Source organism: Moraxella canis (assembly GCF_002014965.1).
Classification (GTDB): Bacteria; Pseudomonadota; Gammaproteobacteria; order Pseudomonadales; family Moraxellaceae; genus Moraxella; species Moraxella canis.
In genome coordinates this window covers 1-48,978 of record NZ_MUXT01000002.1, presented here as the reverse complement: position 1 = coordinate 48,978, position 48,978 = coordinate 1, and the positions used below count along the sequence as shown (strand labels likewise).

The 48,978-nt window shown below is 39.3% G+C and carries 30 protein-coding genes and 5 tRNA genes; 26 read left to right on the top strand and 9 right to left on the bottom strand.

The window, feature by feature from the left end; genetic code table 11:
• Positions 1-105: 105 nt before the first annotated feature.
• The 4 genes from trxB to aroE form a co-directional block, all read right to left on the bottom strand.
• Positions 106-1,056, bottom strand: coding sequence for a thioredoxin-disulfide reductase (gene trxB, locus B0180_RS02195; protein WP_078255478.1), 951 nt, complete (start codon positions 1,054-1,056; stop codon positions 106-108).
• A gap of 131 nt (positions 1,057-1,187) precedes the next feature.
• Positions 1,188-3,008 (bottom strand): acyl-CoA dehydrogenase C-terminal domain-containing protein, encoded by a 1,821-nt coding sequence (locus B0180_RS02190; protein WP_078255477.1) that lies wholly within the window; start codon positions 3,006-3,008, stop codon positions 1,188-1,190.
• 232 nt (positions 3,009-3,240) lie between these two features.
• Positions 3,241-3,384: a hypothetical protein gene (locus B0180_RS10125; RefSeq protein ID WP_167366906.1), complete on the bottom strand. Its 144-nt coding sequence runs from the start codon at positions 3,382-3,384 to the stop codon at positions 3,241-3,243.
• A gap of 36 nt (positions 3,385-3,420) precedes the next feature.
• Positions 3,421-4,212, bottom strand: a complete 792-nt coding sequence (gene aroE, locus B0180_RS02185; protein ID WP_078255476.1) for a shikimate dehydrogenase — start codon at positions 4,210-4,212, stop codon at positions 3,421-3,423.
• Between the two features lie 123 nt (positions 4,213-4,335).
• Between aroE and B0180_RS02180 the strand changes: the two genes are divergently transcribed.
• From B0180_RS02180 to B0180_RS02140, 9 genes are all read left to right on the top strand, one after another.
• Positions 4,336-4,935 (top strand): hypothetical protein, encoded by a 600-nt coding sequence (locus tag B0180_RS02180; protein ID WP_078255484.1) that lies wholly within the window; start codon positions 4,336-4,338, stop codon positions 4,933-4,935.
• A gap of 6 nt (positions 4,936-4,941) precedes the next feature.
• Complete coding sequence (locus B0180_RS02175) at positions 4,942-5,766, top strand: aminotransferase class IV (protein WP_078255475.1); 825 nt, start codon at positions 4,942-4,944, stop codon at positions 5,764-5,766.
• Between the two features lie 223 nt (positions 5,767-5,989).
• The gene (gene mltG, locus B0180_RS02170; RefSeq protein ID WP_420866051.1) at positions 5,990-7,012 is read left to right on the top strand and encodes an endolytic transglycosylase MltG; all 1,023 of its coding nucleotides are present in this window, start codon (positions 5,990-5,992) and stop codon (positions 7,010-7,012) included.
• An 11-nt stretch (positions 7,013-7,023) separates the two neighbouring features.
• Complete coding sequence (tmk, locus tag B0180_RS02165; RefSeq protein WP_078255473.1) at positions 7,024-7,644, top strand: dTMP kinase; 621 nt, start codon at positions 7,024-7,026, stop codon at positions 7,642-7,644.
• A 160-nt stretch (positions 7,645-7,804) separates the two neighbouring features.
• Positions 7,805-9,208 (top strand): trypsin-like peptidase domain-containing protein, encoded by a 1,404-nt coding sequence (locus B0180_RS02160; RefSeq protein ID WP_208609376.1) that lies wholly within the window; start codon positions 7,805-7,807, stop codon positions 9,206-9,208.
• Positions 9,209-9,389: 181 nt separating this feature from the next.
• A complete protein-coding gene (gene dapA, locus B0180_RS02155) occupies positions 9,390-10,295 on the top strand; it encodes a 4-hydroxy-tetrahydrodipicolinate synthase (RefSeq protein ID WP_078255472.1) in 906 nt (301 codons plus the stop codon).
• A gap of 72 nt (positions 10,296-10,367) precedes the next feature.
• On the top strand, positions 10,368-10,640 hold the full coding sequence (locus tag B0180_RS02150; RefSeq protein WP_078255471.1) for a hypothetical protein: 273 nt from the start codon (positions 10,368-10,370) through the stop codon (positions 10,638-10,640).
• 51 nt (positions 10,641-10,691) lie between these two features.
• On the top strand, positions 10,692-11,402 hold the full coding sequence (purC, locus tag B0180_RS02145) for a phosphoribosylaminoimidazolesuccinocarboxamide synthase (protein WP_064611342.1): 711 nt from the start codon (positions 10,692-10,694) through the stop codon (positions 11,400-11,402).
• A gap of 39 nt (positions 11,403-11,441) precedes the next feature.
• On the top strand, positions 11,442-11,762 hold the full coding sequence (locus B0180_RS02140; RefSeq protein ID WP_078255482.1) for a YqfO family protein: 321 nt from the start codon (positions 11,442-11,444) through the stop codon (positions 11,760-11,762).
• Between the two features lie 78 nt (positions 11,763-11,840).
• Here the strand turns inward: B0180_RS02140 and B0180_RS02135 are convergent, their stop codons facing one another.
• On the bottom strand, positions 11,841-13,592 hold the full coding sequence (locus tag B0180_RS02135; RefSeq protein WP_167366905.1) for an alpha/beta-hydrolase family protein: 1,752 nt from the start codon (positions 13,590-13,592) through the stop codon (positions 11,841-11,843).
• Positions 13,593-13,759: 167 nt separating this feature from the next.
• Between B0180_RS02135 and B0180_RS02130 the strand changes: the two genes are divergently transcribed.
• The 9 genes from B0180_RS02130 to B0180_RS02090 all read left to right on the top strand — a co-directional run bounded on the left by B0180_RS02130 (position 13,760) and on the right by B0180_RS02090 (position 19,210).
• Complete coding sequence (locus B0180_RS02130) at positions 13,760-15,271, top strand: anthranilate synthase component I family protein (protein WP_078255469.1); 1,512 nt, start codon at positions 13,760-13,762, stop codon at positions 15,269-15,271.
• 283 nt (positions 15,272-15,554) lie between these two features.
• Positions 15,555-16,124, top strand: a complete 570-nt coding sequence (locus B0180_RS02125) for an IS607 family transposase (protein ID WP_078255468.1) — start codon at positions 15,555-15,557, stop codon at positions 16,122-16,124.
• A gap of 6 nt (positions 16,125-16,130) precedes the next feature.
• Positions 16,131-16,394 carry a hypothetical protein gene (locus B0180_RS02120; RefSeq protein ID WP_143821254.1) on the top strand — a complete coding sequence of 88 codons (264 nt, stop codon included), beginning with the start codon at positions 16,131-16,133 and terminating at the stop codon, positions 16,392-16,394.
• Between the two features lie 3 nt (positions 16,395-16,397).
• The gene (locus tag B0180_RS02115) at positions 16,398-17,414 is read left to right on the top strand and encodes an RNA-guided endonuclease InsQ/TnpB family protein (RefSeq protein WP_078255466.1); all 1,017 of its coding nucleotides are present in this window, start codon (positions 16,398-16,400) and stop codon (positions 17,412-17,414) included.
• A gap of 255 nt (positions 17,415-17,669) precedes the next feature.
• Positions 17,670-17,745: transfer RNA gene (locus B0180_RS02110), tRNA-Thr, on the top strand.
• A 78-nt stretch (positions 17,746-17,823) separates the two neighbouring features.
• Positions 17,824-17,907 (top strand) — tRNA-Tyr (locus B0180_RS02105).
• Positions 17,908-17,934: 27 nt separating this feature from the next.
• Positions 17,935-18,008 (top strand) — tRNA-Gly (locus B0180_RS02100).
• A 14-nt stretch (positions 18,009-18,022) separates the two neighbouring features.
• A tRNA-Thr gene (locus B0180_RS02095) sits at positions 18,023-18,097 on the top strand.
• An 87-nt stretch (positions 18,098-18,184) separates the two neighbouring features.
• Positions 18,185-19,210 (top strand): tyrosine-type recombinase/integrase, encoded by a 1,026-nt coding sequence (locus B0180_RS02090; protein WP_078255481.1) that lies wholly within the window; start codon positions 18,185-18,187, stop codon positions 19,208-19,210.
• Here the strand turns inward: B0180_RS02090 and nrdB are convergent, their stop codons facing one another.
• Both nrdB and B0180_RS02080 read right to left on the bottom strand, forming a co-directional pair.
• Entirely contained in the window at positions 19,211-20,296 is a 1,086-nt protein-coding gene (nrdB, locus tag B0180_RS02085) for a class Ia ribonucleoside-diphosphate reductase subunit beta (RefSeq protein WP_078255465.1), read from the bottom strand. It abuts the gene before it with no gap.
• A 14-nt stretch (positions 20,297-20,310) separates the two neighbouring features.
• Positions 20,311-20,691, bottom strand: a complete 381-nt coding sequence (locus B0180_RS02080; RefSeq protein ID WP_078255464.1) for a hypothetical protein — start codon at positions 20,689-20,691, stop codon at positions 20,311-20,313.
• 14 nt (positions 20,692-20,705) lie between these two features.
• Here B0180_RS02080 and B0180_RS02075 point away from each other — a divergent pair, with 14 nt between their 5' ends.
• The 6 genes from B0180_RS02075 to B0180_RS02050 all read left to right on the top strand — a co-directional run bounded on the left by B0180_RS02075 (position 20,706) and on the right by B0180_RS02050 (position 32,478).
• Entirely contained in the window at positions 20,706-21,587 is an 882-nt protein-coding gene (locus B0180_RS02075) for a N4-gp56 family major capsid protein (RefSeq protein ID WP_233424896.1), read from the top strand.
• A gap of 77 nt (positions 21,588-21,664) precedes the next feature.
• Positions 21,665-22,189, top strand: coding sequence for a hypothetical protein (locus B0180_RS02070; RefSeq protein ID WP_078255463.1), 525 nt, complete (start codon positions 21,665-21,667; stop codon positions 22,187-22,189).
• A gap of 24 nt (positions 22,190-22,213) precedes the next feature.
• Entirely contained in the window at positions 22,214-27,031 is a 4,818-nt protein-coding gene (locus B0180_RS02065) for a hypothetical protein (protein ID WP_078255462.1), read from the top strand.
• A gap of 74 nt (positions 27,032-27,105) precedes the next feature.
• Complete coding sequence (locus B0180_RS02060; protein ID WP_078255461.1) at positions 27,106-29,733, top strand: hypothetical protein; 2,628 nt, start codon at positions 27,106-27,108, stop codon at positions 29,731-29,733.
• 22 nt (positions 29,734-29,755) lie between these two features.
• Entirely contained in the window at positions 29,756-30,451 is a 696-nt protein-coding gene (locus tag B0180_RS02055) for a hypothetical protein (protein WP_233424895.1), read from the top strand.
• A 2-nt stretch (positions 30,452-30,453) separates the two neighbouring features.
• Positions 30,454-32,478: a hypothetical protein gene (locus B0180_RS02050; RefSeq protein ID WP_078255460.1), complete on the top strand. Its 2,025-nt coding sequence runs from the start codon at positions 30,454-30,456 to the stop codon at positions 32,476-32,478.
• A 28-nt stretch (positions 32,479-32,506) separates the two neighbouring features.
• Here B0180_RS02050 and B0180_RS02045 read toward each other — a convergent pair whose 3' ends face one another.
• Both B0180_RS02045 and B0180_RS02040 read right to left on the bottom strand, forming a co-directional pair.
• Complete coding sequence (locus B0180_RS02045; RefSeq protein ID WP_078255459.1) at positions 32,507-32,785, bottom strand: hypothetical protein; 279 nt, start codon at positions 32,783-32,785, stop codon at positions 32,507-32,509.
• A 339-nt stretch (positions 32,786-33,124) separates the two neighbouring features.
• Entirely contained in the window at positions 33,125-33,451 is a 327-nt protein-coding gene (locus B0180_RS02040; protein ID WP_078255458.1) for a hypothetical protein, read from the bottom strand.
• Between the two features lie 137 nt (positions 33,452-33,588).
• Between B0180_RS02040 and B0180_RS02035 the strand changes: the two genes are divergently transcribed.
• Positions 33,589-48,489, top strand: coding sequence for a putative barnase/colicin E5 family endoribonuclease (locus B0180_RS02035; RefSeq protein WP_143821253.1), 14,901 nt, complete (start codon positions 33,589-33,591; stop codon positions 48,487-48,489).
• Between the two features lie 120 nt (positions 48,490-48,609).
• Positions 48,610-48,680: transfer RNA gene (locus B0180_RS10120), tRNA-Thr, on the top strand.
• Positions 48,681-48,978 lie beyond the last annotated feature (298 nt).

Genomic DNA, 48,978 nt, shown 5'->3' with positions numbered 1-48,978 from the left:
GGGTTTGGTTTTTCTTATGGGTGGTGGTTGGATTTTTTTTAGACGTGAGCATTAAATAAAAAATGTGCTGGTTACCCAACACATTTTTTATTTAGAAATTTGAGCTTAGATAGTGAGGGCATCCAAATACTTTTCGGCATCAAGTGCAGCCATACATCCAGTACCAGCTGATGTAATCGCCTGGCGATAGACATGATCAGCCACATCCCCAGCAGCAAACACGCCCTCAATACTGGTCGCGGTTGCATTGCCACTCAATCCGCTATTAACAATAATATAGCCATCTTGCATCTTAAGCTGACCTTCAAATAGCCCAGTATTTGGCTTGTGGCCAATAGCAACAAACAGACCCATAATGTCCAACTGTTTAACCGATCCGTCTTGGGTTGATTCAATGGTAAGCCCAGTAACGCCCATGTCATCCCCAGTCACTTCTTTGACCTGATGATTCCATTCAATCTTAATATTACCACTTTTAACTTTTTCAAATAATTGATCTTGCAGGATTTTTTCGGCGCGCAGGCTATCGCGGCGATGTATCAAGATGACTTCGCTGGCGATATTAGAAAGATACAGCGCCTCTTCCACAGCGGTGTTACCGCCGCCGACCACGGCAATTTTTTGATTCTTATAAAAAAAGCCATCACAAGTGGCACATGCAGATACCCCTTGACCCATAAACTTTTGTTCAGAATCGAGTCCCAAATACTGAGCCGTGGCGCCAGTGGCAATGATCAGCGCGTCACAGGTATAAGTACCGCTATCTCCCACCAATGTAAAAGGGCGATTTTGTAAATCGACTTGATTGATGCTGTCATAAATGAGCTCTGTGCCAAAGCGTTCGGCATGTGCTCTCATGCGATCCATCAGACCATTACCAGTCAGACCATGCGCATCGCCTGGCCAATTATCCACCTCAGTGGTTGTGGTCAGTTGTCCGCCAACTTGTAAGCCTGTAATGATGACAGGATTTAGGTTGGCGCGCGCAGCGTAGACTGCAGCAGAGTAGCCTGCAGGGCCTGAGCCTAAGATGATAAGGCGATGATGCTTTGACATAATTTCACTTCCTAATTAAATAACGATTTGATAAGTATATAAGGCTGCCACCCATAATTGCAAGTAAAAAGCCCAAATCATTGGGATTTGAGCTTTTGATACAACACGACTTACTTTAGATCATGCAACGATTAATCTAAAAATGCAAAGTGATCAATGTCCATCTGCATCATAGTCTCGCTTGGTACGGTCATGCTCTCTGCGTGGGCTGAGCTGCGTGGCAGAAGCTTTTCAAAGTAGAATTCAGCTGTCTGAGTTTTGGCGATATAAAACTCTTTAGGCTGCTCACCGCCATTTTTGATCTTATCAAATGAAACGGCTGCCATGCGTGCCCAATGATATGCCATCATCACATAGCCTGAATACATCAAAAAGTCATCAGAAGCCGCTGATACAATGTCACGATCTTTACGCGCGGTCAGTAGTAGGCGTGCGGTTAGCATGTTCCATTCAGCACACAGTTTGGTCAGTACCCAGACATATTTGCGCATGTCTTTATCTAGGGCATACTCACCACACCATTTCATGATGCTCGCAGTATAATCACGAATTGCTTTACCGCCACCATGCAGCAGTACTTTTCTGCCCAATAGGTCCAGTGCCTGTACGCCTGTAGTGCCTTCATACAGTGTCGAGATGCGCGCGTCACGAGCGATCAGCTCCATGCCTGACTCTTTGATATAGCCATGACCACCATAGATTTGCTGACCATGCTTAGCGGCTTCAATGCCAAGCTCTGTCAAGAAGCCTTTTAAAATTGGCGTATAAAAGCCCATCTTATCATCCCACTTTTTGATGGCAGCTTCATCACCTTTGGCAACCGCCTCAGCCAGTTTATCTGCATAGCGTGCGGTGTGATAGATCATTGAGCGAGCGCCTTCCACGAATGCTTTTTGGGTTAGTAGCATACGGCGGACATCAGCGTGATGGATGATGGCATCTGCCGGCTGATCTGGCTCTTTGGTGCCCGATAGTGCTCGCATAGAGCGGCGTTCTTTGGCATAAGGTAGGGCGTTTTGGAAAGATAATTCCATATGCGCCAGACCCTGAATACCAGTACCAATACGCGCCGTATTCATGTAGGTGAACATCGCTTTTAAGCCTTTATTCGGCTCACCAATTAAGAAACCAGTGGCAGCATCAAAGTTGATGACACAGGTGGCAGATGATGAAATGCCCATTTTGTGTTCAATTGAACCACAGACAACCGCATTTTTCTCGCCGACTTCACCATCAGTATTTGGCAGGAACTTCGGCACAATGAATAGTGAAATACCTTTAGTACCAGCAGGCGCATCAGGCAGTCTTGCCAAGACAATGTGAACAATATTTTCGGTCAAATCATGCTCACCTGCAGAAATGAAAATCTTACTGCCAGTGATTGCGTAGCTGCCATCATCGTTTGGCACCGCACGAGTTTTCATTTGATTTAAGTCGGTACCGGCTTGTGCTTCTGTTAAACACATCGTACCTGACCACTCACCTGAGATCAGTTTTGGCAGATAGGTAGATTTTTGTTCGGCGTCGCCATACTGTAAAATCGTATTAACAGAGCCTGTGGTAAGACCAGGATACATTGCCCATGGCCAGTTTGCCGTACCCATCATTTCTGATTTGATCAGATTTAAAGACATCGGCAAATTCATGCCGCCAAATTCTTCAGGATAGCTGATGCCTTGCCAGCCGCCTTCAACGAACTGCTGATACGCTTCTTTGAAGCCAGTCGGTGTGGTGACTTCGCCATCTTTAAAAGTACAGCCTTCGGCATCGGCAGGCTGATATAAAGGCGATAGCACATTTTCGGCAAAATCTGCAAAGCCTTCTAGAATCATATCCACCGACTCAGGATCTGCAGCGGCGCCATTGTCCAATGTTTTGTAATGCGCTTGATAGTCAAGCATTTCGTTCATCAAAAATTTGATATCGCGCAAAGGGGCTTTATAAGTTAACATGAAATATCCTTTTATTTCAATTTATAGGGCATGTGAGCACTCAAAAACTGCTTGAGATGCTTTCACTATACAGAGATTTTGCTGCTTATTAAAGGGTTAAAATGGTATAGATAACTTATTTTCATAATAACTAAGATTCATTATAATTATTAGTTATTCAACTGTACGAAATACCCTTAAAACAAGCCATAAACTATCCACAGTCCATTCAATGACTTCTTAATCTGTCTGATTACAGCTTACATGCACCGCCTTCGCAGCCTTCATCGTTGATGCTATCGACGCCACCTTCAACCGCGACGCCATCAAAATCATCAAATAAATCCTCTAAATCATCAAACATCTCATCGGCTTGAGTTTGAAGTTTTTCGGTCATGTCATCTCTCCAATTAATGTTAAATAAACAGTCAATTTAAAATTCCACTTGGGATAAGTCAATCGTCTCGCCAGTCCACAGCTCAAAAGACAGTTTTGCTTGATGGATAAGCATACCAAAACCATCGGATCTCTTGGCACCTTGTTTTTCAAAATGCGCCAAAAATTCCGATGGCTTGCCGTACATCATATCATAGGCAAAGCTAGCCGAGCAGCTGCCCAAATCAAGCACTTGCCCTGTGGTGGTGGCAGACGTGGCATTGATAATCACATCGAAGGCATCGGCAGTGTTTAAGTCCGATAGCGGCTTTGCGCTTAAACGATCAGAGTTAAAATCATCAATCAAGGCTTGGGCTTTTGATAAAGTGCGATTAAAAACAGTGATCTGTGAGCCAGTTTCTAAAAGTGGCAAGATCGCGCCACGAGTTGCGCCACCAGCACCGAGGATGGCGATTGTTTTATGTGCCAAATCCACATGCTGGGAGTGCAGATCAGCCACCAGTCCCCGCCCGTCGGTGTTATCGCCATACAGCTGACCGTCTTTTTGCATCAGGGTATTCACCGCACCGGCACTGGCGGCGTAGCTGCTAAGCTGACCGCGATCTTTAACCAGCTGATAAGCCATTTCTTTAAAAGGCAGCGTGACATTTGCACCCACACCGCCGCCTGCAAAAAATGCAGACACAACCGCAGCAAAGCTTTCGGCGTCATTAGGACAGTATTGTTTTTGATAATTGATAGGCAGCCCAACACTGCGCGCAAACGCAGCATGGATTTGGGGGCTTTTTGAGTGATTGATGGGATTACCAATGACGATAAAGTGCTGCATGGGGCGGAGTTTCCGATAGGCTAAAATGATCAAAAGCTAATTTTATCAAAATTCGCTGCTGATGGGGTGGTGTCTATGGGCTTTTATGTTAAAATTATTAAAATTTTGATTAATGGTAATGTCATGGCAAGCGACCAACCAAAAAAAACCCCCAGTGCTTCTCCCAAAAAAATCCGTAAAACTTGGCTAATATGGGCAGTTTTATTGGCAGTTTTGGCGGTGCTGTTTTTGACGTTTCGTCCAGTCGCTGATGAAGAATTGGTCGAAGATGATGGTGAGGTCAAGGTCTATGAGCCTGTCGTCTATGATACTGCCGCATGGCAAAAGGCTGCCGATACAAGCAGCGATATTGAAGAGCTAAAAGCACAGCTTGGCAGCACTGCCACAACAGAAGAAGCGCTTGATTTTCATGGTAAGCGTGCGACCCGTTACCGCTTTAGCGCACCGCACGAACCGCCTTTTTATGTCATTGAGTCGCAGGAGTTTTTGGAGGTGGTTTGGTATTATGCCGCCCCTACCGATGATGAGGCAACCAAAGCGCAGTCCATCGACTTTGCCAAGCGTGGCTATCGTATGATGAGTATGCTTGACCCAAATACAGGCGCGCATGTGGTGCATCAAATACTCCAAGGCGTCGCCATGGGATCGCAGCGCATTGGTGCACTTGGTCTTGAGCAGGCAGATTGCCAAGACTACCGCTGCCAAATTATTTTGCATAAATAACTGTCTATGCCAAATTTTTATCAATATCTAGATCATGCTTTGGTGGTGACAGATGATCGCATGGATGAGCGAGCTTTTGCTTTTGGGGATGGATTTTTTAGTACCATCGGCGTGCACCAAGGTGAGATCCTTTTTGCTGAATTACACCGCGACAGAATCACGCATGGTTTGAGTATTTTTAAGCTTAATTTAGAAACTGATGAGATGATGACGGCTTTAAGTCAGCTTGCCGATCACATGACAGAAGGCATGATCAAAATCATCATCACTCGACCCAAGCAAAGCGTACGCGGCTATGGTTTTTTGGCGGCGCAGCCTGCTCAAGTGTTTATTAAAGTCATGCCATCGGCAATTTATCAAGGTGTATCATTTGTCAAAGGCATACCCATTCAGCCCACAATGGCGCGCCAAATGGTCTGCTTGACGCACAAGTTATCCCACCGTCCACCGCACCTAGTAGGGATGAAGCTGATTGGCTCGATCGAGCAGGTGTTTGGGCATGCAGAGCTACTCCATCGTCAGCGAGCAGATGACAGTATTTTGGATGGTTTGGTTGCCAATGTGCATGGCGAGTGGATTTGTGCCACGATGGGGAATGTGTTTTATCGCCTTGGACAAGATTGGTACACGCCTTTGGTTGATAAATCAGGCGTGTTGGGGGTCATGCGACGCGCCGTCATCCAAAGCGGTCTGCTTGGTGATGTCAAAGAGCGCGTCTTAACCGATGCAGATCTTGATTTGATTGACGGCTTAATCACGACCAACGCGGTTCGCGGCATGACAGCCATGTCAATGTTGAACGGACGCAAACTTGCTCATACTTTTGGCTGATTTTATTGATCTGTCATGAGATGTGCTTTGAGATGTGGGCTAAATTTAGTGGCTATTTGTCATAAATTTTTGCTAAAATGAACAAAATATATCGCAATGAAATGTTATGGCAGCTCCAAAAAAAACCCAAAAACCCCAAAAAACACCAAACCATAGGCGTGCATCAAGACGCCCAAAAACTCACGCCACTTCGCCCAATTCCCCCATCAAAACTGTACTTTTGATGATGGCTTTGGTTGCCACGCTGCTTGTGCTGTTTGTGGTGTATCAGTCGATTTATGCGACCACTGGACACCCAGAGCATGTGATCACGGTTGATAAAGGCGAGACTTATCACAGTCTTTTGAGTGAAGAGCCTTGGTCGGATGCGTTTTTGAGCTCGGCATTTGTGACTAAGGCATATGTTGCGCTTGCCACAGATAAGCCGCTACAGGCTGGCGGTTATCAGGTGCCAGCAGGTGCCAGCCTTGCTCAGATGGTGCGTATTTTAAGCGAGGGCGGAACAGCGACTGAATTTAGCTTGCGTATCATTGAAGGGAAGACGGTTAAGGATTTGTATCATGCCCTTAAGACAACCGACGGCGTGGCTTTAGAAGTGCTTACCCCACCTTCGGACGGTTATGGCTGGACGGATGTGGCGCGTGATAATGAGGCGGTGGCAAAGGCACTTGAGATTGAATCACCCAACGGAAATTTAGAGGGGATGTTTGCGCCAAATACTTATAAATTTGCGCATGGCACAACAGATTTGGCGATTTTAAAGCGCTTATATCAAGATCAACTGAATATTTTAAATGAAGCTTGGGAGTCTCGCGATGAGAACTTGCCTTATGAGACGCCGTATGAGGCACTGATCATGGCAAGCATTATTGAAAAAGAAACGGGGGTTGCACAAGAGCGGCAGATGGTTTCGGCGGTGTTTGTCAATCGTTTGCGTCAAGGCATGCGACTACAGACCGACCCAACCATCATTTATGGATTATTCGATCGTTATGATGGCAAGATTTATCGAAGTAATATTGCTGAAAAAACAGAGTATAACACCTATCAAATTGATGGCTTGCCGCCTACGCCCATTGCGCTGCCTTCGGCGGCTTCTATCAAGGCAACCATGCATCCAGCGGATACCGATGTGATTTTCTTTGTGGCGACAGGTAATGGAGGCCATACGTTTAGCCGCACCTACCAAGAACACCAAAAAGCTGTGGCAGAATATCGCGCTGTCATGCGCAGCAGTACTCAATAAAAGGAAGGGATATGCAAGGGCGATTTATCAGTTTTGAAGGCACTGAAGGCGTGGGCAAGACCACGGCGATCGAAGCGCTGATTGATCGGCTGGCAGATCGTGGTATTCAAGTCTTGCGCACGCGCGAACCTGGGGGTAGTGAGCTGGCTGAGCAGCTGCGCCAATTATTTTTAAATCCTGATACGGATATGAATGCCGATACAGAGATTTTGCTGATGTTTGCTGCGCGTAGTGATCATTTGCATCAGGTGATTTTACCTGCGATCAAGTCAGGTCAATGGGTGGTCAGTGACCGATTTTTTGATAGTACGGTGGCTTATCAAGGCTTTGGGCGCTACCAAGGAGACCAAGCGGCACTGGCTAAGATTGAGCTTTTGATTGAGCAGTTTGTGCCCATCCATCCTGATGTGACGCTTTGGCTTGATCTGGATGTGACCACAGGCATGCAGCGCGCCGCCAAACGCAGTGCTGCCGACCGAGTGGAAGCCAACGACATCGCTTTTTTTGAGCGTGTGCATCAAGGCTTGGCATATCAGCACAGCCAGCACCCCAATCGCATTCACCGTATTGACGCAAATGGCACCGTGGCAGATGTGGCGGCACGGATAGATGCTGCTTTGGGTCTTGATTGACCATCTCATGGCTTAAGCTGCTTTTGTGGCGCTTTATTGACCGTTATCATCAGCTTTTGTAAAGCTTTGGTAAGATTTTGTCGCCAAAACAATCTTGACGGTAAGATAAAAATTGATGATACTTTGGCAAAATCACCGCTCGCTACGATAAGGAATTTTTATGCGCAAAATCGCTCTGGCGCTGTGTACAGCCATGATGGTATCGACGCCTGCTTGGTTTACGCTAACGCATGCTACCCAAGCACATGCCGCTCATCAAGTGGACTTTTCAGACTTGGTTGAGCGCGTCTCGCCAGGGGTTGTGCGTATCAGCATCACTAAAAATGTTGATCAAGAGACGCTGGCGCAGGCGCGCGCTGTTGAATTACTCAAAGGATTTTTGGGTAATCAAGCCAAGCTGCCTGATATTCCAGTGATCGAGCATGGCTATGGCACGGGATTTTTTATTACCCAAGATGGTTATATTTTGACCAATCATCATGTGATCGAAAATGCTCAAACCATTACCGTTACCTTGCATGATCGCACTGAGCTTGATGCGACTTTGGTCGGTAGTGATGAAAGCTCAGACATCGCGGTGCTGAAAGTTTCAGGCGCTCATTTCCCTGCCTTACCAGTGGCTAAAACAGATACTCTAAAAGTTGGCGAACCTGTACTTGCCATTGGCTCTCCGTTTGGTTTTGATTATTCAGCCTCAGCAGGGATTGTCTCGGCAAAATCTCGTAATGTCAGCCGTGAGGCAGCCGTCCCCTTTATCCAAAGTGATGTCGCCTTAAATCCTGGTAATTCAGGCGGACCGTTGTTTAATCAGCACGGAGAAGTGGTGGCGGTCAATTCTTTGATCTTTAGTGGCACTGGCGGATATATGGGGCTGTCATTTTCCATTCCTATTGATGCTGCCATGGACATTTATCGCCAAATTCGCGAACATGGACGCGTCACCAGAGTGTATTTAGGCATCTCTGTTCAGGATGTTGATCGCAATTTGGCTGAAGCATATGGATTGTCCAGACCTCAAGGGGCGCTGCTCACTCGCGTAAATCCAGATTATCCCGCCAGTCAAGCAGGCCTTAAAGCTGGGGATGTGGTGCTAAGTTTTAATGACATTCCGATTGTCCATGCCCATGATTTATTAAACCAAATCAATCGTGCCAAACCCAATGACTCTTTTGTGCTGACCTATCAGCGTCAAGGACGGCAGTATACCGCATCAGGCAATTTTGGTGATGCTCAAAATGACATTGCCTCCGAATTCAAATCAAAAAATACTGATGGCGTGCGTTTGGGTGTGCGCTTAAGATCGCTTAATGCAGCCGAGCGGCGTACATTGAGTCGCTATGGTGTCAATGGCGGCGTGATGATTACTTCGGTGGATCTGGTGGGCCGAGCTGCGCGCGCTGGCATCAGTCCTGGTGATGTGGTTGTTGGGTTAAATCATCAACCCATCCGCGATATTGAAGAGTTTGCCGCTGTTGTCGCCCAGCTGCCAAAATCGGGCGTGGTAGCAGTGCAGCTGATTCGCCAAGGCACGCCTGCTATTATTGGGCTGCGTATCGATGACTAAACGATGTTTAAAGTGTGCCTGACGATCAATGACTTAAACCGACCAAGCCAGATCATAAAATAACTGTAAAAATGTCATCTAAATGTGATAAACTACAAAAGATTATTCTGCTTGTTAAAATCTTAGCTAAAGCAGCTCCAATCATCTTCATCATAACTAAAAGTATTCAGCAAGGTGTCTTATGACAGATGCGTATCAACAAATCAAATCAACATTAAAAGGTGTAATGACCGCTTTGGTGACTCCCATGAAGCCAGATGGCTCGGTGGACTATGATACGCTTGCCCGTCTGATAGATTGGCAGATTGATGAAGGAATCAATGCCTTGGTAGCGGTAGGCACCACGGGCGAGTCAGCGACCCTTGCGATGGATGAGCATATTGATGTGATTCGCTTTTTTGTGAAACAAGTCGCAGGGCGTGTCCCGGTCATCGCAGGCACTGGTGCTAACTCAACCCATGAGGCGATTGCTCTGACCGCTGCTGCCAAGCAAGCAGGCGCTGATTTTGCTTTATTGGTTGTGCCATATTATAACAAGCCAACCCAAGAAGGCATGTATCAGCACTTTAAGGCGATTGCTGAGGCGGTGGATATTCCTCAGATTTTATACAATGTGCCTGGTCGCACGGTTGCTGATTTATCTGAAGAGACAGTGAGCCGTTTGGCGGATATTGATAATATCGTGGCAATCAAGGACGCCACGGGCGATCTTGAGCGTGGCATTAGCTTGATTCGCCGAGTGGGTGAGCGATTGGTGGTATTATCAGGTGATGATCCAACCGCGCTTGAGCTGATTAAATATGGCTCAAAAGGCGATATTTCTGTCACTTCTAATATCGCACCTAAGGCGATGAGTCAGGCGTTTGAGTTGGCGCTTGAAGGTCGTTTTGATGAAGCCTGCCAAATTCATGACACAGTCGTTCATCTACATCGTGATTTATTCATTGAATCCAGTCCACAGCCTGTCAAATACGCCTTGAATAAGATGGGTAAAATTGATAAAGGCATCCGCTTGCCGATGGTATGGCTTTCTGAACAATATCACGAAACCATTGATAATGCACTAAAAAAAGCAGGCTTGCTTTAGTTTGAGCCAATGCTTGCTTAACTGCGAATAAATAGGGGCAATGCCCAGACACAAGACAAAAGTGGAATGTTTATGAAATTTTTAAAAATTACTGCCGGTGTGTTGATGGCGAGCGTCGTGCTGACAGGCTGTACAGCAACCAAAAATATTCTGTCAAAGCGTGATAATGGCAGCTTAGATTATCGCGATGAAAAAAAACTGGCGCCCATTCAGCTGCCAGCTCAGCAGCCAGCTGCAGAATTCACCCCTTTATATAATACGCCAGATTCGGTGAGTCAGTTGCCAGATTTTATCAATGACTCAGGCAAGCAGTATCAACTGCCAAGACCACCGAGTGTTAGGTAATATGGCTCGAAGCTTTGGATGACTTTTATTTATTAATCAAACGAGATTACCATGCAAAAACAAGCGCTACTTTATACCGGAAAAGCCAAATCAGTTTATGAAACTGATCATCCTGACTATTTAATTCTACATTTTCGCAACGATGCCAGCGCATTTAATGGCGAAAAAATGGAAAGCCTTGATCGTAAAGGCATGGTGAATAATCGCTTCAATGCTTATATCATGCAAAAGCTTGCCGATGCAGGCATCGAAACGCACTTTGAAAAGCAGCTTTCTGATGACGAAGTTTTGGTAAAGCGCCTGAAAATGATTCCTGTAGAAGCCGTTGTGCGTAACTATGCCGCTGGCGGCTTGATGAAGCGCTTGGGATTGTCCGAAGGTTTGCCATTATTGCCACCAACTTATGAGCTGTTCTATAAGGATGATGCGCTTGGTGATCCAATGCTGAGTGAATCAACCGCCATTGCACTGGGCTATGCCACAGCTGATGAGCTTGCCCAAATGCAAAGCCTAACTTTAAAGGTTAATGAAGTATTATCAAAATTATTTGATGAAGCTGATTTGATGTTGGTGGATTTTAAATTGGAGTTTGGGTTATTCCAAGGTCGCGTGGTGCTTGGTGATGAATTTTCGCCAGATGGCTGCCGCTTGTGGGATAAACAAACCAAGAAAAAACTTGATAAAGATCGCTTCCGTCAAGGTTTGGGCGATGTGGTTGAAGGCTATGAGGAAGTTGCTCGCCGCATCGGTGTGCCTTTGTGATCATTTGAAGATTTTGAAGACAAAGCCATGTACTTTCAGATGTATAAAATCGTCACCTATATCCCAGAATCCGATCTGGAGACGGTGAAAACCGCGATGTTTGAAGCTGGGGCTGGTCATTTTGGTCAATATGAACACTGCAGCTGGCAGACATTGGGCGTGGGTCAGTTTCGCCCCTTAGAAGGCGCCAATCCAGCAGTGGGCGAAATCGGTCAGGTCAGTCAAGTCTCTGAATGGAAAGTGGAGATGATGGTACCTGAAAATAAGCTGTATGAGGTTGTTGAGGCTTATAAACAGGCACATCCTTATGAAGTACCTGCCTATGAAGTCTATCAGACGGTAGATATTGAAAGCGATTAAGCCTGTCAAATTAACATTATCTAGCCAATCTTTAATAAGCCTTTGGAAGTTTTCAAAGGCTTATTTGTTATGACCCTGTTAATCGCTGCGCTCAGTGACGCCTTCTTGCACGCGATCTTCGATGACTTGCGCTAATGTTTCGTAAGTGGGGCTCTGGGTGTCTAGCACGGCTTGCCAAGCGTGAATCGCATCATGGCGATAGATATGACCATGCCCTGGTGGAGTGTTGCTTGATGCTGGCATATCTAAGCTCAGCTCCCAAAGGCTCAAAATAGGTAGCCAAAGCGGCATACGAGCAAGATCTCGCCCTGCTGGCTCGCTCATCCAATCTGGACGGCGATAGAGCATGTCGGGTGACCACCAGACAATCGGATCAGATGCATATTGCACAAAGACAATGCGCGGCGGCTGCCAATTTTCATAAAGATGTCCTTGAGGATGACCTTGTGCGCTTAGCATTTCTGGATAATCCATAAATCGCACATGCCGTCCTCCGTCGATAATGGGCAAATTCTCAGGGGTGCTATCTGCACGCATCTTAACCAAATTTGACCAAAGCTCGCTCAGTCGTGGCGTGCCGACCCATACAGCACCATCAATACTTGATATCAGTTCATTATAATCTTGAAAATTGCTTTGGGTGGCAAAGGCGCCCAGTGATTCACCAGCCAAATAAAGCTTGGGGCGGTGTTTGGGATCAAGCTTGGACAGTCTATTTTGAATGGCTTGATATAATCGCTGGTTGGCTTCACTGGAAGCTTGCCTATCAACAATGAATGAAATTTGGCTTGGCAAATAAGAATACTGGATGGAGACGCTGGCTATATCGCCATCGGTCAGATATTCTGCTGCTAAGCTGCTGTATTCTTCAACCCAGCCACGACCTGTCGCGCCATGAATGACCAAGTGTGATCGCTGCCATGCGCCTGTTCTGTCCATCTCTTTAAGGGCTAATGCCACCAGTGCGTCTGCATCACTGGTGACAGATTCTTCATGATCAAGCCCAACAAAGACACGGATAGGCTCCAAAGCAGGCTTGCCAGTGACCGAAGAGATGTCAGCTGCACTTGGACCAAGTGAGACAAAACGCTGACCATAATGTCCAAGCGCCTGCCATGGCTGAGTTGAGACGCCATCAACGCCTGAGCGGTTGGGCGTGGTGGGTGCATTCAAAGACTCAGGCTCTGTCAAATCAAGCTCAAGGGCTTTTTGAGAGATGAATTGTAAGGCAGGGCGCCATACATAATGACGCGTCAGCCCTATCAAAACTGAGCCGACCAATGCAGTGACCAAAACCCAGGTGATCACGCGAATCGGCAATGCAAGTTTTGGAGCAGTCAGATTCACCAGCCACTCAATCAAAACAATAATCCATCGACCTAATACAATGATACCAAGCCAGCCCAACACCCCAATCACCACGCCAAGGGCCGTAAGGTACAGCGGCTCTTTGGGCATATCCATCAAGTCACGCATGGTTTGCATGATCTGCCACTGATAAACTGTCATGGCAACCAAACCCAGCAGTCCAATGAAAGTAATGGGTAAACGGTATTTGCTCAAAATGGTGATCTTTGGGCGATTTAGTGCAAGACAAATCAGATTGATGGCATGATGAATAAATTTACCCACAGCATAGCCAACTGATCCAGATACCGCACAGCAAACGGCTTGTATCAACCATGAGCGCGGCAGTAACATGGGCGTCATGGAGATATAAAAACAGACAAACCCCAAAATAAGCCCAAAAATACTCAATGTGTGAAAAAACAACCAAGGTGAGGCGATGGGATGGTGGGATGGCGCGTTGGCACTGGATGGCAGCTTCATAATAACCCAAAAATGACAAAATAAAGACAAAGATTTTATCATTTTAATTAAATAAAAAATAAAAGAAATAAAAAACTTTGTTGTAAAAGCGTTAATGAATTTTAGGTTTTTAAGCCCAATTTTTTATGCTATGATAGACCAATTTTTATAAAAATTTTGGAAGTATCATGTCAACTTTGCTGAGTCATCACGAGTATCTTCGCCTCAAAAGTCAGGGCTTTAGTCATGTACCCTTGATCAAAAAACGTCTTATGGATGACGCCACGCCTGTGTCGGTTTTTGCCAATATCAGACAGCTCAATCCCAAGGCATATTTGTTTGAGTCAGTGGTTGGCGGTGAGCGTTTTGCGCGTTACTCGATGATTGGTCTGGGCAAGGGGGTGTATTTTGAATACCAAGATGGCGTTATGCGTGTAGGGTCGGAGCTTGTGGGTACGGTATCAAGCACAAAGACCGATCAGCCGTTTGATGAGATTCGACGCTTTATGGGGCAATTTAAAATGCCCACCAAAGACGATGTGCCAAATTTACCAGTCTTTAGTGGCGGTTTGGTGGGGTATTTTGGGTATGATTTGATACGCACGATTGAACCGACAGTTGGGCATTCTGGCGCACCCAATCCTTTGAATTTGCCTGATCTGTGGCTGATGCTTTCTACAGAGGTAGTGGTCTTTGATAATCTTGAGCACACGCTTTCTATTGTGGTCTATGCCAACTGTGATGTTGAAAACGGCTATGAAGATGCGCTCAGTCGCTTAACGAATATCGAAAATGCCCTGAATCAAAAGCCAGATCTGACCACCAAAGTGCAACCGATACCAAAGTTTGTGTCAGCCACAGGTGAGCAAAAATTCTGTGATGATGTCCAAAAAATCAAAGACTATATCTTGGCAGGCGATGTGATGCAAGTCGTGCCTGCTCAAAGATTGTCAGCCGATTTTGAAGGAGATGCGCTCAGCGTGTATCGAGCGCTGCGTTATTTAAACCCATCGCCGTATCTATTTATGCTGCATGGTGAAACTTTTGGTGCAGCCAAATCTCCGTTTGATATCATTGGCGCTTCCCCTGAGATCTTATCGCGCATCGAAAACGGCACAGTGACGGTCAGACCATTGGCAGGTACACGCCGGCGTGGCAGTGATATGGATGAGGATCTGGCGCTTGAGCATGAGTTATTAAACGATCAAAAAGAGATCGCAGAACATCTGATGCTCATTGATCTAGGACGTAATGACATTGGGCGCGTCTGTGAGATCGGTTCGGTTAAGGTGACCGATAAGATGTTCATTGAGCGCTACTCACAAGTCATGCATATTGCCAGTAATGTCGAGGGACGTGTGCGCCAAGATGTGGATGCTTTGGATGTGTTTTGCGCGACTTTTCCAGCAGGCACCTTGTCCGGCGCTCCAAAAATCCGCGCCATGCAAATCATTGATGAGGTTGAGCCGGTGCGCCGCACCGTTTTTGGTGGGGCGATTGGATATCTGGGCTGGCATGGTAATATGGATACTGCCATCGCGATACGTACAGCCGTCATGAAAGATGGTCAAATCCACGTACAAGCTGGTGCAGGCGTGGTGGCAGATTCAGACCCTATGGCTGAATGGGATGAAACCAACAAAAAAGCTTTAGCCCTTGTCAAGGCAGTAGAAATGGCGTGTAGAGGGCTTGAGATTTAGAGCCTGGCATAATTTCTATAAATTTAGGGTCGTTAATTCCGACCCTAAATTTTAAATTTCAATATGTACAGTTTCTATAGGCTCTAAAAAGTTTCCTGATTGCGTTGACCGCCATAACTTACCTGGTAATTGCTCAATAATTTGATCATCTTCTACCAGTTTCACAATGGCTTGACTTAGTATAACTTAACTTCATTTAAATAACAGAAAAACACGGAAAACACTTATATAAATTTCCATTTTTGATATGGTAAATAATTATTGCCACATCATCAATTATTAAATGAAATACAAAATATCCGAATATGCAAAACTCAACAAAGTAACCTATCGCACTGTATGGGCATGGGTAAAAAGTGGCAAGGTACAATCCGAACTAACAACCACTGGACGGATATTGATTGTTGATAATGAGGTGCGTAAACAAACCGTTGTTTGTATCTACTGCCGTGTTTCATCAAGCGAAAATAAAAGCAACCTTGATAGTCAAGCCGATAGAATGATTGCTTATGCCAATGCTCGTGGCTATAAAGTTGATAAGGTAATTAAAGAAGTGGGTAGTGGTTTAAATGACAATCGTAAGAAACTCATAGACCTACTCAATGACAAAACAGTCGATGTCATTATTGTCGAACATAAAGACCGATTAACACGCTTTGGCTTTAACTACATTAAAACCTTGCTTGCTATGCAAAACCGTAAAATAGAAGTGGTTAATCAAGTGATCGATGAAAGAGAAGACTTAATTGCTGATTTTACTTCAATCATCACTTCATTTTATGCTAGGATTTACGGACAAAGAAGAACCAAACGCAAAACCGAACAACTTATTAAAAAATTGCAGGACAAATAAACTGCCATGTACTTAACTCACACAATCCGCATTAAACAAAACCACAAGCATTACAAAATGCTTGATGACTATGCGTTTTTGTGTAAAAACCTATTCAATGTAGCAACCTATCACAACAGACAAGCCATCATTACAAATAACAAAACGCCAACCGCTTTTAATCTCATCAATCAACTCACCCAAGAAAAACAAGGTGATTATATTGCTATGCCTGCCAAAGTTGCACAGCAAGTAATTAAACAAGTTTCTCAAAACTTTGGGTCTTTTTAGGCGGTGATTAAAGCCTATCATAAAGACAAATCCAAGTTTTTAGCTCGTCCTAAATTACCAAAATATTTAGATAAAACCAAAGGACGAGCTAACATTATTTTTACCAAACAAGCAGTTTCTAAACGTGATTTGCAAAAAGGCATTTTAACCCTTTCAAGCTATTTTGATACACCATTGTCTTTTGAACTTGGCAAACTTAAAAACATCATCAATTTTGACAACATACAAGAAGTCAAAGTTGTCAATATTGCCAATGGTTATGATATTAAGATCACTTACAAAACAGACAAGCCAACGCCTAAACACAATAATGGGCGTTATATAGCGGTTGATTTAGGTTTAAATAATCTTATAACCGCTGTTAGCAACACAAACAATACGCCTTTTATTGTTACAGGTAAGACTGTAAAATCTGTTAATCAATTTTTTAATAAAATCAAAGCTAAGCTACAGGGTGAAAAAGACAAATTTATTCACCTTGCCAAGCAAAGCAATAAAATCATTCCACAGATTAACTGCATTAACAAACAATTAAATAAGTTATCATTTAAACGTAATAATCAAATCAATGATTATTTACATAAAGCAAGCCATTATCTTATCAACCACGCAGTTGCCAACGAGATAACAACGATTGTTATCGGTTATAATCAAGATTGGAAACAAGGGATAAATATTGGTAAAAGAAACAATCAAAGTTTTGTCAGTGTGCCTTTTGCAAGATTGGTACAAATGATACAGTATAAAGCTAAATTACAAGGCATTGATGTGATTGTTGCTGAAGAAAGTTATACAAGTAAATGTAGCTTTCTTGATGATGAACCCATTGCTAAACAAGTTAATTATCAAGGTAAACGTGTTAAGCGTGGTTTATTTAAATCAAGCAATAACACGCTTATCAATGCTGATGTCAATGGTGCTTACAATATTTTAAGAAAAGTAATTGGGAAGTTTGATTACAACCCAATAGTGGTGTGTAGTACGCCTAAGATGATTAATCCATTAAAGGCTAATTCTTAAACTTAAATTTCCGTGTTTTTCCGTGAAATTTGGAACTATAAATACTTAATGGGACAGGTTGTGTCCATTTGAATAAAATGATTCAATTTTTATGCGTTATTTTAAGTATGAGCAACGATCGGATTATTTGAACATAAATAATTTATAAAAATCAATAATTTATAAAAATTCTCAGTGATTTGGATTAAAATTTTAAAAAAAAGCTTGCACATTCTCAAAAATTTGCTATTATATGCACCACTTAGGAAATACACCGCCGGCTTAGCTCAGTTGGTAGAGCAACTGACTTGTAATCAGTAGGTCGCCAGTTCGATTCCGGCAGCCGGCACCATTCCTAAAAATATTAGGTTAAGCCCATAAAATGGGCTTCATCTTTTACCAGACCAGTAAAAGAATACCTATCAAACTTGGTGGGGTTGGGGAGCGGTCAAACCCAACAGACTGTAACTCTGTCGCGAAAGCTTCGAAGGTTCGAATCCTTCCCCCACCACCATTATTCCCTACCTAGGTATACTACCCTGCGGGTGTAGTTTAGTGGTAGAACCTCAGCCTTCCAAGCTGATGGTGCGGGTTCGATTCCCGCCACCCGCTCCATATCACTCAAGTTTGCTCTTGTAGCTCAGGGGTAGAGCACTCCCTTGGTAAGGGAGAGGTCGCGAGTTCAATTCTCGCCAAGAGCTCCATATTTAGAATCCTTAGATATTTCTAAGGATTTTTTATTGGGGATTTTTTGGTGTAATTTGCCTTCTAATTACGCCAAGATTACGCCAATGAAATTACCTAAACCAAGAAAAAGAGGTCATTCTTATCGTATTGAGTTGATGATCAATGGTAAGAGACTCTCTGCAACTAGAGATACTGCAAAAGAATGTGAACAATGGGCTGCTAATATGTTATTAGAACATAAAGCAGGTCGTAAAGATGAAGTGGTTGAATCATCTCTAACAGTCACATTAACATTGTCAGAATTACTTAAGCTGTATCATGAGAATATTGGTAGATATAAAAGAAGTGATAGTGATAAATTTACCAGAAGAATCTTATTAAGAGATTATCCTGAACTGAGTCAAAAACAGATACATCAAATCACACCTAAAGATTTAACCCTATGGCGTAATAGTAGATTACAGTCAGTCAAACCCAGTACGCTTAAAAGAGAAATTTCTTATCTTTCTGCTGTTTTTAGTTATGCAGTAAAAGAGTTATTTATCTTAACGATCAATCCTTTTTCTCAAGTCAGTAAACCTACAAGTTCTAAACCAAGGAATAGAAGGGTTACAGATAATGATATAAGGCTGCTTAAGCAAGCTGTAGATTGGACTGGTACTAAACCATCAACAAGTAATCAATGGGTCGTATGGGCTTTCTTATTCGCCATAGAGACTGCTATGAGAAGAGGTGAGATACTAAGTGTCTGTAGAACAGATATTAAAGAGAATTACATTCACCTAACTAAAACCAAGAATGGTGATAGTAGGAATGTCCCTTTAAATAAAACTGCAAAAGAATTAGTTGTATTGGCTTTATCATATCATCAAGACAATCAACTAATACCTACCAGTATTAATGTTAATACCTTTCGCTTGGCTTGGGAAAGGGTAAGATCCAAAGCCAAGGTTAAGGATTTAACATTTCATGATAGCAGGCATGAAGCGATTAGTAGGTTTGTTTATAAATATAAAATGCCAGTAGAAACACTGGCAAAAATCACAGGTCATAAAGATCTAAAGATTTTATTAAATACTTATTATAACCCTACCATTAATGAAGTACTTCAGATGATGTCTGAAGACTAGTTATAACTCAAAATTATCAAACGCATCATCTTGTAGTTCAGAATCAATCTGACCCACAACATAAGATGTAATCTCTGTTTCTTGAGGCGCTACTTGAACATTATCTGATGATAACCAATTAGCAATCCAAGGAATAGGATTTGATGTACTAAAGAAAGGTTTTAGATCAATGGCTTTCATTCTTAAACCAGTAATATATTCTAAGTACTGGGTAAGAATATCTTTATTTAAACCAATCATAGAACCATCTTTAAATAAGTACTCAATCCATGCTTTTTCTTGTTCATAAGCTGACCAGAAAATATCATAGATTTCTTGACGACATTCATCTGCAATGGCTTTATAATCAGGATCTTCTTTCTGTAACAGAGATAGGATATGCTGTGTACCATTCAAATGCAAAGCTTCATCACGTGCAATTAACTTAATGATCTTAGCATTACCTTCCATCACTTTACGCTCAGCAAAGGCAAATGAACAAGCAAATGATACATAGAAACGAATAGCTTCTAGTACATTAATACTCATAATACATAGGTATAAGCGTTTCTTTAGCTCATACATATTAACTGCTTTATCTTGTTGATATTCTAACGATAAGCTGTGTAGAGTATCATAGTATTCAGAGATAGATTTAGCACGTTTAATAATCTCTGGATTAACCACAATATCATCTAAAATTTCACTGGGATTATTAAAGATATTACGAATAATATGGGTATAACTACGAGCATGAATAGACTCAAAGAAAGCCCAAGTTTCAATCCAAGTTTCTAATTCAGGTACTGAAACCAAGGGTAATAGCACAACATTAGGACTACGACCTTGTACACTGTCTAATAGTGTTTGGTATTTTAGATTAGAAACAAAGATATGTTTTTCATGTGCAGGTAATTCAATAAAATCTCTACGATCTTTAGATACATCAATCTCTTCAGGTCTCCAAAAGAAACTGATCTGTTTCTCTGTAAGCTGTTCAAAGATAGGGTAACGCTGTTTATCAAATCGTGATACATTTACTGATTCACCTAAGAACATAGGCTCTTTGGTAGCATCATTAGGAATAGGATTAAATACAGAATACATTAATACTCCTTGGTTTAATTTTTAGGGAATTCAGGAATTGGAAGCCAATACTTAACATCATCAAATTCAGCACCAAAGCTGTCATCTTCTGAATTTAACCATTCTAAAGTATCAATGACATCATCATCTTCTTCAATGAAGTTTTGATCATATTCAATTAACTGACCTACTACTGGTACAAGTGAATCTTCACCTAGATCTGTTGCCAGTAACACCAGTTTACCGCTAGGCGGTAGCTGTTCTAGGGTGTCTATCCATTCACTTTCTTTATGATTCTTAATAACATTAATCGCAATAGAAATACCAGAAGCAATTAATTTATCTTTCTCAGTATCCATAGCTGAAATAAAAAGCTGATGGGTTTTTAACTCGTTAATCAGTTTTGTTTTGTTCATCTAATGATGCAGGCTTGATTACTGATAAATTCCCAGTACTAGGTGAATTGGGCGGTCGTAAGAACCGCATCGGTATGACTCGTAAAGAGATTCAATCTAACCTACAAAAGTTTGGTGTGTTCTATGAATACTCAAATGATGTTGTAAACTTTGATTCTGATGCAAAACTACTTGAGCATCTTGAGCGTGAAACTACCAATGCTTGTATGACTGTGTATGAAGACAAGCTACAAGTAGATCTATTGACTAATGCAGGTCTAGTTAAGTATGCAGGTACAGCAACACAAAACAGTGAGCTGACTCATGGCATGGAACTCAACTATGCTGATCTGGTTAAGCTTGGTATTGATTTAGATAAAAACCGTTGTCCTAAACAAACCAAGATTATTACTGGTACACAGCTCACTGATACCCGTACAATCCCTGATTGTCGTGTGGCTTATGTAGGCTCTGAGCTGATTCCTACCTTAGAAGCGATGGTAGATTATCATAACAAGCCTGCATTTATTCCTGCACACCAATACGCAGCAGGGACTACCCTACTGAAAGGTGAAGTAGGTCGTATTGCAGGTTTCCGTATTGTGGTTGTCCCACGTATGATGAAATGGGCAGGTGTAGGTGCTAATGCAACTAATGCTGCTTACTATAAGACTAACAGTAAGTATGATGTCTTCCCATTCTTGGTTGTAGGTGATGAATCATTTACTACTATTGGTTTCCAATCAGGGGGTGGTAAAGGTAAATTTCAAACCATTCATAAGAAGCCCGGGGAAGCAACTGCATCATCTGCTGATCCGTATGGTGAAACTGGCTTTGCTTCTAAGAAGTGGTGGTATGGCTTTATGCCACAGTATGTAGAGCGTCTAGCACTTCTTAAAGTTGTCGCTAAAATGTAATAACTAACTCACATATACCCTACAAATTGGTGTGGGGTATATGTTTTTAAACTTAATTCTAAATAAGGATACTTACCATGACTACTGAAACTGTACAAGATAAACCAAAAACTGAACTACAACAATTAAAAGATCAAGCTGATGATCTTGGCTTAACCTATCCTGCTAAAGTCACTGCTAAAGCACTCAAGCAAATGATTGCTAATGAACTGCTTAAAGATACGGATCAAGATATTTCTGAAGAAATCCAAGCCGTAGAAGATGAGAACTTAAAGCTTGTTCATGTCGTAGTAACGTCAATGAACAGTCAAAAAGCGAATATTGGTTTTGAAACTTTTCAAGTAGGTAACTCAGTCATTGGTACAATTAAGCGTGTAGTACCACTTGGTAAACCTTGGCTTGTAGAGAATATTATTCTTAAAGCCATCAAAGATAAACAATTCCAACAGTTTATTGAACGTGATGATCCAAATAACCGTCATAATAAGCTTGTAGAGTCTCGTTTAGTTCCTGCATTTGCTGTACAAGAATTGCCACTACCGACAGAAGAAGAAATTGCAGAATTGGCTAAGCGTCAAGAGACACGTGAAGTAATTGACTAAACTATTAACTATAAGGACATCAAAATGAGTATAACAATTCCCAACAGTCAGGTTTCGCCTGACTTTAATATTAATGAGCTAACCACGGGGACTCTAGACGGTACAGGTGTCTTTGATGTCCTTATGGATGCTGTTAAAGCCCATCTACATGAGGAGTATAAAGCTGAGCGTATCAGAGCAACTGACTACGCCAATGCTTATATCCGTAGTATGGAAATCGTACTACAAACCAGTAATCAATATGCACTGGGTAAGTCTAAGCTAGGGGCTGAACTACAGCTGATGGCGAAAGAGATGGAAAAGATTGATAAAGATATTCAAAGCAGTGAATACCAAGATCTACTAATCCAAGCACAAACCAAACAAGTTTCACAAGAAACTGATAGCATCAAAGCAAAACTACCTAAAGAACTGTTATTAATGGATAAACAGGTAGAAAAGACAGATGCTGATATTAGCTTAGCGAATAAAGAGATTGAAGTCGCAGCAGAACGGATTAAATTAACTCGTGAAGAAGTGGCTGCTCGTGTTGCTCAAACAGAATTGATGCGATATGAATTAACCCATATCAAACCACAAGAGCTGAAAATTCAACAAGCTGAAGTTGCTATCAAAGAAAAACAAATTCCTATCATGGAAAAAGAGCTAGAAGTTAAAGACAATCAAATTGCGATTGGTTTAGCTGAGATTAGCTTAAAAGAAAAACAACTGCCATTGATGGAACAAGAAGTTAATCTTAAGCGTGAGCAAGTTAATATCTCTAAAGAAGAAGTCCTTCTTAAGAAAGCACAGCTACCTATGCTTGAAAAAGAGCTATTGCTTAAAGATGAGCAAGTTAAAGTTGCTAAAGCTGAAGTTGCACTAAAACAAGCACAGATCCCAATTATGGAAAAAGAGCTTGATGTGAAATTGGCTCAAGTAGAAGTTGCTCAAGAAGAAGTTAAGATTAAGCGTGAACAGCTTCCATTAACTCAAGCTCAAACAGAGCAGGTAAAAGAGCAAACCAAACAAGTTACTGCACAAACCAAGACAATCAATGATAAGTTACCTAAAGAACTATTATTGATGGATGCACAAACAACAGTAACCCTAAATCAAGCAGAGCATGAAACTGTACGTAGTCTATTGACTGCCCAACAAGCAGCGACTCAAACTGAACAGACTAAACTTGTGACTGCACAAGTAAGTAATATTACTGCTAAGACACCTAAGGAAGTCTTAATGTTAGATAGTCAAATTAGCCAAGCTAATGCACAGACTAAGAGCATTAACGATAAGCTACCTAAAGAGGTTAGTTTATTGGTTTCACAAGACTTACAAGTGAAAGAACAAACCAAAGTAACAACAGCTCAAGTTGCTCAGACTACCAAACAGACTGAACAAATTACTGCTCAAACTGCTAACATTACCGCTAAAACACCAAAAGAAGTGGAAGCATTAGTGGCTCAAACTGCTAATACGACTGCTCAGACAACTGCAATTACAAGTAAGACTCCTAAAGAAATTCTAATGTTGGATTCTCAAAAACTACTTGTAGATGCACAAAAAGCAGGGCAATTAGAACAAAGCAAATTGACTGTAGCCCAAACTAAGCAAGTACTAGATAAACTCCCTAAAGAGCTATTACTCCTTGATGCACAGACGACAATTTCACTGAACCAAGCGGAGCATGAGAGTGTTCGTGCGTTACTGACAGCTCAACAGTCAAATACTCAAGCTGAGCAAACTAAGCTTACTGCTGCTCAAACTGCTAACATTACTGCTAAAACACCAAAAGAAGTTTTGGTATTAGATGCTCAAATTAAGCAAACTAATGCTCAAACAGACAGTATTGTTAATAAGTTACCTAAAGAAGTAAATTTACTTGATGCACAAGTAGAACAGACTAAAGAGCAAACCAAAGTTGTTACTAAACAAATTGGTCATACCCAAGCACAGACTAACTTAGCTGAAACACAGTTAGCTCAAGTTTCTGAGCAGACTGCTTTGATCGGTAAACAGGCTTTGACTGAAGCTGAAAACACTAAACTTGTTAAAGCACAAGCTTTATTGGCTTCAAGCAATCAGTTGATGGTTGATGCTCAAAGAGCAACCCAATTAGAACAGACTAAACTAGTAACTGCTCAAACTGCACAAACAAGTCAGCAGACTGATTTTGTGAAGTTACAAGGTAAGCAGATCACTGATAAGCTGCCTAAAGAAGTATTGCTACTAGATGCTCAATATAATCAAGCTAACGTGCAAACAAAAGTTCTTAATGATAATCTGGTTAAAGATTTACTATTAAAAGATGCACAAACGACTATGGCTCTTAATCAGGCTGAACATGAAAATGTTCGTGCACTATTGACTGCACAGCAAGCCTCTACACAAAATGAGCAAACTAAGTTAGTTACTGCACAAACAAATAGCATCTCTGCTAAGACTCCTAAAGAGATTTTAGTGCTAGATGAACAAATTAAACTATCTGCTGCTCAAGCAAGTTCTATTACTGAAAAACTTCCTAAGGAAGTTAATCTATTGGCTTCACAAGAGCTACAGACTAAAGAGCAGACTAAGCTTATTACTGCTCAAGTGACAACTGAGGGTAAACAATCTACCTTAGTAGAAGCCAATAAGTTAATGGTAGATGCACAACGTACTGCGGTAACTAGCAAAACACCTAAAGAGATTGAAGTGCTTACAGCTCAAATCAATCACACAGGTGAACAAGCCAAGTTAGCGACAGCACAGACTCAGCAGTTAAATGATAAGTTACCTAAAGAGTTACTAATTTTAGATGCTCAAAGAGTTCAATCTGAAGCTCAAACTAAAGTACTTGTAGATAACTTACCTAAAGACCTGTTGCTAAAAGATGCACAGACAACTATGGTATTAGGTCAAGCTGAACATGAATCAGTAAAAGCGTTACTAACAGCTCAGCAAGCTAATACTGAAACAGAGCAGTCTAAATTAGTCAATGCTCAAGTAAGCAGTATTAGCTCTAAGACTCCTAAAGAATTACTTGTTTTAGATAGTCAAATCAAACTGACTGCTGCACAAGCTCAATCAATTACGGAGAAGTTGCCTAAAGAAATAGGGGCAATTATTGCACAAGTGGCTCATACTGAAGCTCAGACTGAAGCTATCACTACTAAGACCCCTAAGGAAGTAGAAACCTTAGAGGCTCAGAAAGATCAAGTTATTGCTCAAACAGGTGCAATCGCATCACAAATTGAGCAAACCAAAGAGCAATCTAAACTTGTTGCTGCCCAAACCAGTAATATTACATCTAAGACTCCAAAAGAAGTCCTAGTACTTGATGAGCAAATCAAGCAGTCTGCTGCCCAAACCAAGGCAATTACTGATAAGACGCCTAAAGAACTTGACTTACTAACAAGTCAAAATCTACAAGTTAAAGAGCAAACCAAGATGCTGACTGCACAGATTAGTACAGAAGGAAAGCAAGCATTATTAGTTGATGCACAGAAGACTGCGATTACGTCTAAGACTCCTAAAGAGTTATTACTCTTGGATTCACAACGTACTCAGATAGAAGCTCAAACTAAGACTATTAATGATAGTTTAGCTAAGGACTTGTTACTGAAAGATGCTCAAACTACCATGACGCTTAACCAAGCTGAACATGAGACTGTTAAAGCACTATTAACAGCACAACAAGCTAATACTGAAACCAAACAAACAAGTTTGATTGATGCCCAAGTAAGCAGTATTAATAGTAAAACTCCTAAAGAAGTTGCTTTATTGACAGCACAAGAAGGTCAAGTAAGTAGCCAAGCAGCTTTACTAACTGCACAGGTAACTACTGAAGGTAAACAGTCACAGTTAGTGGATGCTCAGCGTACTGCTATTACTACTAAGACACCTAAAGAAGTAGAGCTATTAACAGCACAAGTAAGTAATATGAATGAGCAACGTAATCTGGTTGCTAAGCAAGTTCTTACTGAAGCTGAGAATACTAAGCTTGTGACTGCTCAAACTGGTTTAGCGACTAGCAATAAGAGTATGGTTGATACACAACGTACTACCCAAGCAGAGCAAACTAAGTTAGTAACAGCACAAGCAGCTAATACCACTGCACAAACGAATAGTATTACTCAAAAAACACCTAAAGAGCTATTACTATTGGATAGTCAGAAGTCTATGTTAGATGCTCAAAGATCAGGTCAGTTAGAGCAAACTAAGTTGATTACTGCACAGACAGGTAATACAACTGCTCAAACCAAAGTGATCAATGATACGTTAAGTAAAGACCTATTGATGAAAGATGCACAGACTACGTTGCTATTAAACCAGTCTGAGCATGAAACCATGAAGTCTCTACTAACTGCTCAACAAGCTGCTGTTACTACTGAGCAAGTTGCTCTGAATAAAGCTCAGATTGCATTACAAACAGCTCAAGCAGACTTAACTAAATATGATCTTCAAAATATCAAACCTCAAGAACTACAACTTGCACAGCAACGTGTCAATGTGGCTCGTGAAGAAGTTAAGATCAAAGGCGAAGAGTTAAAACGTATTCCTGCTGAGATTGCTCAGATTAATGCTCAAAAAGAGTTATATGCTCAAAAAGTAACAACAGAAAAAGCACAAACAGATGGTACATTCATTAAGAACAATTCTGTTCTTGCTAAGAATAATGATGTACTAACTGCACAGGCTAAGAGCTTTGATAATGATGGTAAGATTAAGATGGCAAGTATTATGTCTGATGTCTGGAAAGTCCATCATACCAATGCAGGTGATGCTGCTCTACCAAACGAAGTTAATAAGCTAAGTGCAGCTAACATTGGTAATGCAATATCTACTGCATTAAGGGGGGTAGGATCTAACGTAACCTAATTAACTAGTTAGTTATGAAATAAGCTAAAGTGATCTCACTTTAGCTTATTTTTATTGGTTTAGTTAGGTGGGTTATGGGTTTATTTAAAAAGAAAAAAACATTTACAAGTACAGACAGCGCTTCATTGTTTGATCCTGATCAGATTACAGATGCACAGCAGATTAAGAAACAGGCAGTTAAGCAGTGGATATTTGAAGGATCACAAAGACCTTTACATGATTATTTACTTGCTGCTAGTAATAATGGCTTAAAAGCCAGATGGGATAGGTTATACGATCTGGTACAAAATAAAAATATATATTCTGAATATCGTTGGAATTATAGTAGTAAATATATACCTCAATTAAATTGGAAGAAAGGGGCAGAACTGTATCTAAGAGAAAAGTTTCCTAATCAAATTAGTGAGTTTTTACATATAGATCATGGAGATTTGAGAGATTTACCTACAGTAGAGGAAGAAGTAAGAAAGCGTTTTAAGTTTAGTCAGGTAAATACAAAACATTTTCATGAAATTTTAATTCAAAGTAACACAAATTATGTTGTTGTTTTGGTAGGAAGTGACTATACACTTCCTAGTATGTTTTATAATTTAACTACTTATATAAATAAACCTTATTTTCTAGGTTACATAGATCCTAAAGAGGGTATAGTAAAATCTCCAGACTCATTGCAGAGAGGTTATTACTTAACTAATGAAAAAAACTTTAATGATATTCCTGAGCTTGCTAACTACCCAAGGGTAAGGGCATTATCTAAAGAGTCGTATAATTTTATAAAATTTCGTAAAATTGATTATGAGAACTTAATTCATGAAAGACTACATGAGAATAATACCCCAACTGCGGAATTAATAGCTTTAGACGCAAAAGTATTTTTAAATGACATTCCTAGCAGTTATATACCACAGCCATTTGCAGAAGACAATGATGAGAAACCTTATGAGTGGTTTGGTGCAGAATTTTTAAATAAACAAGGTAAGGCTCAAACTTATTATGAATACATCCCTGATCTTAGAGATCATCGTATTGCTGAGTTAGCTCGTAGTAAAGTTACGAAGTTCTCTGTGGCAATGTACCCCCCTATACCAATTAGGGTATCTAATCATGACATGGATGGGGATTCTAACTTACTATCAGGAAATTCTTCTTGGGGTAAGCTGTTTCTAAATACAGCAAGAAGAAACCAGCAGTTACAGGGTGCTGCTGACCGTCTAAGATATGATCGTGTATATGCAGCGGAAGCTTTGGCTATTCTTGGTTTTGATATTAAAGAATTAATATCTAGCTTCCGTGATAGTGTTGGAGGGGATTGGGGTAAACTAGATGAAGTATGGATATACTTAACTTTACCCACTCCCTTTAATAAATCAGATTATGACGATCCTACAGTAAATAAATATTGGATATTGTACAATTATTTGGCTACTAAATTATATGTAAACAATTACTTTAAAATAAATCAACGTCACAGTTATAAATCTTATGGTTATATGTATAATTCCCCTATAAATCAGTGGGCAGTAAAAGAAGCTTCTTTTGAAGCTAGTTCTAATAAATTTCAAGTTAGAATTAACATTGAAGACGTTGCTAGAGGTGGGTTTTTGTCAAATGGTTTGAACTTACGTAATAACTATAGAAATAGCGTTAAAGATTATGTAGCAAATTCAGGAAGTGTTCCTAATTATAGTGGTAAAGAAGTGTTTGATATACCTAAAGAGTTATTAGAGTACAAGATACATTATTCAGGTAATCCTTCAAACATACACTCTTCCCATGTTTGGTTCGTTCCTTATAATTTATACCCCTATAACAAGATAGTAAGGGCAGTGTCTTTACCTACTCTTGGAGGCTTTGCTAGATTAGAAGGGGCATCTTTCAATGGATTTAAGCGTATAGGCGATATTACAAGGCACCAACCTAGAATACCTATTTTTAAGGAGTTACTAAAGTATTTTAGTAAAACAGAGCAAGATATACTTTTACAATATGCAATGCAGATTCATACCTACTCAGAAGAAACTGTAAAAGTCTATCGTGGATGGGTTAAACCCTTTGTTAAATTTGGTGCAATCATTGTAGGTATTGCTGTGGCTGTTGCTTCAAGTGGTGGTGATGGCGGTAGTACTTATACTGCATTAGTTGCTTTAGCTAAGTCTATTGCAGTTAGTATTGCCATTAATGTGGTGGTTAAGATTGCTGTTAGTGTAGGGCTCATCTCACCTAAACTTGCAGGATACCTACAGTTAGTGATTTCTGTGGTCATGATGGCTCATGGTGCAGGTTGGGATTTTAGTAAGATTCTAACAGCACCTAATATTATGACAGCAGTAAACCAAGCATTTAATGCTTATAACAAACAAAAAGTATTTGAAATCGCAGAGACTTATAAGCAGATTCAAGATGAAACTGTTAAGTATCAAACCAAGATGGAAGAGTTACAGGCTAAACAACAAATGGTTGATTTAGGTGTCGCTAAAGATGCACAGCTTTATCTCAATATGCCTAGCTATGCACCTAAGGTAAACTTATTTGAAACACCTGAAATGATGTATGCTAGACATGACAATATCAACATTGTAAATATCTCATTAGGTATTGTGACTAATTTAAGTCATGGTTTATTAAGTAAACAACAGACACCTAAATTAGAGACAGTGAGAGATATTCAACAAGAAGTTGAGGATGTTCTTTTAATTACTTAATCCTAAGATAAGGAGAAATTTTATGATAGAAACTGTTCCTAATCCCTTTTATGTACCAACAGTAAGCTCTATTACAGGTAATCCTTGGGCTAATACAAATAGTGCTAACTTTACACTAGATAGTACCAGTCCATTTAGTTATGGTACACCTTCATCATCAGTGAGTAGTTATCTAACTAACTCTGGTTTAAGCTTTAATCCCACAGTATCTGTACCTACAACTGTTGGCTTAGCAATGGGTAATGACACAATTACTGGGACAGATAATACAGTGATTCCTACATTCACTGTAGATACTTCTAACCAACGCTATGCAAATATAAATGACCTTACTAGACCACCTGTATGGCAACAATGGGGACAGGCTGCACAATCTGTTGGTGGACTTGTCAAAGCAACTGCTAGTAATGCTACATCAGGTATTAGAAACAGTTGGGGACAAATGAGCACAGGTGAAAAGTTTACTACTGGTTTAAAAGCAGTAGGTTCAATCCTTGAAGCACTTAATGCTAGAAAAGCACATAAGCTTGCTAAACAAACACTGGCTCATAATATTATGAATAACAACCGTAACTATGAGATGCAACGTAAGGCTTGGAATAATACCTTAGAAGAGCGGCAGCGTTATCGTAATGCTTATTGGGAAGCCAATCATAAAGGGACAGGTATTGCTAGACCTGAAAGTGTTGGTGATTATTTAAATAGATATGGAGCATAATTATGTCAAATTTAGCCACTGTTTTTCATACAGCACCTAAATGGACAAATGTAGAAGCCATTGATGCTACTGATGCCATTAATAGTGCTTATAAAAATGCTGAGCTTCAGAATAAAGCTTTTAATCAATTTGCAGATGCAGGTGCTGATGTATTTAAATATGCACAGCAACATAGGCTTAATGAAGTTGAGAAAGAAATCAATGCAATGAATCTGGATCAATTTCAAGCTGCTGATAAAGCTGCTTTAGTTGATGGTTTAGTAGCTAAGTATGGTACTGATATTGGTGGTTTTGATGCTGCTAATATGAATCGTATTAATAAGTATGTAGATGATCGTGATACGACTCTAATTAATGATGCAGTAAATACTTTTTCTTATAATGCTGGTTTAAGAAAAGACACTACAGAAGGTATGCAGTTTGATGCTGATAACACTGCTTCAGTAATATCTACCTTAATCAACACTGCAAGTCTTTTACCTGAAGGTCATCCTGATAAAGAACCCCTACTTAAGAAGGTAGAGACTCTTACAGCAGACTTTATTACTAAGCACGCTTCTGGAGGTAACGTATTAAATCAATCTCTACAAAAGATTAAAGATGGTGATATAGAAGCCAAAACAAGGACAACTCAACTTGAAGCTGCTTATGCTGATGGAGTCACTAAACTATATGGACCTTCCTATATTACCTATTTAAACCAACATAGTGATCTTAAAAAGAGAGAAGCTGAAGCCAATAGTCTAGAAGATCCAGAAGCTAAAAAGACAGCATTAGACAATATTGCATTAGATAGGGCAGCATTAACAGCTCATTATGGTTCAGACATGATTGAGTCCCTAAAAAATCCACATATCTTATCAAGACTAGAACAGAAAGCTTATGAGGATTTCCATGCTAAACGTATGAGTGAAGCTGAATATCAAGCAACTATTTCTGCGATTGAAAATGCTAAAAAAGAGCTTGGTATTAAGGAAAAGGAATTAGAGGTTAAATTGCACTTAGGCGAGCAAGATAATGCTGTTCAGTTAGCAGCTATAGGAGCAAAAGGTGATTCTGGTCGTTCATCAAGTGAAATTAAAGCTGCTACAGAAACCAATATAAGCAGAATCACAGGTATGGGTGTTAGTAAAGAGATTGCTGCGGGTTTCATTGGTGATGATGGTGAGTTTAGTCCTGCAAAGACCTTAGCAACAGTACTAAATTATGCTAATAAGCTAAAAACTAATGAGAACAATGTTCCTAATACTACTTATGAGAAATCATACAGTAGTTGGATTGCAAGTGATGCTAGAGAATTGGCTAAAAAAATGGGGGTAGATGATAGAGCTTTTAATGCTTATGTCAATGTAGCAGCAGAGCTTGGCGTACCTGAAGTAGTAAAACGAGCTATTATTGAAGCAGGTATTAGTGGTAGATTGGATAAATACTATACAGGTAATGGTAGAGGTGTTTTTGATGGTAGTGCCAAATTCTTTAATGGAATGGAAAGTTATATTCGTTATGTACTTGAAAAGAAAGGTATGTTAAACGTCATTGAAAACGAAGTTAAAGACAATGCTTACCATCCAAATGCTCAAGAGTTCCAAAAAGTACTTAATGCAGTAGAGGTTGCTTATCCTACAGGTGTGAATGGTTTTATTCAAGATAACGCTAAACAGCTTATTCAGAATACTGCTTTCTTATACTATGCAGGACCTAAATATGTAGCAATGGTAAAAGAGGCTGTAGCTAAACCATCTAAAAAACCATCATCAACTAACAATATGAGTGCTAATGCAGGTAAAACACTTGGAGTACAAGAGCAACCTAATAAACTTCCTACACCATCTAACGTAACAGTTGTAACTGGTTCACCTAAAAAACCCTCTACGCAACAAAATCAGGAGTATAAGCCAAAGGGTAAAGGAGAGGTTAGAGGTAAGGTTATTTCTAATGATAAGCCACCTGTTGGCGGACCTAGAAGTTTATACAATTTCAAGAAAAATGTGGATAGAGCGATAGACTACTTTACAGGAGGGAAATAAGAATATTTTAAATAAAGCTCTGATAATCTCAGAGCTTTATTGCACCTACAGAAACGTCATTAATAAACATAATAATTACTCCAATAAGTATTAAAATACCAATACCTAAAGATAGGTATCGCAGTGTTTCATGATACCAACCATTTACTTTGGCTTTGTGATGTAATGATTGAGCACCTTCTATTGACTGGTTTAATACTTTATCTACAGCAGATTCTTTCTGTTGTACTTCAATCGTAATCTCATCAAGATCACCTAAATCTTCTTTCTTAATCTTGATGGTTATTTTCTCTGGTTTCTTATCCATAGTTAGTAACTACTAGTTAATATAAGTAATTTAAGATCACCGCCTTTGGCGGTTTTGTGGTTGGCTTGAAAGTCATTGAAAGTAATATAAATACCTAGTATAAAAAGATTACCCTATTAAGCCAAACCATGTCAATAGAGTAAAATTTATACTTAATATTATTTATTGTGATATAATCACAGTCTTCAAGCAACCCTACTTCATCATGAGTCATTGGCTTGTAACAATCTAATGTATCTGCTTGATGAATTAAATACCCAGTAAGTAATTTGATTTGCTTACTGGGTTATTTATTTATCTACTCTTTAGCATAAATAATTCGCCTGAGAAACTTGTTATTTATGCTACTTCATCAAAGGATTTCTTATATAAGACTTCTTTGATATCTAAACCAAACACTTCCAACCAAGCTGAAGCAGGGTAATGGTTGATCATAAGACCATAGTAATCTTTCTTCACTGGTTGGATGTTGTTTTGTTTACACCACTTTTTTAGCTTTGACCAAGGATAAAGAATCTCAGTTCGTAAATAAACTTCAGTTGTAGAAGCTGATGGTTCTTGTAAAGCCATTGGTTTAGGTTCATTCACTGCTTCTTTCATTTCTGTCAATACAGTAATGGCATCTTGAAATGTTGAAATGAGTAAGTCAATTTTAGTAAGGGTCATAATGTTGCTCCTATAAGTTATAAGTTAAAGGGATTAAAAAACAAACCACAAGAGCGTCCAACGGACGCAAATTAGTTATCTATCTTTCTCAAGATGTAAACTTACTTTATTTCTTAGAGTAACTGGATAGGTAAATTATGAGCACTGATCTTGATAGAGTCCTTCAAAATTTAAGAGATGCCCAAGCACGTAATATTGATCGGGTAGAACAAGTCCAAAATAGAATGGGTCTTAAAACCAATAGTGAGAAACAAGCACAACTTCAAAGAGAAGAAGAAGCTAGAAAAGCAGAGCATGAAGCTTACTATAGTAATGTTGCTAATAACGTAGCATCATCTTTAACTCCACACAGCTATTTCACGCCTGCACCTGCTAAAAAACTAGAAACAGGTAACATACTTACTGATACAGGATGGGGTGTTGTTTCTGGTCTTAACTCATTAGGTCAGGGTGCTTTAGCAGTGGCTGATACAATGTTTACACGTGACTTTGTTAATCCAGTCAATGCTGCTCATTATATGTTTACTGGAGATCTAAAACCTTTAATCTCAATGCCTGAGAATGAAAAGAAAATAGCAGGACGTGTTGTCAATGCAGGGATACTTCAAGGTGCTTTAAAGAATCTGGGCATCTATGACGCAAAAGCTGTAGAAGAGAATATAGCCACAAAATATTCTCCTGATTATCATCGTCAAGTTGCTGAAGTAGAAGAAGCCGTTAAAGACATTCAAAATCCTTTGCTTAAAGCTGCTGCTACATTTGGGCATAGCTTAACTAAACCTAATCTCTTGGCTTCAGGTGCTGGATCATCTTTACCTTTAGCAATTCCTGCGGGTGCTATTGCTAGAGGTGTAACGGCAGCTAATGCTGCTTTATCAGCAAGTACAGCAGCAGGGATAGGTACAGCAGTTACATCTTCTGTTGTAGAGTTGGGTGATACAGCAAAAAGGCAGGGATATATTACACATAGGGATGCGGGATACGATCTTGCTACAGGTGCAGGTATAGGTCTTGTCAATAAATTAGTTCCTTCTAATTTCTCTACTGAACAGATAATTGCTAATGGTGGTGTTTCAGCGATATTAGCTAACTCTGCAAATAGAGCTCGTACAACAGCTTTTAATGTAGCTACGGAAACAGTTCAAGAAGCAGGGCAAGGGGCAATAGAATCCGCTTTAAACCAACAACAAGAAGAAGGTAAGATTGATTGGGGTAAAGTAGGCTATGATGTAGGTCTAGAAGCTGCTATAGGCTTGGCTATGGGAGGTACAACTGCACTAGGTGGTAATATCAAAGCAGCAGTAGGGGATGTTAGTAATTTTAGATCTATCTTAAAAACAGATCCAAGTAATAAAAACTACGATCCTAATTATGCCTATCAAGCTAGTGCAGGTAAGGCTGCTTTAGGTGAGATAGATATTGATAGTGCTAAAGCTGAACAGACTCAAGCATTAACAACGGCTATGAGTCGTTTAGCTGAATTTGATGAAAAACTGGCACAACTCCCTGATGGTAAAGAAAAAGAGAAACTACAAAAACAGCGTAACGATTGGTTTAATAACCAAGTACAACCATTACAAGATACAGTTGCTGCGTTAGAACAAGTAGGTAATTTACAATTATCTCAAGAAATGTCTTCTGATGAAGTCTTAGAGCGTATTCTGGATTTAAATGCTGATGCTTACCATAGACGTAAACAGCAAGCAGAACAGCAACTGACTGATGCTATTAATTATGAGCCTCAGTTTGATATTCCAAATACAAATACAACTTCATTAGAGAATATCCCTGTTAGTAGAGTCGTTACTAATAAGGGTGGTGAACAAGTATCCCTAAGTATTATTAAAACCAGTAGTGGTAAAAAAGTAGAAGTTGCATCTGAGTATGCTCATCAATTTCAAGGCTTTATTAATGATCTTGAAGCCACTGGTTATAAGATTAATGATATAGGCGGTTTCTCAGACAGAGCTAATGTAAACGATAAAAGATACTTATCTAAACACGCATTTGGTTACTCTATTGATATTAACCCATCAACTAACTCAAACATCAAAGGTGCATCTAAAGAGGATCGTAAGAAGAACCCAAAGAAATACACAGATATGCCTATTGATACTGTTAGAGCTTTAGCTAATAAGTGGGGACTTGGGTGGGGATTTGATTGGAATAGTGCTTCAGATGCTATGCACTTCTCTGTTACCAAGAATGAAGGTGGTAGAAAGATACCTTTAAACAGTGTATCTAATACGATACCTAATCAACAAACATCAACAGGCGTTATTACCATTGGTGATAGTATTGCCAATGCCTTTGGTAATCACTATAAAAAGTCTGGTGTAACTTCTTATAGTAAAGACGGTCGTAATCCTAATGAAGTACTAAATACCATTACTAAACTTAACAAGAGTGAATTACAAGGTAAAACTGTCGTTCTATCTACTGGCTTATCTAATAATACCAAAGCTGATTTAAATACAATTCGTAAGCAGATTAAACATCTAAAAGATAATGGTGCATCAGTACAAGTGATGGGTGTTGCCAATAACTTTAAAGATGATACCAAGCTTGGTGCTCGTATGAATAATGACTTAGCTAATATTGCTAAGGAAATGGGTGTCACTTTCCTTGGTGGTTTTGATTATGCTAAAAGAGATAAATACAAAGCACATCCTGACAGTGGATGGTATAAACCAATCTATGACAAAGTAGGTACTACTCAAACTCAAACACAAGGACAAGCAGTATCAGGTACATCTCAATACTCAGCTAATTTTAGTATTGATAATACCAAAAAGAGTCGTGATGACTTGATTATGGGTACTTATACGGCTTTTCGTAGAGCAGGCTTTACTGATGGTCAAGCACGTTACTTGGTTGGTGAAGTAAATCGTGAAAATGGTTTTAGTGCTAAAACTATGTTTGGTGCTCACTCAGACCATGCTAATGGTGCTAGTAACTTTGGTTTCATCAGTTGGCAACAAGGCAGACGGACTAACTTATTTAAATTCCTAAAAGATAGGGGAATTGATGTTAGAGAGTCTGGTATTCCACAAACACAAGCCAGTTTAGATGCAATGGCTGCTTTCTTTATGCAAGAAATGAAGAGTGGTGGAATAACTCTTAGCCAGTATAGAAATGGTACTTATGATACCCGTAACTTCTTAAAACAAGCTAATCCAGATTTAAAAGACAGACGTTGGGGTCATGCTATTATTGGTTGGGCTTATAGTCAAAGCAAATTAAAAAGTGGCGCATCATTTAACTCTAGTGACCATGAAGCCAAGTTAGATCAAGGTCATGCTGATATTAACCGTTTGTTAGGGTCTAACTATTCAGGATCATTCTCTAATCAGTCTGGTAACAATAGTATAAATGTAGATGATAGTCGTACAGCACAAGAACGATTAGAAAGTTTAATAGCGAAGTTCAAAGATGAAAAAACCAAGGCTAAAGAAGCAGAAGCCCAAAAAGTGTTACAAGACAAGATTGACTCACTGGAAGCACAGGTTGCTAATATTCAGGCTAACCCTGAATCAGAGCCACAACAAGTCTCTGGAGAATCTGAAGTAACCAGTAAAGCACAGCAAGATACCTTTGATGAAGTCATTCGTTATTCTGAGATGCTCTCTGATGACATGATTAACATTTTGGTAGAGCAAGGTGCATTAAGTGAAAAACACGCTGAGAAACTTCGCTTATTAAATGAAGTACGTGTTGTAGAAAATGCGACTAAAAATGCAGACAATGTTAAGCATGATATTTATATTGGTAAGAAAGCCAGACGTGCTGAAGATGGTTATATTGGCTTACAAAGTTATCAACAAGGCTTAGTGCAGTACTTAAAGACAGATGATATTGAAGTACTAGACAGTTACTATAATCACTTATCTAGATTCAATGACAGTCATACGTCTAAAGCCATTGCTGCTAAACAAGCTATGGATAGCTTTGATGAAACTGAGCAACCCTTATATATTGCACGTAAAGCAGGTACTCAAGAATGGGAAGTCCATGAAGGTAGTATCTCAAAAGAGTTACGTGCTAAAACAGGTGCGATTGAGATTAGTAATATCTCAAGAAACTTTGTTAATAATTTGATTGAAGAAGCTGCTCATCTGAATCAAATCAAACAAGGTTATGATAAAGCTTATGAATTACATGGTGCATCTGATCATATTAAACACTCAGTAAAAGTATCAGACTTTGGTTTAATAGACTTCAGTCAAGTCTCTACTGGGGTATCTCAACAGCAACAGCCTGTATCTGTAGAGACTCCTACAAACCAAACACCTGTACAAGTTACTCGTGGGTCAAGTATCAATCAAGTATCTGTACCTGATGTTACAACACCAGATCCTACGATAAAACCTACAACAACAACACCTACACAAAGAAAACCTTTACGATTACCTACGAATCCATACAACGATACATTAGCTCGTGATAGTAGTGTGGGTGAATATCAACGTAAAATCCAAGCAGGTGAAGCAACACCTAATCATGTTTGGCTTGGACGTGGTGAAAGACAGGTCAATGATGAAGGTAAGATGGCTACAGTATCTTTATCCAGTATCTATCGTGGTACTGGATCAAGTAAAGATCCTGAAACTGGTCAAGTTACTGTTAGAAGTAATGTCTTTATTGATAAAAATAAAGAAGTCATCAAAGCAGGTATCTTTGGATCACCTATCCAACCACCTATCTATGCCAAATCAACCAATGCTCGTGATCAACAAAAACTTAAGTTGATAGAAGAGTTTGGTGGGGATATGTACATCATTGTTCATGATGGTACACAGGCAGGTAAAGATGCTGCTATGATTGAGAGTGCTAACCGTTATATGGACTTTATGCGTGTTGCTGTCAGTAATAACCAAGACTTTAGTCGTGCATTATTACAAATGGCTGCTAATCCTAATACGGGTTTTGTTGTACAACATAAGATGAGTAACTCAGCATTTAGTGAAGCTGCGATTGTTCCTAGAGTAGTAGAAGAACTCCGTCAATATCCAGAACTACAAAAAGTATCATATAAAGATCAACCACAAGCTGTCTTTAATGTTCTATCTAATATGGGTACATTAATGGCAGATGGTCAGTTTCATAGTGAGATTCAACGTCCTATTGATGCTAATACCTTTGGTAAAGAAGATAACTTATATAAGCCTCATGTCTTCTCTAAAGAGGATTTAAATAAGTTCAATGAATATACAGCGACTAATAGTATTAATAGCACTATTACTGGTTTAAACAATAGTGATGTAGGAAATAATATTCCACCTAATATTACTAATAATACTGGAATTACTGAAGCTGGTTTGAATAATAGTAGTAATCCTATTATTACTTCAGATGGGGTTAGTGAAGTACCTATTGTTGAAACTGGTATTGATGAAAGTACAGATACTGGTTTTGATCTTAGTATCTTTGAGTCTGATCAAGATAACACCACAGAAGCGTCAAAGACGCTTCCTACAGGTGTTTCTACCAGTACAGAAGGTAACCCTAGCCAAGAGACTGAATCTTCTGTAGATGAGCCTACAACGCCAGTAGAGACGATTTCAGTAAATCGTAATTCATCTATCCCAACGAATCGTGCTAGTAATGCAATCACTAAAGAAACTGTATTAAAACCAATGCAGGTTCGTAAACTAGAATCTACTTCTAAACCAAAAGAAGAAGAAACTAAGCCAGAAGAATCCGCTTATATACCTAATACACCGATTGAAAAGAGCTTTATCAATAAACCAGTTAAGGTGAGTGATTTATCCAGTTCTATAGAATCATCTCAGATTAAGCCTGAGAATAAGTCTCAGGCAGAAAACCAAGCATTGATTAGTGTATTGTCTAAATACAGTCCTGATATTAAAGTTGAGATTCAAGATAAGTCTAGCTATGACGAAAAAGCCAGTTATGATGATGACATTATCCGTGTGAGTGAAAACAGTAAAGACATTACTCGTGATATTGCTCGTGCAATGGTGCATAAGCAGATTGGTCATATTGCTGATGAACTAGATACCCTAGATCATGTGACTGCTTTGGCTAACATTGAAACCAAGAAACAAAGAGATGCTAATAGAAAAGAAGGTAAGCAAAACACTGATGTACTCTTTGATGATGAGGTTATTGATAGACAAGCTAAGTTAGGTGAATTACGACTAAGAGTAGATGAAATCAATAAAGATGTACGTAAAAGTATGCGTAAAATCTTATCTGATCCAAATCAGAAGTTTACTGAAAACAGTAAAGCATTGCTCATGAGAGCAACGGATTCTGCTGCTGATTTATTACAGCTTGGTTTATTCAATGAAGACGTTAAGTCTGTATTAAAACAAGTCAAAGTATCTCGTGGTAAGAATAAAGTTACTAAAGCTTATTATGCTTTAATGGATGCTGTTAGTAACTTCTTTGGTTTTAGTAAAGAGGAATCTACAGCTTATACAAAACTGTTAGGTGTTGTTAGTGATAGCACGACTTTAAGTGTGTTAGATACTGAAGGGAATTTCTCTAAATCTACTGAAGCTAAGCTTCGTCAGTTAAAAGAGCCTGTTGAAAGTATTGAGGAAGACCTGAAAAAACCTATTACTGCAACAAAGGATTCTAAAGCTGTTAGAAATGTCTTAAAAACAAGCTTTAGACAAGCACAGACACTACGCAAACCATTAAGTAGTATCTCTAACTTTGTTACAGAGCTTTATATGAATCCAATTAAAGCCAGTCAGATACTTAATCTTGATCCACCTACGAAAGCACAAAGAGAACAGATCAATGACTTTGCTGAGTTTACTGCTGAGTTTCGTGAGCATCTAAAAGAAGTATTTAAACCAACCAATGAAGGTTATGAAAATACGGCATTGGCAAACTATTTTTATGATAAAGACACTGGTGAATTTGATAGTAATGTTCTAGATGCACTGAGCTATGGTGCTTATGATTATCTAATCAGTGTTGCTAAGCATACTATGAATACTCGTGATGATATTCTTACTTTGCTTGGTTTAACCAGTAATGATGTAGAGCAAAGAAACAGTGCACACATTACTAAAGAGATGTGGAACACCTATAAATACATTGGTTCTGGTTATGTCAAAATTGCTGATGATTTAGGTAAACGAGTTGCTGAAACACTAAATATTCAGCGTACAGAGAATGGTTCTGTGACGGTAGATTCACGTCTGTATTCTGCACTGGGTACTTGGGCACTATCAGCAATGCAATCTGCTGATCTAATTCATCTACATAGTATCTCTAGTGCAAAACATAAAGAAGCGATTGAGCAAGTTAGTGGTGCTATTGATGAAAAGGATTTTAGTCCACATGGTACTGTTCGTTTTGTTTCCATTACTAATAAAGAAGGTAAGGGTATAAACAAACGTATCAATGAAATCAGTGAAACCAATAAAGGGACAGCAGGTTATCTGGCAGATATTATGGGTGGTGTGAGTGCTGTCCGTATACCATCACTTAAGCCAATAGAAGAAAGTGCTGAGAATGTTAAGCGTAGAATCAAGCGTACTGATGCAACAGTAACTGACCTACAAGCTCTACGTGTTGCTAAAGCACAAGCTCATGCAAATGTGATTAATGAACCTACCTTTAGTTTATTAACTAACTTGGCTTCTCAACATGAAGATACTTTCCTTGAGATGATTGGTGCTAAGTTAAAAGAAGGTGAGCTACAAACCGCTCATATCAATGATCGTGATGGCTTAGAAGGTAAGTCAGAAGCTGTAATGCGTGATTGGACAAATGCTGTAGATTTCATCAATAGCATACCTAAAGTCAATGGTGTTCGTCAGTACTGGGATACGATGTTTATGGCTGTTAATAGCCGTATGCACTATAACAGTAATATCTTTAACTATCAGTCTTCTAAACTACACCGTGCTATGGCTGAGCCTAGTAACTTTAAAGTGACTGTACAGCTTAAGAATACAGATGGAACATCAGTATTAGACTCGTTACAAAGTAAGCTGAAAGAGCATGGTAAAGAAATTCATTCTAAGCATTTGACTAAAGATGAATTAAAACTAACTTACTTCCTACGTGCATTGGCTGAGAATATGGAAGGTAGTGAAGATTTCATTGATGCTTACTTTGCAAGTACTGGTGCTAAAGAGATATTCACAGAAGGGTTTACTGTAGATAAATTGCCCAGTTATGTATTTATCCCTGCGTTTATAGAGTACTTAAACCAAGTACATATCCAAACAGCGACAGAGATTGTCTCTAAAGCACAAGCAGGTGACAAGATTTCATCTAAAGAGATGGATCATCTTAGTGGTGTTATTGCAGAAATGAAGATGGGGGCTAATTCTTTAAGAGCTCTAAGAGAATGGGCAGATTTCCAAACCGCACAAGAAAGCAATCATGATAATTTCACAACATCACTAGGTTTAGGCTCTGATGGTTTGAATAATGGTGCAGCATTAGCTCACTTCTGGAATGGGGCATTTTATAAAGATCTGTTATTACGTACTGGTTTCTTTAGTCTTGATGATGAGTTTAAATCTTATTTTGATGCTCGTCATAATAAGGATCTGGGTGATTACTATACCGCATTTAAGAACGCTGTCATTGATGAAAAAGCACAAGAAGATTTTATTAAGAGTTTCCATAAGAATTTAAAGAAAGACTTAGCGACTCATAATGAACAAGTCTTCCGTGCATTAATGAAAGTACAAAAGAGCTTAACTAAGCGTGCAGTGGCTAAGAGTGTCTTGATTCCATTTAACTATGGTGCAGGAATTAGATCTATGAAGAAAGCTGTATTCCGTACTTTTATGGAAGAAATGCAAGCTACAATCACTGATGCTGCCAAACAAGGTATTCTTAATAAGAAAGCTTTAGAAGCAGGTCAAATGACTCAATTAGAGTATGACACTGAACGAACTAAGCTTCTAAACCAAGTTAAAACAGTAGATCAACTATTCTCTTTTATGATGAGAAAACCTACTCAATGGAATATTACAATTGATAATGAACCTAAAGCGGTTGTGATCAATGATAACTTAGATCTCAAATATATGCTAGAAGCTTGGGTTAGTCCTGAAAATGAAGCCATGCTATCTAAAGAGTATGACTTTACTATGGGTCAATATCTTGCAGAAGTACTAAAGAGCTATGAAGATATGTATATCCATAAGAATAAAGTCAATATGCGTATGCTGAGCGGTGCAGTTGAAATATTCACTCAAATATATCATGAAGTAGAAGAACGTGCTATAGAGACTGTAACACAAAGAATCTCTGAGTCTTTAGTTGCTTCTGGTTTAGATAAAGCAACAGCAGATGATTTGGCTTATAAAGAAATCAAGTATCGTGGTTTATCTGATAAAGAGCGTGAAGAGCTTGTCCATTCTGTGATGGATAAAGTTCAGGCACAGATTCATAATGTGTATTCTGTACAAAATGGGGAATCTAAAGCTAAGGTACGTTTAACACGACTCAGGGAAGCACTTACAGCAGATAAACTGAACTTAACCAATAACAGCTTTTTCTTAGTCAATAAATCAGGTAAGTATCAAGCCACTTCATTTGGTAGTCCTGCAAGACAGACCTATCTTGAAGATAAAGCTCTATTAGCTAACTCTGTACAAACACAATCTATGGATAGTTATATCTCATCCTTTGCTATGTCTTTGGGTAAGAAAATTAATATTAACATCCATGATGCGAATATTGGGGCTATTGATAATCAGCTTGATATGATTACCCAACAAAACAAAGCCACATTCCAAGCTTTGGTCAGTTATCATGGTCAGCTTGAGTCATTACGTACATTAGCCAGTGTTATTCAGAGTAGCTATGCACTGGTTAAAGAAGGCGTTCTTGATGAAGATTTTCATAACACTGAAGCCTTTGCTGAGCTTACTAAAGCTCTTACTGGCTTAATTAATGAAGTTACAGAGACTGAACTTAATAAACTAGATCAGTTAGCGAATCTGGCTTATGTACATCAGTATGCAGGCGAGTTTGGTGAGTATCAAGTCACAGATGCTGATCGTCAAACTGCTCTAAAAGAAAAGAGTAAAGTTGTGGATCAAATCAAGCAATTAGCAAAAGAGTTAGATCTTGATCAGTATAAACAGAAAAACAGCACTGCTAAATCTTTTACAAAGAGTGGAGCGTTGAATCAATCTGAAACTAGAGCAACAGAGCAAGTTTCCCAACTTCCCACAGCAAGTACAGGAACAGACGGTACTCAGGGAACTGCATTTACTCACTTGTCCAGTACACCAACTGAGCCAACAATCCAAAACCTAAAACAACTTGACCAAACCATTAAAGGTCTGGTTAATGTCAGTGAAGTACAGTTAAAGCTTAATAAAATGTTGATGGGTAAAGCCAACCAACATCTAAGCAAGATGTCTGTGAAGTTTTCTGATGTGACGACACCTAATGGTACTCGTGCCTATGGAAGCTATGATGTAACTACTCATACATTGACTTTGGATAACCAAACCTTTAACCAGAGTGGTAACGATGAGAATAAGCTACGAGTTATCAATCATGAGCTTGTACACGCTCTGACTGAGTACGCCATCATCTCTAATGCTCAAGACTTACGTAGTGAATTAAGTCATCTAAATAAGATGCTTGATGCTGTCATGGTTAAGTGGCAAGAAGATGTAGCGTTTAATAAAAAGTACGGGCATAGTCGTCATGACACCGAAGAAGATGATTTAACTCGTGTTAATCAAATCATGGAAGTCATCAAAGCATCTCAAGAAGCTGATACAGCTAATGGCAATCAGTATGCGGGCTTAAGTGAGTTTATCGCTTATGGTATGACTGACTCTGAGATGATGCGTTATATTGATGACGCTATTGAGCTTGATGATTTGGGTATCAAACTAAGAAAAGGCATCTCATCTGTGATGGATTTCTTGGTACGCTTAGCGTCTAAGGTGCTTGGTTTTAAGGGTGATGGATATAAAGCATTTGCACAAAATGTTGAAACTATCATGGATAATCCACCTGTGGATTTACTGACCTTAGTAAGTAATGATGTTCGCTTTAGCGCTTCTGCTATGAAGTCAGTGCAAGCTAATATTAAACGTGGTACAGAAGCCATGAATAAAGCCATCACAACCAAAGCGGATGTTAAACGTGCTATGTATCGTAATGATATTGGTTGGGTTGATTTTGTCTGGGGAAGTACTGGTATCCTGAAAGCTAATGGGAAAACCAAAGGTGCAATGGGTATTAGTCACATTATTGAAGCTCGTATGCGTAAAGACGGTATGAGCTATGATGAAGTGGTTGATATGCTGACAAATGCTACAGTAGATACTATTGCCAAGGGTAGAGTACTTGATAGATTTGAACAAGGTGGAGCAACTAAGTTGCAGTTAGTTCTTGATAATCACTTAGTTAGTTTAATCAAAAATCAAGGTAGTAATGCTTGGATGATCACTGCCTTTGAGTTGTTTGAAGATGGTACTGGCAAGGGATATGGCAAAACCAGTCCTACGCACAATCAGTCCTATTCCGCTCGTACTGATGTGGGAGCTTCAAACGAAACCAATATAACACAAGTCACTTCAGATAACAATGAAGACACTCGTTATTCAGAGATATTTGATGAAACAGATAAACAATCTGTATCAGAAGTATTTAATTCATTGGATAGTCAGACAATCACTGATGGATGGAATAAGCATCTGCAAGAAGTTTGGGATAGTCTGTTTGAGGGCAACATTACTTATAGTAGCTTAAGTGAGATGGATCAAAAGAGTCTTCTAGATACTGCTAAACAAGTGAGTGAGTATTTTGTTCCACATACATTTAATATGACTGTTAAAGAGCAGTTATCTTATCAAGCAGTTACGAGTATTGTAGATTTCTTAGTTAATAATCATGCTGACTCTAACATCACATCAGAGCTTAATAAGATTCATGCACAACTGATTAAAGCTTATCCTACTGCTGCTGATCTGTATCCTGACTATCATACAGTGAATGATGAAGTGAAAAATCTGTATGAAACTGAGCACAGTAAACTGTTTAAGTCTGTAGGTGAGATGAATAACTTAGCTTCTGTTGTTGGGTTGGTTTTATCATCACAAACATTCAATGAACTGACTGATCAGAAAGTAGAACTACGTAAAATCAAGCATGAGAGTTGGTTTGATAAGTTCATGAATTTATGGCACAAAGCGATGAATTTATTGAGAAGTAAATATCTCAATGCAGATAGTACTTCTGAAGCAACCAAACAGCTTATGGCAAAGCTGATTAATGCTGAAACTAATGCTCGTTTAGCTCGGGTATCTATGATAGATAAAGCGTGGAATACGGTGTATCAAAAGCCTATGGATGCTGCTAACTGGGTATGGGATAAGACTTGGGATGTTGGTAGTGACGCTATCATCAGTGGCTTACCTATGTCTGATACGATGCGTGATACTTGGCGTAGTCATAAAGAGCGTATTAAAGCTGCTAAGCAATTAGAGGATCTTAGTCAAAGTAGCATTGCACAGAACAGCATGAACCTGACGGTAGAAGCAGGTTTAGCAATTACTGGTTTGGATATGAATATGTCTTATGGTGGAAACCAAGACATCAAATCAGCAACACGTGGCTTTGTCAAAGAAACTGTCAATGAAATGTTAGGTCAGCGTGGTGTAGGTCATACTGTAGAGCGTGTTATCCGTATGGTGAATAAAGTAGCACAAGATCGTGCTAACTATAAGCAGTCTATGCTGAATAACTTTGCTTCTATTATGAAAGATCCTAAGCGTTTTGATAATCATGCTAAGCAGTCTATCACTCGTACTGTCATGATGTCTGATGCACAGACACTACTACATTATCATGGCATGGAACAGACACTCAATTATATTGCTAACTCAAAACAACGAAAAGTTCGTATTAAAGAGTTGGAAGATAAGCTACAGTCTTTATCCAAAAACCGTGAACATTTCAATCAATTACTGAAAGATACCAAAGACTTGGCTTGGTATATGGTAGGTGAAACCGTCTCAGGTGATGTGAAAAAGAACGCTGAATTGATTGCAACTTCCGCAGGAACACGTAGCGTTACACCTTATGAACAGATGGATCAAACGATCTTTGAAACGGTAGATGAGCTAGTAACACTACATGGCTTAGAGATGGTTAATGGTAAGTATATGTACACAACACAAGACTTAATTCAAAATGAAGGTCAAGTGTTGATTGCTATGCTGAATACTCATCATGATCTTGTAAAACAATCCAAAGAAGAATTTAAGGACAATCCATTGAACTATATCAAAGGATTCAAGCCTGCAATTCATAATCCTCATGTAGATGTGGTTGCTGTCAAAGCTGAGGAAGTAGATGATTATATCCAAAAAGGCTATGAGCAAGCACTGCATGATCCCATTGTTCAAGATGAGTTAGATAGTACTGAACCACGCTATCTGATGATCAATAAGAACGCACCGTATGCTCGTTATAATTCTGGTGGTTTGGAAATGAAAGATACTCACTTCCGTGGGTATGAAGTCTTTAACTATAAGACTGACTCTAAAGAGTTAGCTCGTGTAGGTCAAGGACGTTTAAATCGCAATACTGAGCTTGCTAAGACAATGGATGCACGCAATTATGATCCACGTAATATTAAGGGTAATCATCTCATTCCTCGTTATGGTAATGATATGTTGATCTTAGGTTATAACTATGAAATGTCAGGTGAATTAAGAGATAAACTGCTAGATCGTGACTTATCATTTGACATGATGTTAGCTTCTATGGGTAGTGAGCTTGTTGCTAAACCAAAGTTAGTCAATACACAGCGTACGTTAGCACAAGTACTGGCTGAAGACGCTAAAAACCCTACTACTGGTTTTAAAATCTCACCTGTACACTTTACAGTGATTAATCCTGATTCTCCTGACCCAAGAGTTCAAGAGATGCTACGGATGATGCCTTATGAGTTCTACCAAGAAATGCAACGTCAATTTGGTAAGGGTAAACCATTTGTTATTCGTACAGCAGTATTTAACTCTGTCTTTGGTTTCAGAAAATACAATGTCTCTGAGATGTTTGACAAAGTCAGTGGTGAGCGTAATTACTTTGAGAAGTTCATGGTCACTTTGTATGAAAATATCTATGGTAAACAAGCTCGTAATAAAGCAGCTAATCATCAATATGTCTGGGAATGGTTTGTTACCCAAGCCAAAGATTTGATTGTGATTCGTTCTGTCAAAGTTTTGATTGGTAATATTATTGCTAATGCTTTGATTTCAGCAGCTTACGGTATTACGCCAACAGAGTTAGCAAGAGGTATGTTCTATGCTTGGAAAGAAGGTAAAGCTTATCGTCAATTACAAGCAGAAGAACAGCGTATTAACTTTGAGTTGCTTAATACAACGTCTGACTCTCAGCGTAAAAAGCTTAAAGCAGAACTCATTGCTGTCAGACAGAATATGCAAAATTCAGGTATGCACAAGTACATGGAAGAAGGTTTAATGAGTACGATTGTGGAAGACATTGATATGGGCTCTGAAACCAAGTTATTTAAATCTGATTTTGAGAAGAAATTAGATAACTTAGCAGAGAAGATACCACAACCAGTACGTACAACACTGAAGTGGGCAACATTTCATCCTGATACTGAAATTCATAAGTTCTTGAGTGAATCTACTCAGTTCTCTGATTTTGCTGCTAAGTATGTATTAGCCAAGCACATTGAAAAGAAATCATTGAAAATGGGTAAATCTAAGAAAGCTGCATTTGAAGATGGTATCCAGATGGCTCAGGAAGTATTCATTAACTATGACATTCCTACAAACCGTATGCTACAAGCCGCCAATGATTTGGGTCTGTTTATGTTTACCAAGTTTACTGTGAGATTCCAACGAGCACTAGCAAGACAGTTACATCAAAATGGTGGTCATGCAATGCTTCAACATTTCATGGTAGAAGAATACTTACCTGTTGCAGGGGTATTAAATCCATTCTTCCCTATGTTTAATATAGGTCTTGGAGCATTTACAGGGATTGGTGCATTAGCACAACTACCAATAATAGCTATGTTCTTATAAATAAGAAGTGTACCTTGATTTATTAGTCTAAAATTTCTATACTAATAAGCACTAAAAACCTACCTAATACGGGTAGGTTTTTGGTATTTACTCCTAAATTACGCCAACGCATAATAAGTCCTTGATTTTAAATATGAGATACTCCCTTGGTAAGGGAGAGGTCGCGAGTTCAATTCTCGCCAAGAGCTCCATATTTAGAATCCTTAGATACTTCTAAGGATTTTTTATTGGGGATTTTTTGGTGTTTATGATCATTTAGCGCATATAGTCAACATGATTTGATTTATGTCGCAATAAAGGTCGGCAGCGGCTAGTTTGATTATTTCATCAAGATGGCTTAATTAAGACATTATGATGAAATAAAAGGATTTAAATGTATTTCAATCAAAAATCTTGTATGCTATAATGTGTCAGGATATGGTTTTGAATTTATTTATATATTTCAAAATCGTGGTGTTTAATTAACAATGAGGAAACCATCATGGCAAA

Bases quoted from the DNA above. Each gene is read 5' to 3' on its own strand.
- trxB (WP_078255478.1), bottom strand. From the start codon at position 1,056: ATGTCAAAGCATCATCGCCTTATCATCTTAGGCTCAGGCCCTGCAGGC.
- B0180_RS02190 (WP_078255477.1), bottom strand. From the start codon at position 3,008: ATGTTAACTTATAAAGCCCCTTTGCGCGATATCAAATTTTTGATGAAC.
- B0180_RS10125 (WP_167366906.1), bottom strand. From the start codon at position 3,384: ATGACCGAAAAACTTCAAACTCAAGCCGATGAGATGTTTGATGATTTA.
- aroE (WP_078255476.1), bottom strand. From the start codon at position 4,212: ATGCAGCACTTTATCGTCATTGGTAATCCCATCAATCACTCAAAAAGC.
- B0180_RS02180 (WP_078255484.1), top strand. From the start codon at position 4,336: ATGGCAAGCGACCAACCAAAAAAAACCCCCAGTGCTTCTCCCAAAAAA.
- B0180_RS02175 (WP_078255475.1), top strand. From the start codon at position 4,942: ATGCCAAATTTTTATCAATATCTAGATCATGCTTTGGTGGTGACAGAT.
- mltG (WP_420866051.1), top strand. From the start codon at position 5,990: ATGATGGCTTTGGTTGCCACGCTGCTTGTGCTGTTTGTGGTGTATCAG.
- tmk (WP_078255473.1), top strand. From the start codon at position 7,024: ATGCAAGGGCGATTTATCAGTTTTGAAGGCACTGAAGGCGTGGGCAAG.
- B0180_RS02160 (WP_208609376.1), top strand. From the start codon at position 7,805: ATGCGCAAAATCGCTCTGGCGCTGTGTACAGCCATGATGGTATCGACG.
- dapA (WP_078255472.1), top strand. From the start codon at position 9,390: ATGACAGATGCGTATCAACAAATCAAATCAACATTAAAAGGTGTAATG.
- B0180_RS02150 (WP_078255471.1), top strand. From the start codon at position 10,368: ATGAAATTTTTAAAAATTACTGCCGGTGTGTTGATGGCGAGCGTCGTG.
- purC (WP_064611342.1), top strand. From the start codon at position 10,692: ATGCAAAAACAAGCGCTACTTTATACCGGAAAAGCCAAATCAGTTTAT.
- B0180_RS02140 (WP_078255482.1), top strand. From the start codon at position 11,442: ATGTATAAAATCGTCACCTATATCCCAGAATCCGATCTGGAGACGGTG.
- B0180_RS02135 (WP_167366905.1), bottom strand. From the start codon at position 13,592: ATGAAGCTGCCATCCAGTGCCAACGCGCCATCCCACCATCCCATCGCC.
- B0180_RS02130 (WP_078255469.1), top strand. From the start codon at position 13,760: ATGTCAACTTTGCTGAGTCATCACGAGTATCTTCGCCTCAAAAGTCAG.
- B0180_RS02125 (WP_078255468.1), top strand. From the start codon at position 15,555: ATGAAATACAAAATATCCGAATATGCAAAACTCAACAAAGTAACCTAT.
- B0180_RS02120 (WP_143821254.1), top strand. From the start codon at position 16,131: ATGTACTTAACTCACACAATCCGCATTAAACAAAACCACAAGCATTAC.
- B0180_RS02090 (WP_078255481.1), top strand. From the start codon at position 18,185: ATGAAATTACCTAAACCAAGAAAAAGAGGTCATTCTTATCGTATTGAG.
- nrdB (WP_078255465.1), bottom strand. From the start codon at position 20,296: ATGTATTCTGTATTTAATCCTATTCCTAATGATGCTACCAAAGAGCCT.
- B0180_RS02080 (WP_078255464.1), bottom strand. From the start codon at position 20,691: ATGAACAAAACAAAACTGATTAACGAGTTAAAAACCCATCAGCTTTTT.
- B0180_RS02070 (WP_078255463.1), top strand. From the start codon at position 21,665: ATGACTACTGAAACTGTACAAGATAAACCAAAAACTGAACTACAACAA.
- B0180_RS02065 (WP_078255462.1), top strand. From the start codon at position 22,214: ATGAGTATAACAATTCCCAACAGTCAGGTTTCGCCTGACTTTAATATT.
- B0180_RS02060 (WP_078255461.1), top strand. From the start codon at position 27,106: ATGGGTTTATTTAAAAAGAAAAAAACATTTACAAGTACAGACAGCGCT.
- B0180_RS02055 (WP_233424895.1), top strand. From the start codon at position 29,756: ATGATAGAAACTGTTCCTAATCCCTTTTATGTACCAACAGTAAGCTCT.
- B0180_RS02050 (WP_078255460.1), top strand. From the start codon at position 30,454: ATGTCAAATTTAGCCACTGTTTTTCATACAGCACCTAAATGGACAAAT.
- B0180_RS02045 (WP_078255459.1), bottom strand. From the start codon at position 32,785: ATGGATAAGAAACCAGAGAAAATAACCATCAAGATTAAGAAAGAAGAT.
- B0180_RS02040 (WP_078255458.1), bottom strand. From the start codon at position 33,451: ATGACCCTTACTAAAATTGACTTACTCATTTCAACATTTCAAGATGCC.
- B0180_RS02035 (WP_143821253.1), top strand. From the start codon at position 33,589: ATGAGCACTGATCTTGATAGAGTCCTTCAAAATTTAAGAGATGCCCAA.